The 55,968-nt window shown below is 71.8% G+C and carries 53 protein-coding genes (2 of these 53 only partly in view); 24 read left to right on the top strand and 29 right to left on the bottom strand.

Annotated features, from left to right (window positions below):
• Positions 1-576 carry the 5' portion of a WYL domain-containing protein gene (locus AB0L65_RS24980; protein WP_364249275.1) on the bottom strand. Its footprint begins 387 nt before the window's first position, so only the first 576 of its 963 coding nucleotides appear in the window; the start codon lies at positions 574-576; its stop codon lies beyond the left edge, outside the window.
• 63 nt (positions 577-639) lie between these two features.
• On the opposite strand from AB0L65_RS24980, the gene AB0L65_RS24975 reads away from it, so the two are divergent.
• Positions 640-1,851: an epoxide hydrolase family protein gene (locus tag AB0L65_RS24975; RefSeq protein ID WP_364249273.1), complete on the top strand. Its 1,212-nt coding sequence runs from the start codon at positions 640-642 to the stop codon at positions 1,849-1,851.
• Here the strand turns inward: AB0L65_RS24975 and AB0L65_RS24970 are convergent.
• Both AB0L65_RS24970 and AB0L65_RS24965 read right to left on the bottom strand, forming a co-directional pair.
• Positions 1,785-2,441, bottom strand: coding sequence for a TrkA family potassium uptake protein (locus AB0L65_RS24970; protein ID WP_364249271.1), 657 nt, complete (start codon positions 2,439-2,441; stop codon positions 1,785-1,787). The two genes, AB0L65_RS24975 and AB0L65_RS24970, sit on opposite strands and share 67 nt — an antisense overlap.
• The gene (locus AB0L65_RS24965) at positions 2,434-3,777 is read right to left on the bottom strand and encodes a potassium transporter TrkG (protein WP_364249269.1); all 1,344 of its coding nucleotides are present in this window, start codon (positions 3,775-3,777) and stop codon (positions 2,434-2,436) included. The genes AB0L65_RS24970 and AB0L65_RS24965 overlap by 8 nt, the downstream gene beginning before the upstream one ends.
• Positions 3,778-3,998: 221 nt before the next feature.
• On the opposite strand from AB0L65_RS24965, the gene AB0L65_RS24960 reads away from it, so the two are divergent.
• The 4 genes from AB0L65_RS24960 (at position 3,999) to AB0L65_RS24945 (ending at position 7,061) form a co-directional block, all read left to right on the top strand.
• Positions 3,999-4,442: a CBS domain-containing protein gene (locus tag AB0L65_RS24960; protein ID WP_350727734.1), complete on the top strand. Its 444-nt coding sequence runs from the start codon at positions 3,999-4,001 to the stop codon at positions 4,440-4,442.
• A gap of 26 nt (positions 4,443-4,468) precedes the next feature.
• Entirely contained in the window at positions 4,469-5,068 is a 600-nt protein-coding gene (locus tag AB0L65_RS24955; protein WP_364249267.1) for a TetR/AcrR family transcriptional regulator, read from the top strand.
• A gap of 109 nt (positions 5,069-5,177) precedes the next feature.
• Entirely contained in the window at positions 5,178-6,599 is a 1,422-nt protein-coding gene (locus AB0L65_RS24950; protein WP_364249265.1) for an MFS transporter, read from the top strand.
• Between the two features lie 111 nt (positions 6,600-6,710).
• The gene (locus AB0L65_RS24945; protein WP_364249263.1) at positions 6,711-7,061 is read left to right on the top strand and encodes an STAS domain-containing protein; all 351 of its coding nucleotides are present in this window, start codon (positions 6,711-6,713) and stop codon (positions 7,059-7,061) included.
• A gap of 49 nt (positions 7,062-7,110) precedes the next feature.
• On the opposite strand, the gene AB0L65_RS24940 is transcribed toward AB0L65_RS24945, so the two are convergent.
• The 5 genes from AB0L65_RS24940 to AB0L65_RS24920 all read right to left on the bottom strand — a co-directional run bounded on the left by AB0L65_RS24940 (position 7,111) and on the right by AB0L65_RS24920 (position 13,200).
• The gene (locus tag AB0L65_RS24940; protein WP_364249261.1) at positions 7,111-9,627 is read right to left on the bottom strand and encodes a CHAT domain-containing protein; all 2,517 of its coding nucleotides are present in this window, start codon (positions 9,625-9,627) and stop codon (positions 7,111-7,113) included.
• Between the two features lie 55 nt (positions 9,628-9,682).
• Positions 9,683-10,186, bottom strand: a complete 504-nt coding sequence (locus AB0L65_RS24935; RefSeq protein ID WP_364249259.1) for a hypothetical protein — start codon at positions 10,184-10,186, stop codon at positions 9,683-9,685.
• Positions 10,183-10,788 (bottom strand): sigma-70 family RNA polymerase sigma factor, encoded by a 606-nt coding sequence (locus AB0L65_RS24930; protein WP_364249257.1) that lies wholly within the window; start codon positions 10,786-10,788, stop codon positions 10,183-10,185. The genes AB0L65_RS24935 and AB0L65_RS24930 overlap by 4 nt, the downstream gene beginning before the upstream one ends.
• A complete protein-coding gene (locus tag AB0L65_RS24925) occupies positions 10,788-12,383 on the bottom strand; it encodes a S8/S53 family peptidase (RefSeq protein ID WP_364249255.1) in 1,596 nt (531 codons plus the stop codon). Before AB0L65_RS24925 ends, AB0L65_RS24930 begins: the two co-directional genes overlap by 1 nt.
• A 79-nt stretch (positions 12,384-12,462) precedes the next feature.
• Positions 12,463-13,200 carry a phytanoyl-CoA dioxygenase family protein gene (locus tag AB0L65_RS24920; protein WP_350727721.1) on the bottom strand — a complete coding sequence of 246 codons (738 nt, stop codon included), beginning with the start codon at positions 13,198-13,200 and terminating at the stop codon, positions 12,463-12,465.
• A gap of 68 nt (positions 13,201-13,268) precedes the next feature.
• Between AB0L65_RS24920 and AB0L65_RS24915 the strand changes: the two genes are divergently transcribed.
• Positions 13,269-13,745, top strand: coding sequence for a MarR family winged helix-turn-helix transcriptional regulator (locus AB0L65_RS24915; protein WP_364249297.1), 477 nt, complete (start codon positions 13,269-13,271; stop codon positions 13,743-13,745).
• Here AB0L65_RS24915 and AB0L65_RS24910 read toward each other — a convergent pair.
• From AB0L65_RS24910 to AB0L65_RS24895, 4 genes are all read right to left on the bottom strand, one after another.
• Positions 13,705-14,856: an MFS transporter gene (locus AB0L65_RS24910; RefSeq protein WP_364249253.1), complete on the bottom strand. Its 1,152-nt coding sequence runs from the start codon at positions 14,854-14,856 to the stop codon at positions 13,705-13,707. The genes AB0L65_RS24915 and AB0L65_RS24910 overlap by 41 nt on opposite strands.
• An 84-nt stretch (positions 14,857-14,940) precedes the next feature.
• Entirely contained in the window at positions 14,941-15,519 is a 579-nt protein-coding gene (locus AB0L65_RS24905) for a TetR/AcrR family transcriptional regulator (RefSeq protein WP_364249251.1), read from the bottom strand.
• A 48-nt stretch (positions 15,520-15,567) separates the two neighbouring features.
• Positions 15,568-15,912 carry a hypothetical protein gene (locus AB0L65_RS24900; protein ID WP_364249249.1) on the bottom strand — a complete coding sequence of 115 codons (345 nt, stop codon included), beginning with the start codon at positions 15,910-15,912 and terminating at the stop codon, positions 15,568-15,570.
• 82 nt (positions 15,913-15,994) lie between these two features.
• Entirely contained in the window at positions 15,995-16,513 is a 519-nt protein-coding gene (locus AB0L65_RS24895; RefSeq protein ID WP_364249247.1) for a hypothetical protein, read from the bottom strand.
• 80 nt (positions 16,514-16,593) lie between these two features.
• Here AB0L65_RS24895 and AB0L65_RS24890 point away from each other — a divergent pair, with 80 nt between their 5' ends.
• The 3 genes from AB0L65_RS24890 (at position 16,594) to AB0L65_RS24880 (ending at position 18,577) form a co-directional block, all read left to right on the top strand.
• On the top strand, positions 16,594-17,007 hold the full coding sequence (locus AB0L65_RS24890) for a hypothetical protein (protein WP_364249245.1): 414 nt from the start codon (positions 16,594-16,596) through the stop codon (positions 17,005-17,007).
• A gap of 90 nt (positions 17,008-17,097) precedes the next feature.
• Positions 17,098-17,355 (top strand): acyl carrier protein, encoded by a 258-nt coding sequence (locus tag AB0L65_RS24885; protein WP_364249243.1) that lies wholly within the window; start codon positions 17,098-17,100, stop codon positions 17,353-17,355.
• A 7-nt stretch (positions 17,356-17,362) separates the two neighbouring features.
• On the top strand, positions 17,363-18,577 hold the full coding sequence (locus AB0L65_RS24880; RefSeq protein ID WP_364249241.1) for a wax ester/triacylglycerol synthase domain-containing protein: 1,215 nt from the start codon (positions 17,363-17,365) through the stop codon (positions 18,575-18,577).
• 61 nt (positions 18,578-18,638) lie between these two features.
• On the opposite strand, the gene AB0L65_RS24875 is transcribed toward AB0L65_RS24880, so the two are convergent.
• Positions 18,639-20,705 (bottom strand): alpha-galactosidase, encoded by a 2,067-nt coding sequence (locus tag AB0L65_RS24875; protein WP_364249239.1) that lies wholly within the window; start codon positions 20,703-20,705, stop codon positions 18,639-18,641.
• A 72-nt stretch (positions 20,706-20,777) separates the two neighbouring features.
• On the opposite strand from AB0L65_RS24875, the gene AB0L65_RS24870 reads away from it, so the two are divergent.
• Entirely contained in the window at positions 20,778-22,028 is a 1,251-nt protein-coding gene (locus AB0L65_RS24870; protein ID WP_364249237.1) for an ROK family protein, read from the top strand.
• A gap of 14 nt (positions 22,029-22,042) precedes the next feature.
• Positions 22,043-23,797 (top strand): glycoside hydrolase family 36 protein, encoded by a 1,755-nt coding sequence (locus AB0L65_RS24865; protein ID WP_364249235.1) that lies wholly within the window; start codon positions 22,043-22,045, stop codon positions 23,795-23,797.
• Positions 23,798-23,854: 57 nt separating this feature from the next.
• Here the strand turns inward: AB0L65_RS24865 and AB0L65_RS24860 are convergent, their stop codons facing one another.
• The 4 genes from AB0L65_RS24860 to AB0L65_RS24845 are packed head-to-tail and all read right to left on the bottom strand — an operon-like array spanning position 23,855 to position 29,541.
• Positions 23,855-25,429, bottom strand: a complete 1,575-nt coding sequence (locus AB0L65_RS24860) for a hypothetical protein (RefSeq protein WP_364249233.1) — start codon at positions 25,427-25,429, stop codon at positions 23,855-23,857.
• Positions 25,430-25,436: 7 nt separating this feature from the next.
• The gene (locus AB0L65_RS24855; protein WP_364249231.1) at positions 25,437-26,642 is read right to left on the bottom strand and encodes a hypothetical protein; all 1,206 of its coding nucleotides are present in this window, start codon (positions 26,640-26,642) and stop codon (positions 25,437-25,439) included.
• Positions 26,639-27,799, bottom strand: a complete 1,161-nt coding sequence (locus tag AB0L65_RS24850; protein WP_364249229.1) for a CBM35 domain-containing protein — start codon at positions 27,797-27,799, stop codon at positions 26,639-26,641. Before AB0L65_RS24850 ends, AB0L65_RS24855 begins: the two co-directional genes overlap by 4 nt.
• Positions 27,796-29,541: a glycoside hydrolase family 97 catalytic domain-containing protein gene (locus AB0L65_RS24845; RefSeq protein ID WP_364249227.1), complete on the bottom strand. Its 1,746-nt coding sequence runs from the start codon at positions 29,539-29,541 to the stop codon at positions 27,796-27,798. The genes AB0L65_RS24850 and AB0L65_RS24845 overlap by 4 nt, the downstream gene beginning before the upstream one ends.
• Before the next feature lie 270 nt (positions 29,542-29,811).
• Here AB0L65_RS24845 and AB0L65_RS24840 point away from each other — a divergent pair, with 270 nt between their 5' ends.
• From AB0L65_RS24840 to AB0L65_RS24795, 10 genes are all read left to right on the top strand, one after another.
• Positions 29,812-31,233, top strand: a complete 1,422-nt coding sequence (locus tag AB0L65_RS24840; RefSeq protein WP_364249225.1) for a sugar ABC transporter substrate-binding protein — start codon at positions 29,812-29,814, stop codon at positions 31,231-31,233.
• Positions 31,230-32,129: a sugar ABC transporter permease gene (locus AB0L65_RS24835; protein WP_350727704.1), complete on the top strand. Its 900-nt coding sequence runs from the start codon at positions 31,230-31,232 to the stop codon at positions 32,127-32,129. Before AB0L65_RS24840 ends, AB0L65_RS24835 begins: the two co-directional genes overlap by 4 nt.
• Before the next feature lie 8 nt (positions 32,130-32,137).
• Positions 32,138-33,046: a carbohydrate ABC transporter permease gene (locus tag AB0L65_RS24830; protein WP_364249223.1), complete on the top strand. Its 909-nt coding sequence runs from the start codon at positions 32,138-32,140 to the stop codon at positions 33,044-33,046.
• A gap of 3 nt (positions 33,047-33,049) precedes the next feature.
• Positions 33,050-34,024 (top strand): aldo/keto reductase, encoded by a 975-nt coding sequence (locus AB0L65_RS24825; RefSeq protein ID WP_350727702.1) that lies wholly within the window; start codon positions 33,050-33,052, stop codon positions 34,022-34,024.
• Positions 34,025-34,106: 82 nt separating this feature from the next.
• Complete coding sequence (locus tag AB0L65_RS24820) at positions 34,107-34,541, top strand: hypothetical protein (protein ID WP_364249221.1); 435 nt, start codon at positions 34,107-34,109, stop codon at positions 34,539-34,541.
• A gap of 66 nt (positions 34,542-34,607) precedes the next feature.
• Positions 34,608-35,657 (top strand): aldo/keto reductase, encoded by a 1,050-nt coding sequence (locus AB0L65_RS24815; RefSeq protein ID WP_364249219.1) that lies wholly within the window; start codon positions 34,608-34,610, stop codon positions 35,655-35,657.
• Positions 35,658-35,705: 48 nt separating this feature from the next.
• A complete protein-coding gene (locus AB0L65_RS24810; protein ID WP_364249217.1) occupies positions 35,706-36,902 on the top strand; it encodes a histidine kinase in 1,197 nt (398 codons plus the stop codon).
• Between the two features lie 61 nt (positions 36,903-36,963).
• Complete coding sequence (locus AB0L65_RS24805) at positions 36,964-37,656, top strand: response regulator transcription factor (RefSeq protein WP_364249215.1); 693 nt, start codon at positions 36,964-36,966, stop codon at positions 37,654-37,656.
• Positions 37,657-37,698: 42 nt separating this feature from the next.
• Positions 37,699-38,412 (top strand): FkbM family methyltransferase, encoded by a 714-nt coding sequence (locus AB0L65_RS24800; protein WP_364249213.1) that lies wholly within the window; start codon positions 37,699-37,701, stop codon positions 38,410-38,412.
• 173 nt (positions 38,413-38,585) lie between these two features.
• The gene (locus AB0L65_RS24795) at positions 38,586-38,834 is read left to right on the top strand and encodes a hypothetical protein (protein ID WP_355195657.1); all 249 of its coding nucleotides are present in this window, start codon (positions 38,586-38,588) and stop codon (positions 38,832-38,834) included.
• Here AB0L65_RS24795 and AB0L65_RS24790 read toward each other — a convergent pair.
• The 5 genes from AB0L65_RS24790 to AB0L65_RS24770 are packed head-to-tail and all read right to left on the bottom strand — an operon-like array spanning position 38,807 to position 46,575.
• Positions 38,807-40,126 (bottom strand): hypothetical protein, encoded by a 1,320-nt coding sequence (locus tag AB0L65_RS24790; RefSeq protein WP_364249211.1) that lies wholly within the window; start codon positions 40,124-40,126, stop codon positions 38,807-38,809. The genes AB0L65_RS24795 and AB0L65_RS24790 overlap by 28 nt on opposite strands.
• Positions 40,127-40,173: 47 nt before the next feature.
• A complete protein-coding gene (locus AB0L65_RS24785) occupies positions 40,174-43,554 on the bottom strand; it encodes a hypothetical protein (RefSeq protein WP_364249209.1) in 3,381 nt (1,126 codons plus the stop codon).
• Complete coding sequence (locus AB0L65_RS24780) at positions 43,551-44,363, bottom strand: carbohydrate ABC transporter permease (protein WP_364249207.1); 813 nt, start codon at positions 44,361-44,363, stop codon at positions 43,551-43,553. The genes AB0L65_RS24785 and AB0L65_RS24780 overlap by 4 nt, the downstream gene beginning before the upstream one ends.
• A complete protein-coding gene (locus tag AB0L65_RS24775) occupies positions 44,360-45,271 on the bottom strand; it encodes a sugar ABC transporter permease (protein WP_192792926.1) in 912 nt (303 codons plus the stop codon). The genes AB0L65_RS24780 and AB0L65_RS24775 overlap by 4 nt, the downstream gene beginning before the upstream one ends.
• Positions 45,268-46,575: an extracellular solute-binding protein gene (locus AB0L65_RS24770; protein ID WP_364249205.1), complete on the bottom strand. Its 1,308-nt coding sequence runs from the start codon at positions 46,573-46,575 to the stop codon at positions 45,268-45,270. The genes AB0L65_RS24775 and AB0L65_RS24770 overlap by 4 nt, the downstream gene beginning before the upstream one ends.
• A 222-nt stretch (positions 46,576-46,797) precedes the next feature.
• On the opposite strand from AB0L65_RS24770, the gene AB0L65_RS24765 reads away from it, so the two are divergent.
• The 3 genes from AB0L65_RS24765 (at position 46,798) to AB0L65_RS24755 (ending at position 50,100) form a co-directional block, all read left to right on the top strand.
• Positions 46,798-47,535, top strand: coding sequence for a DeoR/GlpR family DNA-binding transcription regulator (locus AB0L65_RS24765; protein ID WP_364249203.1), 738 nt, complete (start codon positions 46,798-46,800; stop codon positions 47,533-47,535).
• A gap of 93 nt (positions 47,536-47,628) precedes the next feature.
• Entirely contained in the window at positions 47,629-49,185 is a 1,557-nt protein-coding gene (locus AB0L65_RS24760) for an alkaline phosphatase D family protein (protein ID WP_364249201.1), read from the top strand.
• Positions 49,186-49,200: 15 nt separating this feature from the next.
• Positions 49,201-50,100: a discoidin domain-containing protein gene (locus tag AB0L65_RS24755; RefSeq protein ID WP_364249199.1), complete on the top strand. Its 900-nt coding sequence runs from the start codon at positions 49,201-49,203 to the stop codon at positions 50,098-50,100.
• 64 nt (positions 50,101-50,164) lie between these two features.
• Here the strand turns inward: AB0L65_RS24755 and AB0L65_RS24750 are convergent, their stop codons facing one another.
• The 7 genes in view from AB0L65_RS24750 to AB0L65_RS24720 are tightly spaced (at most 28 nt apart) and all read right to left on the bottom strand, a layout consistent with a single transcriptional unit that may run on beyond the window.
• A complete protein-coding gene (locus tag AB0L65_RS24750) occupies positions 50,165-50,899 on the bottom strand; it encodes an SDR family oxidoreductase (RefSeq protein WP_364249197.1) in 735 nt (244 codons plus the stop codon).
• Between the two features lies 1 nt (position 50,900).
• Positions 50,901-52,136, bottom strand: coding sequence for an exo-alpha-sialidase (locus AB0L65_RS24745; RefSeq protein ID WP_364249195.1), 1,236 nt, complete (start codon positions 52,134-52,136; stop codon positions 50,901-50,903).
• Positions 52,133-52,915 (bottom strand): aldolase/citrate lyase family protein, encoded by a 783-nt coding sequence (locus AB0L65_RS24740; RefSeq protein ID WP_364249193.1) that lies wholly within the window; start codon positions 52,913-52,915, stop codon positions 52,133-52,135. The genes AB0L65_RS24745 and AB0L65_RS24740 overlap by 4 nt, the downstream gene beginning before the upstream one ends.
• A 28-nt stretch (positions 52,916-52,943) precedes the next feature.
• Positions 52,944-53,945: an aldo/keto reductase gene (locus AB0L65_RS24735; RefSeq protein WP_364249191.1), complete on the bottom strand. Its 1,002-nt coding sequence runs from the start codon at positions 53,943-53,945 to the stop codon at positions 52,944-52,946.
• Positions 53,942-54,817, bottom strand: coding sequence for an ABC transporter ATP-binding protein (locus tag AB0L65_RS24730; RefSeq protein WP_364249189.1), 876 nt, complete (start codon positions 54,815-54,817; stop codon positions 53,942-53,944). Before AB0L65_RS24730 ends, AB0L65_RS24735 begins: the two co-directional genes overlap by 4 nt.
• Positions 54,814-55,710: an ABC transporter ATP-binding protein gene (locus AB0L65_RS24725; protein WP_364249187.1), complete on the bottom strand. Its 897-nt coding sequence runs from the start codon at positions 55,708-55,710 to the stop codon at positions 54,814-54,816. Before AB0L65_RS24725 ends, AB0L65_RS24730 begins: the two co-directional genes overlap by 4 nt.
• A protein-coding gene (locus AB0L65_RS24720; protein ID WP_364249185.1) for an ABC transporter permease crosses the window boundary here: on the bottom strand, positions 55,707-55,968 show its final stretch. 686 nt of this gene lie beyond the right edge of the window; only the last 262 of its 948 coding nucleotides appear in the window; the start codon falls outside the window, past its right edge; its stop codon occupies positions 55,707-55,709. Before AB0L65_RS24720 ends, AB0L65_RS24725 begins: the two co-directional genes overlap by 4 nt.

The raw sequence follows: 55,968 nt of genomic DNA, 5'->3' as shown, positions 1-55,968 counted from the left end.
CTTGGCCACGTCCCACGCCAGCAGGTACCAGCGGCGCGGCGTGTGCACGAGCCGGTGCGGCTCCACCTCGCGCGCCGTGACGCCGTCCCGCCCCCGGTAGCGCAGCCGCAGGCGCCGGTGGTCGCGGCAGGCGGCGGCGAGCCCGGCCAGCACGTCGGCGTTCACCTCCGGGGCCGCCGCGCCCGCCAGCGGCACCGTCGCCGCCTGGAACGCGCTCACCCGGTGCCGCAGCCGCGACGGCAGCACCTGGTGGAGCTTGGCCAGCGCCCGCAGCGCGACCTCCTCCAGCCCGGCGACGCTGCCGGTCGCGGCCGTACGCAGGCTGATCGCCACGGCCACCGCCTCCTCGTCGTCCAGCAGCAGCGGCGGCAGCGCGGCGCCCACGCCGAGCCGGTAGCCGCCGGCCACGCCGGGGGTGGCGTCCACGGGATAGCCGAGCTCGCGCAGCCGCTCGATGTCGCGCCGCACGGTGCGCAGCCCGACCTCCAGCCGTTCGGCCAGCTCGGCGCCGCTCCAATCCATGCGCGACTGGAGCAGGGACAGCAGGCGGAGCAGCCGCGCCGAGGTCTCCAACATGAGGATGATTCTGCCGGACATCGGTGCCAGGACCTGTCACCAATCCCTTCTACTGTCGCGGACATGACGAACAACGGCATCACCGCCTATCGCATCGACATCCCGCAGGCCGACCTCGACGACCTGCGCGACCGCCTCCGGCGTACGCGCTGGGCCCCCGAGCTGCCCGGCACCGGCTGGGAGCGCGGCGTGCCCACCGGCTACCTGCGCGACCTGGCCGCGTACTGGGCCGACGGCTTCGACTGGCGCGCCCAGGAGGCGGCGCTGAACGCGTACCCGCAGTTCACGACCACGGTCGACGGCGCGGACGTGCACTTCCTGCACGTCCGCTCCGCCGAGCCGGAGGCCACCCCGCTGCTGCTCCTGCACGGCTGGCCCGGCTCGGTCGTCGAGTTCCTCGACGTCATCGGCCCGCTCACCGACCCGGTCGCGCACGGCGGCGCCGCCGAGGACGCCTTCCACCTGGTCATCCCGTCGCTGCCCGGCTACGGCTTCTCGGGCCCGCTGCCCGGCGCCGGCTGGACGGACGGCCGCACGGCGGCCGCGCTCGTGGAGCTGATGTCCCGGATCGGGTACGAGCGCTACGGCGTCCAGGGCGGCGACGTGAGCGCCTTCATCGCTCCCCTGATGGGCCGGGCCGCGCCGGACCACGTCATCGGCGTGCACGTCAACGGGCTGCTCACCTTCCCCGACCCGGCCGTGATGGGCTCGCTGAACGAGGCCGAGCAGGCGCGGATGGCCGGGATGCGGGAGTGGCAGGACAAGCTCGGGGCGTACATGCAGCTGCACGGCACCCGGCCGCAGACCCTCGCCGCCGCGCTGCACGACTCGCCGGCCGGGCAGCTCGCCTGGATCGTGGAGAAGTTCAAGGACTGGACGGATCCCGAGGCGAAGCTGCCCGAGGACGCCGTGGACCGCGACCGGATCCTCACCGACGTCGGCATCTACTGGTTCACGCAGACGGCGGGGTCGACGGCGCACACGTACTACGAGCGGTTCAACGACTTCAGCGCGTGGGCGCCCAAGGAGCGGGGCACGGTGCCCACCGCGGCGGCCGTCTTCCCGACGGACTTCTCGGTGCGCCCGCTGGCCGATCGGGTGCACAACGTGGTGCGCTGGACGGAGTTCGGCCGCGGGGGCCACTTCGCGGCGCTGGAGACCCCGGACCTGCTGGTGACGGACCTGCGCGAGTTCTTCGGCCGGCTCCGTCAGGGCAGCTCGGCGAAGCGCTCGACCTGCTCGGTCCGGCCGGAGACGAGGACGACGTCGCCGTAGGACAGCTCGGTCTCGGCGGTGGCGTAGGTGAACTCCTCGCCCGGCGCCTTGACCGCCACGATGGTGACGCCGTACTTGCGGCGCAGGTTGGAGCGGCCGAGCGGGACGCCGACGTATTCCTTGGGCGGGGTGGTCTTGGCCAGCGCGAAGTCCTCGTCCACCTGCATGTAGTCGAGCATGCGCCCGCTCACCAGGTGGGCCACCCGCTCGCCCATGTCGTGCTCGGGGAAGACGACGTGGTGGGCGCCGATGCGGCTCAGGATCCGGCCGTGCTGGGTGCTGATCGCCTTGGCCCAGATGTCGTTGATCTCCAGCTCGACCAGCAGCGACGTGGTGAGGATGCTGGCCTCGATGTCGCCGCCGACGGCCACCACCGCCTGGTAGAAGTCGGGCACGCCGAGCTGGCGCAGCGCCTCCATGTCGGTGGCGTCCGCGGTCGCGATCTGCGTGATCCGCCCGGCCAGGCTCTGCGTGACCTTGGGCCGGTGGTCGATGGCCAGGACCTCGGTGCCGCGCCGGGTCAGCTCCAGCGCCAGCGACGTGCCGAACCGGCCGAGGCCGATGACCACGACGGGGGTGTTGTCAGCCAACGATGACTCGCTCCTCGGGTAGCTCGTAATGTCGGGAGCGCTGGTTGAGCGCCAGCGCGGAGCCCATGGTGAGCGGGCCGATCCTGCCGATGAACATCAGCACCGTCAGCAGCAGGTGGCCGGCCACGCCCAGACTCGGGGTGATGCCGGTGCTCAGCCCCGCCGTGCCGAACGCCGCGACCACCTCGAACAGCACCTGGTCCAGGCCGTGCGGGGTGAGCGCGAGCAGCACGTACGTGGACGCGGCGACCAGCGTGACGCCCAGCACCGTGATCGTGACGGCCTGGCGCTGCGTGGCCTCGGGAAGCCTGCGATGGCCGATGTTGACCCGGCTCTCGCCGCGCACCTCGGCCCAGACGACGAACGCCAGCAGCCCGAACGTGGTCACCTTGAGCCCGCCCGCCGTGCCCGCGCTGCCGCCGCCGATGAACATCAGCACGTCGGTGGCCAGCCAGCTCGACGGGTACATCTGGGAGATGTCCAGGGTGTTGAACCCGGCCGAGCGCGGCATGACCGCGGCGAAGAACGCGGCCAGCAGCTTGCCGGGGTCGTCGAGCGCGCCCAGCGTGCGGGGGTTGCGCCACTCGGTCATCAGGAAGACCAGGGTGCCCAGCACCAGCAGGGTGACGCTCACGCCCACGGTGACCCGGGTCAGCACGCTCCACTTGCGCGGGTGCCGCCAGGAGCGGGCCAGCTCGAACACCACGGGGAAGCCGAGCCCGCCGACGATGACCGCGAGCGCGACGGTCAGGCAGATCCACGGGTCGGCGACGAACCGCATGAGGCTGTCCGGCCAGAGCGCGAACCCGGCGTTGTTGAAGGCCGTGACCGCGTGGAAGGCGCCCAGGTAGGCGGCCCGGCCCAGCGGCTCGCCGTATCCGATGGCGAAGCGGGCGGTGAGCACGACGGCGGCTACGGCCTCGCACACGAGGCTGAACAGGACCACCTTGCGCACGACGCGGCGCACGTCGCTCATGCTCAGCGTCTTGGTCTCCGTCTGCGCCGCGATCCTGGCCCGCAGCCCGAGCCGGCCGGAGACGAGCAGGGTGAACAGGGTGGCCATCGTCATGATCCCCAGCCCGCCCACCTGCACGAGCCCCGCGATCACCACCTCCCCGAACACCGACCAGTGCGACTCGGTGTCCACGATCACCAGCCCGGTGACGCAGACGGCCGAGGTGGCGGTGAACAGGGCCACGACCCAGTCGGCGGGCGCGCGCTCGGTGGTGGCGATCGGGAGGGTCAGCAGCACGGTGCCGATCCCGATGGCCAGCACGAACCCGGCGGCCACGACCTGCGCCGGATGCCGGAAACGGGTCAAGAACGACGGCATCATGCTCATCACCTGGCCCCGCCACACAGGTCACGCATCGAGAGCGCCTCCCCCGTCGAACCCCAGCCGACATCCGAGCCGACCAGACTTCCCGGCGCACCGCGCACTACCGTAACAGGCCCGGGTGACGCCGGCGCACTTACGCGTCCTTGACGCGAACCCCACGCGCCCTTGACGACCCGGCGGCGGTGGGGGCGACGTAGGCTGGGCGCCGGAGGCCACTGATGCGCGCACGCGATCTCGCCGTCGACTTCCCGACGGTCACTCTGGACACCCCGGCGCTGGAAGCCGCGAAGCTCCTGGCGGAGCAGGACCTGCCGGGGCTCATCCTCGTCGACCCCGACGGGCGCCCCCTCAGCATCCTGCCCGGCACCCAGGTGCTGCGGCTGGCGGTGCCCGCCTACTGCCAGGACGACCCGGCGCTGGCCCGGGTGGTGGACGAGGCCCACGCCGACCTGTTCCTGCGGCGGCTCGGGGGCAGGACCGTGCGGGAGTGCCTGCCCGAGCAGCCGAAGGAGCTGCCGGTGGCCGACCTGAAGGCGACCGTGCTGGAGCTGGCGGCGTTGATGGCGCGGACGCGCAGCCCGCTGGTCGCCGTGGTCGACGGGGGCCGGCTGGTGGGAGCGGTCACGCTGCAGTCGCTGCTGGACCACGTGCTGGAGCTGTGACCCGCGCGGCGTCGTAGGCTGGTCGCATGGCCAAGACCGCGGCACGACAGCCCGTACCCGCCCGGCGCGCGGACGCCGAGCGCAACATCGCCGCGATCCTCGAAGCCGGCACCAGGCTGCTCAGCGCGGACCCCACGGCCAGCGTGGCGGACGTCGCCAAGGCCGCCGGGGTGGGCCGGGTGACGCTGTACGGCCACTTCCCGTCGCGCGAGGCGCTCGTGGACGCGGTGCTCGACCACGCGGTCGAGGTGGCGGACGGGGTGCTGGCGGACGACTCGCTCGACACGGCCCCCGCGCCCGAGGCCATGGCGCGGCTGCTGCGCTCGTCGTGGGAGGTGCTCGACCGGCACCGCCGGCTGTTCCTGGCCGCCGACCGGGTGCTGGCCACGGAGCGGATCAGGGAGCACCACGAAAGGCCGCTGCGGCGGGTGGAGCGGCTCATCGTGCGCGGGCAGCGCGGGGGCGAGTTCCGTACGGACCTGCCGTCGGAGTGGCTGGTGACGACGTTCTTCTCGATCATCCACGCCGCCGCGCAGGAGCGTGAGGCGGGGCGGCTCGCGCCCGAGGAGGTCGAGCTGGTGCTGACCAGGACGATGCTCTCGCTGCTCGCTCCCACCCGGCCGTAACCCTACCGGCCCTGACCGCGGGCTCTCGCGGCCCCTCAGCATGCCCTACCCACGTATGGTTCATGCGTGCTAACTTGAACACCAGTGTTCAAGTTAAGGAGGGTATCCGATGAGCCTTGATACGGCTCCCGCCGGGCGGCGCACCGGCGGATGGGGTGTGCTGGTGCTGCTGTGCCTGGCCCAGTTCATGCTGATCGTGGACATCACCGTCGTACAGGTGGCCTTGCCGACCATCGGCGAGGACCTCGCGCTCGACCGCGAGTCCCTCACCTGGGTCGTGACCACGTACACGCTCTGCTTCGGCGGGCTGATGGTGCTCGGCGGGCGGCTCGCGGACGCGCTGGGCGCCCGCCGCACGCTCCTGGCGGGCCTGGGGCTGTTCACGGCGGCCTCGCTGCTGTGCGGGCTGGCCGACAGCGGCGCCGCGCTCATCGCCGGGCGAGCACTGCAGGGGGTCGGCGCGTCGCTGCTCTCCCCCGCCGCGCTGGCCGTGATCACCACCACCTTCACGGGTGAGCGGCGCGGCCGGGCGCTCGGCGTCTGGGCGGCCATCGGCGGCACCGGGGCGGCCCTGGGCGTGCTGGTCGGCGGCGTGCTGACCGCCGGGCCGGGATGGTCGTGGGTGTTCTTCGTCAACGTCCCCATCGGGCTGGTGGTGCTGGCGGCCGTGCCCGCCCTGGTGCCGCCCGCGCGCGGGCGGGGCGAGCGGGTCGACGTGCCCGGCGCGCTGGTGGTCACGCTGGCGACGGCGCTGCTGATCTACGGGCTGGTGACGGCGGGCGACGCCGGCTGGGGCGCGGCGGGCACGGTGCTGCCGCTGGCCGGGTCGGTGCTGCTGTACGTCCTGTTCGTGGTGGTCGAGCGGTCGGTACGGTCACCGCTGATGCGCGCCGAGACCCTGGCCAGGCGGCCGGTGATCTCGGGGACGTTCGTCATGCTGATGGCGACGGGGCTGATGCTGGGGCTGTTCTTCCTCAGCTCGCTCTACCTCCAGCACGTGCTGAGGTTCAGCGCGCTGGAGACGGGCCTGCTCTTCCTGCCCGTGGCGATCGCGATCACCATCGGGGCGCAGCTCGGCGGGCATCTCATCGGCAGGATCGGCGGGCGGCCGGTGGCGGTGGCGTCCTTCGTGCTGACCGCGGCGGGGGCGGCGCTGATGACGCGCATCTCACCGGACGCGAGCGCGTACACCACGCTGCTGCCCGGCTTCGTCCTGGCGGCGCTGGGCATCGGGCCGGCGTTCGTGACGGCCACCACGACGACCATGGCGAACATCCCGCCCGGCGAGAACGGCGTGGCGTCCGGCGTCATCAGCACCTTCCACGAGCTCGGCGGCTCGATCGGCGTGGCCGCCGTCTCGACGGTCGCCGCGTCGAGCCTCGCGCCCGGCTCGGCGGGAGGCGTCGGAGGTTTCGTCGCGGGGCTCACGCTGTGCGCCGTCGTCGCGGTGGTCGCGGCGGCCGTCTCGCTGGGGCTGGTGCCGCCTGGCCGACCGGCCGCGGCGTTCGTCGGCCACGGCCACGGGCACTGACACGAACAGCCCCTTGTCGTCCGAGGAAAAACCGGGATATCGCCAACGTCTCCGGCGCATTATCCTTCATTGATGGTCAACTTAAGCCGGGCGAGAGCGGTGAAGGCATAGATGCCGCGACTGAGGCTTGCGCACCAGCAACTGCCCGGCGTGACCGTGATCGCCGTGATCGGTGAGATGGACGCCGCCAACCGCGCCCAGCTCGAGGCGTACATCGCGCAGGTCCAGCCGGCGCCCGCGGGCAGACTGGTGTTCGACCTGTCGGAGGTGCCGTTCATGGACAGCTCGGGTCTGCACGTGCTGCTGACCTGCGCCACCAACTGCCTCAAGGACGGCGGCGCGGTCCACCTGGCCGCCGTCCAGCGCATGCCCGCCCGGCTCTTCGAGCTGACCGGCATCATGGCCCACGTGCCCGTGCACGACACGGTCCAGGGCGCCATCACCGCCGCCCTGGCCTCCTAGGAACGCTCCACCCGGGCGGGCTCCGGCCGCCCGGCCGAACCTCTTGTGATCAGCCGGCGCCGAAGCACATGAACGTGGCGGCGGGCTCCCCGGCCGACGCCGCCGCCAGCGCGTCGGCCGGGGCGGCACCCTCGGCCACGCCCCGGTGGTAGGCCGTCATGACCGCCTCGGCGACGTGGTCCGGCACCCGGGTGGGGCTGGAGATGACGGTGGACGTGCCCAGATGGAGCAGCGCCGCGGTGAAGCCGAGCAGCTCGTCCCCCGCCCGCACCACCGCCTGGCCCACGTCGCACGCCGACAGGACGACGTGCCCGGGGGCCCTGCCGAGCCGCTGCAGGTCGTACGCCATGAGCGGCCCGTCGGCCAGGTCCAGGCGGGAGAAGAACACGTTCTCGCGCTCGTGGTGCCCGTGCGCGGCGAAATGGGCGAGGGACGCGCCGTCCAGCGCCTCCAGCGTGGCCGACACGGTGGCCGGCCCGCCGCTGAGCCGGCGCGCCTTGGGGTGCACGGCCGCGAGCCGCTCGACCTCCGTCTCGGCGTGGTCCAGGCCGGGCCCGGCGACCAGGACGGGCGGGCCGTCGGGCCCGTACGGCGCCCGCCCGCGCCCGGCCGACAGCCACACCAGCGCGGACGGCGCCACCACCAGGGGCCGGCCGCGCAGGTCGGGCAGCAGGCCCCAGGGCACGGCGGACAGACCCATCGTCGGGATGACGACGATCCCCCGCGCGCCGGACAACACCTGCCGCAGGGGCGCCATGACCGCGTCGGTGATGGTCGCCAGCTGCCGCCGGACGGACGACTCGATCACCTCTCTCAGCGCGGGCCGCAGGGTGCGCCCGGCCTGCGCGTTGAGGTCTCCGGCCAGCCTGCGGGCGGCCTCGGCGACCGGTTCGTACGCGCTGAGCTCGTACAGGTGGCACCGGCCGCGCACGAGCACCAGCGCCAGCAGCCTGCCCCCGACGTTGAGCAGGCTGACCATGGCATCGTCGCGGGCCGCCAGCGCCTCCTCGACCGCGCCGACGGGCGCGGGGGCCAGGCCGGGGCCGACGCCGGGGAGCTGCCAGCCGCGTTCCCTGATCACCTGCTCCAGCTCCAGGCAACGCCTGCGCAGCCCGGGTTGCCGGCGTCCCGCGGCCTCGTCGGCGCGCATCCGCTCGGCGAGCCGGCGCAGCTCGGCCAGCGCCTCGGCGGTCGCGGGGTCCTCGGGGGCGCGCGTCGGCCGGTGGCGGAACGCCTGCGCCCGGCACCGCTCCGACCAGGCGAACACCTGCCTGGCCGACCCGCCGGCCAGCGCCGTGGTGAGCCCGTACGCGGCCAGGTCCGCGCCGAGCGCGGCGACGCCGGTCAGCAGGTCGAGGCTGCCCAGCCGGCCGCGGTGCGAGTGCACGAGCGCCAGCCCGGCCCGCACCCGGCGCAGCGCCAGGCCCCGCTCCCCGTGCGCGCCCGCCAGCTCGGCGGCGGCGAGGTGCCGCATCAGCCGCACCTCCAACGACGCCCTCCGCGACCCCGCACCACCTCCCGGGGCGGCGGCTGTTGGTTCGGGGAGGCGGCCGGCGGCGATCAGGGCTCTGACCGAGACCAGCCGGGCCAGCTCGGCGTCATCCGCCATGTCGAACGCCGCGAACCCCGCCGACAGCTCCGCCGCCCGCCTGGCCACCCGCCCCGCCGCGCCCGCCTCCTCGCCGCGCAGGCGCATGAGTGCCGCGCGCAGCGCCCACGCCGTGCTCCCCCGGCGCCTGAAGTGCGTCTCCGCGCGCCGCGCCCGGGCGCGCGCCTCGGCGAGCCGGCCCGCGTCCAGCGCGCACTGCGCCCGGGCGAGCTCGGCCTCGGCGTAGTCCTGCATCAGGCGCTGCCTGCGGAACCCGTCGATGGCCCGGTCGAGCACGCGCCCCGCCTCGTCCGTCAGGCCGACCGCCAGCAGCGCCCTGGCGCGGTCGAGCGCCAGCACCGGGCGGAAGCCGGGGTTGACGTCCTCGTAGAGCCGGTCCACGCGGGCGAACACGGCCAGCGCCGCCGGCACGTCGCCGAGCAGCAGGTCGCAGTAGCCGTCGTTGTGCAGGGCCTTGGCCGCGATCACCTCGTGCCCGTGGGCGTGCGCGAGCTGCGCGCTGCGGCGCGCGTCGTCCCTGGCCAGGCGGATCCGACCGGCCATGAGGTGGATGACCGACCGGTTGAGCAGCACCCTGGCCAGCTCGACCCGGTCGCCGTCGGCGAGCAGGGGCGCGGCGATGTCCAGCTCCCGGAGCGCCTCGGTGCCGGCGCCCATGCGCAGGTGCATCAGGCCACGCTGGGCGTGCACGATGGCCAGCTCGGCCGGTGGCGCGCGGCGCTGGGCCCGGTCGAGCAGCTCCATCCCGAGCTCGGTCCGCCCCTGCTCGGCCTCGGCATGCGCGAGGCTGGTGAGCACCCGGGCGACCAGGCCGTCAGGCCCGTCGCGGTCCTCAGCCGCTGATCCGCCTTCAGTCGCCGATTCGAGCAGGGTGAGGGCCCGGCGGAGTCTGCGGGCGGCCAGGGCCGGGCGGCCGTCGTCGGTCGCCTCGACGCTGAGCCGGTGCAGGCGTTCCACTCGCTCCCGGAGCGACGCTGCACGCCCACTGTCCCGCAATCGCGCCTCGCGGTGGTCAGAGAATGAGTGAGGGCGTCACCGCCAGTATCGTCGCCCGCGCCGGATCGTCCAGTCCCTGGCGCACCACGAGTTGCGACAGGCCACGCGGCACCGCGTCCAGGACGAAGCGGCCCTGGTCGTCGGCCCTGACCGTGCGCGGGCCCTCACCGGTGCGCAGCTCGACCAGGTGGTCGCCCGGCGGCGCGAGCCAGCCGTCCACGCGTACGGCGTCCTCGTCCCGCGCGGTCACGCTGATCATGATCGTGAGGACCTCGCTGTCGAAGGTGATCGTACGGCTGTCCTCGCCGCCCCGGACGCCCGCCGGCAGCGGGGCCTCCTCCTGCGGGCGGAGGATCTCGAAGTCCAGCTCAGGGGATTCGAGGGCCAGGGCGAACTGCAGGCGTTCGACCAGCGTGGCGGGGACCGGGTCGACGGTGCGGTAGACGTCGGCGATGTCCTCGATGAGGAGCTGGTCCTCGGCGGTGAAGGGGGGAGGGTCGGTCCCGTCGGCCGGGTTCATCGGGGGCTCCAATCGGGGTCCTCCGCGAGCAGGCGGCGTAGCTTCGCGAAGCACCGGCCGCGCGTGGGTCCGATGCTGCCCATCGGCATGCCCAGAGCGGCGGCCACGGCGTCGTAGTGCGGACGAGGCACGAAGGCGATGATCCTGAGCAGCTCGGCGCACCGTTGGGGCAGGCTCTCGACGGCCTGCCAGAGCGCGCGCCGCCGTTCGTCGTGCACGAGGAGCTCGTCCGGCGTCAGCACGGGGTCGGGCAGCTCCTCGAACGCGTCGTCGCCCGGCAGGTCGTCCTTGCGCGAGGAGGCGCTGACCCGCCACGCCTCGCGCCGGGCGGTGGTGACGAGCCATTCGATCAGCGCGCCCGGCGCCGAGATGGTGTGCAGGTGGCGCAGCAGGATCAGCCAGGTCGTCTGGACGACGTCCTCGGCCGCCTGCGGGCTGAGGCCCTGGTTCCTGGCGGTGTGCCAGAGCACGGGCGTGAGCTCGGCGACGATGGCGTCCAGCGCGCCGCTCTTGCCCTCCCGGGCCTCGACCAGCAGGGCGGCCAGCCGGTCGCGGCGCCGGCCGGGAGCGGGCGCGCGTTCGAGTGCGGGGTCGCCGGTCATCAGATGGGGACGATTTCCGGCCGTACGGCTTTGTCGTCGACCATCGCGTCGACGACCTGCCTGGCCCGCTGGACGGGATCGACGCCGACCTGGCCGAGGGTCTTGGTGAGCTCGGCGGCGATGGTGCCGGCGACGATCGGGGCGGCGAACGACGTGCCGCTCCAGCCGCAGAACGGCCCCACGGCGTCGCAGTCGAGCGAGGCGCGCTCGCCCGTGGTGAGCATCGCGTTCTGGGCGCCCCTGAACTTCGGCGGGAACGTGCTGACCACCATCGCGCCGGGAGCGCGCCACCGGACGGCGGGGTGCTCGTTGCTGAAGATGGCGATCGTGCCGTCGGGGTTCTTGGCGGCGACGCCCAGCATGGGTGCCAGCGGCGGGCCGGGCACGGCCGTCTCGGACAGCGCGGCGAGGTAGAACGGCCTGGTCGTGGCGTAGTTGCCGGCGGCGTTGACCACGATGACGCCGCGTGCCCGCAGCTGGTTGACCTTGTCGAACAGCGCCTGCATGGCCGGGTCGCCCGCCTCGGAGAAGCCGCCGAAGGAGCAGCACAGCACGTCCACGGCGGTCCCGGAGGCCATGAGCGCCAGCAGCCGGTCGAGCGCCGCGTGCACGGCCTCGAGGGGGACCACGCCGTCGCTGTGCATGACCTTGTACATGAGCACGCGGGCGTCCGGCGCGATCTGCGCGACGAGGCCGGCGAGCATGAGGCCGTGCCCGGTGTGGGAGTTCAGTACGCCGATGAGCGGGTTGGGCAGCTCGCCGAGGTCCTCGTAGCCGACGAGCCTGGCGACGTCGCGGCCCTGGTAGGCGGGGTGGGAGTCCTCGATGAGCTGCTGCCCGGCCGGATCGACGGTGAGGAAGGCGTCGGGGTCGGTCACCGGCCTGAACCAGGGGTGCTCCGTCACGCCGGTGTCCAGCGTGACCACCGTGATCCTGCGCCCGCCGAGCTGGGCGAGCGACCTGCGGCGCGGCGGCCCGGCCACCACGGTCACGGGCACGCGCCCGTACCCCGGCCGGGCGCTCGTCTGCGGCTCCTCGATCACGGCATGGCCACTGGTGGCGGGCTCGCCGCCCAGGCTGAGCGAGCCGATGCCGCTCGTGGCCGAGCCCACGAACAGGTGGTCCAGCGAGATCGTGGCGAGCACCGCCTTGAACGGCCACCCGTCGGACTCGGCGCGCAGCGCCCTGCGCACGACGCGGAGGGCACGCCAGGCGTCGACCTCGACGTCCTGCGCCTCCTTCTGGATCTCCAGCACGCCGGGCAGCCAGACGGTCTCGCGCCCGTAATCCCGCTCGCGGGCGCGCCTGACGCTGACCGGCGACAGCTCCAGCTGGATCCCGGACAGCGCCCGGTCGATCCAGGAGACCACCTCGTCGGAGCGGAGCGCCTGCCCGGGGAAGAGCAGCACGTCCGAACGGTAGACCGTGGAGTCGGGCCGGCGCTCGCCCGGGTCGAGGGGGACGTCCCAGGGGTCGAGGATCCTGGCGCCGTGCCGGTCCAGGATCTCGCGGGGAAGCGTGATGCCCTGCCAGGGCGGCCCGAATCGTTCGGAGCCGCCCGATGTAGCTGGTTCGCGGATGTAGTCGATGCTCATCTCACCGTCTCCGTTCTTCCCTCTGTGGCGTACGAGAGCGGCGCCTCCGCCTCGATACGAGAGGTCGATAACGGAATGGTCACGATCCCGTCGGGTCGATCCCGCGGAGCATCATGCCCTGGCCCCGGGAGCGGTGGACGTCGTCGGCGGGCTGGTCCTCGGGGTCGCGGTACTGGATGAGCAGGGTCGTACGCGCCTCGTCCGCCCGGTTGACCCCGGACCCGTGCACGGTGAGATAGCTGAGGAACAGCACGTCCCCGGCCTCCGCCTCGACCGGGACCGCGGCCTCCAGCGGCCACTCCGCGAGCGGCAGGTGCCACCCGCCCGCCTCGAGGTGCGGCAGCGGCCCGTACCTGTGGCTGCCCGGCACGACGCGCACGCACCCCTTCTCCTCGGGCGCGGCGTCGAAGTGGAAGATCGCCGCGCCCATGGTGTGGCGGGTGTGCGGGAAGTGCGCGGCGTCCTGGTGCATGGGGAACGGCGAGCCCTTCTCGGCGGGCTTGACGAAGATCTTGGTGTGGTGGAGCTGCACGTTCTCCGAGCCCATCAGGGCCGCGGCGACGTCGGTGAAGCGCGGATCCACCATGAGCCGGGCGAAGGCGGCCGAGTGGAACTGCGCGTCGTGGCAGTGCCGCAGCTCGGTCCCCGCCCCGCCGATCTCCCGCGCGCTCCCCCACGTGGGGTCCGTCGGGCGCAGCCGCGCGAGCACCGCGTGACACTCCTCCCGGTACGCCCGCGCCTCAGCCGCGCCGAGCAGCCCTTTGACCAGCAGGTAGCCGTTGTCCTGGTAGAACCGCACCATCGCCGAATCGGTCATCGCACCCTCCCGCGCGCCGTGCCGTCCCCTGGGTGATTCCCATCCTGCGGGTGCGGGAGACTGGCGGGGTGACCACCGAGAACGCCGATCGCCCCGGTCCGCCCGTGACCAGCCCCTCGATCGTCCTGCTCACGCTGGCGCGCCGCATCGAGACCGAGCTGGCCGCCGCCCTGGCCCCGCTCGACCTCACGGTCAGCCGGCTGGGCCTGCTCGGTCACATATCCGGCGTGCCCGGGGTGTCGTTCAGCGAGCTGGCGCGGATGTCGGGGACGACGGTCCAGAGCGTGCACACCGCGGTGAAGGCGCTGGTCGCGGCGGGGCTGGCGCGCGACAGCACGGCCCGCGCCGGGTCGGCGTCGACGATCGAGCTGACGCCCGAGGGCGCGCGCCTGCTCGAGGCGGCCACAGGCGTGGTGTCCCGGGTGGACGACCTGCTGTTCGGGCCGGAGGCCGACCCGATCCAGCGCCAGATCGCCGACGCCGTCCACGCCGCCTTCGCGGGGGTCAGGCCGGTACGCGGGAGCGACGCCAGGCGTACGAGCTGACCGCGATGCCCGCCACCGTGACCACGGCGGCCACGACGTAGAGGGAGCGCAGCCCGAGCCCGCCGTCGATGACGCGCCCGCCGAGCCAGGCGGCGAAGGCGGCGGCCAGCTGGTAGGCGGAGGCGTTCACCGCCATGGCCAGGGTGGGCGCCGCCGAGGCCGTGGCCAGCACGCGCGCCTGCATGCCGGGGATGACCGCGAACCCCGCCGCGCCCAGCACGAACACCATGACCGCCGTCACCGGCATGCTGCCGCTCCCGGCCCACATCAGGACGAGCACCGCCGCGAGCGCCCCCAGCAACCCGAGCTGCGCGGCCATCGGCGCCCGGTCCGACAGCCGGCCGCCCAGGAAGTTGCCCACGGCCGCGCCCACCCCGTACACCAGCAGCAGGGCCGCCACCGCGCCGCCGGCGAAGCCGGTGACGTCCGTGACCAGGGGCGCGAAGAAGGTGAACACCATGAGCAGCCCCGCGTTGCCCACGGCCGTGACCGCGATGGCGAGCCGCACGTCCCGGTCGCGGAAGACGCGCAGCTCGCTCACGGCCGAGCCCCCGCCGGACGGCTCGCGCACGTCCGGCACCAGCCGCGCGACCAGCGCGAACCCGGCCGCGCAGCACGCCGCGACCACCAGGAACGTGGCCCGCCAGCCGTGGGCGTTCCCGATGAACGTGCCGATCGGCGCGCCCAGGATCATCGACAGGTTCATGCCGAAGACGAGCTTGGAGACGGTGGACGCCTGCTTGCCCGGCGCGGCGGTGGAGACCGCGATGACGATCGCGTTGGCGAAGAACGTGGACGTCACCAGCGACGTGACGACCCGGGCCGCGAAGAGCACGCCGTACGCGGGGGCGAGCGCGGAGGCCAGGTTCCCGGCGATCGTGATCCCGAGCAGCACCAGGATGAGCGGCTTACGCGGAAAACGGGCGGTGAGGGCCGTCAGCACGGGCCCGCCGACGATCATCCCGATGGCGTACGCCGTCACCAGCAGCCCGGCGGCCGGGATCGAGACGGCCAGGTCGGTGGCGATGCCCGGGAGGATGCCGGCGATGACGAACTCGCCGGTCGTTATCCCGAACACGCACCACATCAGCGACGGCACACTGAGCCTCATCGATCTTCGCTCTCTTTCTTTACAGATCAGTACAGAACTAGGGCGGCAAAAAGGCCGCGGCTCCATGAACCGCGGCCAGGGCTGCTACAGGGCGGCGACGGCCCCGTCGACGACGTCGAGGAGGGCGTCCCGGTCGCCAGTGACCTTGGCGAGCACGCGCAGGCCGTAGTAGGCGCTCTGGAACGCCCGCGCCACCTGCCGCGGCGGCCGGTCCGACGACAGCTCGCCCGTGCTCTGGCCGATCTCGACCAGCCGCTGGAGCGCCTGCTCCAGGTCGGTGAACTGCCGCCGCACCAGCCCCGCGACCGCCTCGGTGCGCCCGCTGGACTCGGTGGCGGCGTTGAGCGCCAGGCAGCCGCGCCGGCCCGGGTCCGCCATGTCGGCGTCGATCACACCGAGCATGAGATCCCTGAGCCGTGCGCGCACCGACCCGGGCTCGGCCAGCATCGCCAGCTGCGCCTCGGCCTTGGTCTCGGCGTAGCGGCGGATCGCCTCCTCGTAGAGGCGGTGCTTGCTGCCGAAGGCGTTGTAGAGGCTGCCGCGGCCGAGCCCGGTGCGCTCACACAGGTCCTGGGTAGAGGTCGCCTCGTACCCCTTCTCCCAGAAGACCTCCATCGCGGCGTCGACGACCGCCCGATCACTGAACTCCCGTGGCCTGCCCATGGGAGGAGGTTAGCGGATTTTGTACAGACCAGTAAAGAACTGTCCGGGCTAGGGCGTGGTGGCGCAGTACTCACCGCTCAGGCTGCTGGCGCGCATGCACACCCGGTCCCCGCCGACCAGCACCAGGGCGGGCCGGAAGTCCCCTTCGAGCGCGGTGCCGGCGATGGACGTCGTGAGGGAGCCGGGGGTGAGGACGCCGTTGACGGTGAAGGTGAAGGCCGCCGTGGTCGGCGCGGGCTCGATCGTGAACCAGTAGTAGCGGTCACCGGGCACCCCGCGAACCTCCTGGCAGACGGGCCCCTCCGGTGGGCAGGTGACGCTCGCCTGAGCCGGGGACGGCCCCCCGAACGAGAGGATCCCGGCGGCCACGGACACGGCGAGGGCACGGAGCATATTTCGTCACCTTTTCTTCCTCAGGAAACCCGGACCCTCATCATGCGATCGATCATCGAAGCTTTCCAGCCGGACTTTCGGGCTACACGGCGTCGATCCGCTGGCAGAGGCCGTAGACGAACCGGGCGCGATGGGTGGCGCCGCCATGGGCGAAGTCGACCGCCCAGTGGTGCGGAGCCTGGCCCTCCTGGTGGACGGCGCCGGGGAAGCTCGCGGCGACGTCGGCGACCACGCAGCTCCAGGGCGCCAGCTCGGCGAAGGACAGCGTCCTGGGGTCCCCGGGGCGGACGAACCACTGGTTCCAGGTCTCGCCGCCGGGACCGTACAGGACCTCGAATTCCAGGCCGGGCCAGGACGGCAGGGCCCAGCGGGACACGCCGCAGGTCAGGCTGCCGACGGCGGTCGTGCCCTCGTACGCGGGGCGGCCGAGCAGCGGCCGGAGCGTTTTCGGCGCCCTCGGCGAGTGGAGCATCCTCGTCCACTGGGCGTGCGCGGCCCGCAGCTCCGCCCTGGTCGCGCCCATGACCCGGAGCGCGTCCTCGACCCGCGCGGGGTTGAGATCGCGCATCCGGTGCATCAGGGACAGTTCAAACTGCCGCACGCCGAATCGCACACCCCCCGTTTTACCTGCTCCCGGCGTTGCACGAGGCATCGGGCGGGCGCCTTTCCTACCATCGGCGGGTGACCATGGCGCGTCCTGTCCCAGGCCCCGGCCGGCTGGCTCTGTTGGCGTTGCCCGCGTACCTCGTGCGGGGCGAGCACCTCCTCGACCGGGCCTTCGAACGCTACGGCGACGTGTTCGCGTTCTGGGCGCCGGGCATCGGGCGGGTCGCGCTCATGCGCGACCCCGCGCTGATCGGCGAGGTCATGGCGGCGCCGCTGGACCCGTTCGAGGGCCGGCCCACGGCCGCGGCATGGGGGCCGCGGTCGATCTTCGCGGAGCACGGGGCCGACCACCACCGGATGCGCAAGCTGGTGCTGCCCCTGCTGGGCGGCCCGCTACGACTGGACCCGCTGCCGGGCCGCCCTCAAGGCCCAAGCGGACGTCGCGACCCGGCTCGGCCCGCTGATCGACTAGTCCAGGGCCGTTCTTGACCGGACACGAGGACTCCGGCGCCGCCCCGGCCTCCCGCGCGGCGACATGCTGGGACCCCCGACAGACCCCCGACGGAGAGGCGAGGACTCTTGTCCGAGGAAGACATCCTGCGGCTCGTACGCCAGTACTGCGCCGAGATCTACGTCGTCGACCCGGCGGCCGTCACCCCGCAGACGACGTTCGTGGACGATCTCGAGTCCGACAGCATGAGCGTGCTCGAACTGCGGGCGGCGCTGGGCGGCCACGGGCTGGACATCGACCCCTCCGACTTCACGATGGAGATGACGGTCGGGGACGTCGCCCGGATGGCGCACCGTTCGTACCTCGCGCGGCAAACGGCCGGTTAGCCCGGTCATGGGAGCTGCTGCGGCCGTACCGCTGACCGGGTCGGACCGGCTCTTCCTCGGCGAGCTCGGCTCGGCCCGAGACCACCGGCTGCACATCGCCCTCGCGGCGCGCATGCCCGGCCCGGCCCCCGACTCCTGGGAGTTGCGGCGGCGGGTCGCCGAGGCGGCCACGCGGGCGCCGGTCCTGACCTACCGGCTGGCCCGCAAGGGGTGGGAGCCGGATCCCGCCTTCGACCCGGCCTGCCACGTCGTGGAGTACCGGGTGGCGCCGGGCCGTGACGTGGGCGCGGCCGTGGTGGACGCCGTCAGGGAGAACCGGCTGCTGCCCGAGCACCCGCTGTGGAGCCTGATGGTCGTGCACGGGTACGCCGCGGACGAGCACATCCTGTGCTATCGCGTGCACCATGCCTTCCAGGACGGCGTGGGGGCGGCCCGGATCGCGACGCGGGCCGTGCTGCTGGGCAGGACCGTCCCGGCGCCCGATCCGAACGTGGCGGTGCGGGCGCCGGCCAGGGCCCGGATGCGGCTGCTCGCCACGGCGGCCCGGCTGGCGGCCCCGTCGGCGCGGCTCAGACCGCCCCCGGGCAGGACCGGCAGGTCGGGGGCGCGGACGTTCTTCCTGCGGCTCGACCTCGCCGCCTTCCGCGAGATCGCCGCCGCGACCGGCGCGAGCGTCCCGCAGGTCGGCCTGGCCATGCTGGCCGGAGCCCTGCGGGCCTGGAACCCGGCCCACTGGCGGAAGGCGGGCCGCCGGGGCACGACCGTCTCCTTCCCGCTCAACCTGAACGGCCGCCTGCGCGACGGCGGGCTGGGCAACGGCGCGACCACCATGCCGGTCGACCTGCCCTGCGCCGAGCCCGAGGCGCGCGAGCGGCTGCGCGGGGTCATGGAGCAGACGAGCTTCGAGCGGATGGCCGTCTACCGGCGCGACCGCTATCCCGTCAAAGCCCCGGCGGTCGTGTTCCGGCTGCTCAGGTGGCTCGTGCCGAAGGCGTTCCCGGGCCGGTTGACGGTGAGCGTCATCGGGGTGAACCTGCCCCTGGACGGCTGCTTCGCCGTCCCGCCCACGTACGACACCGGCGGAGGGGCCATGTCGATGGTCTACAGCGACACGACCATGGTCGTCTCCTGCGTCCTGTCCGCCGCGCTCGCGCACGGCGACCGGCTCCCGCGCCTGATGGAGGAGGCCCTCGAGGAGCTGCGGCGGGAGGTCGCCCAATGATCCGGCCCAATGATCCGGCCCAGTGATCCGGTCCGGTGATCCGGCCCGGTGATCCGACGGGTCAGCAGGCGCGCAGGCGCAGGAGGGTGCTGGCGTAGGCGCCTTTGGGCGTCAGCGGCGGCAGGCCGCGCGACATCAGCACCGCGCCGTGGTGCACCGCGCCGGTGTCCTCGTCCCGGTAGCGGCCGTCCGGGTCGAGCCCGGCCAGGCGGAGCGGCGCGATCGGCGTGCCGAACGCGACGGGCCCGTGCCAGGCGAGCACCACCACCCGGTCCCCGTGCACGTACTGCACCCCGTACGGAAGCCGCCACAACCGCCCGAACTGCACGACGGGCCGGATGTCCTTGTAGACGGCCACCAGCTCGGCCGCCTCGGACAGCTCGGCCTCGCTCCAGCGGGCGAGGTCGCCGCCGAGCCCGAGCGCCCCGGCCATCGCCACGTGGAAGCGGAAGCGGAGGGGGACGGCCCGCCCGGTGAGCGGGTTCGGGCTGTCGGTGACCCAGGCGGCCATGGCCCGGGCCGGGTACACCTGGCTGAATCCGCGCTGGATCGCGATGCGGTCGTGGGCGTCGGTGTTGTCGGAGGCCCACACCTGGTCGGTGCGGGCCAGGATGCCCAGGTCGGTACGTCCGCCGCCGCCCGCGCACGCCTCGATGCGCAGGTGCGGGTGGTCGGCGCGGAGCCGGTCCATGATCGAGTAGACGGCCCTGACGTGGTCGATCCAGAGCCGGTCCTGGTCCGGGTCGCCGGGCCGGCCCGCCTCGGTGAAGGCGCGGTTGAAGTCCCACTTCAGGAAGTCGAGGTCATGCTCGGAGACCAGCTTGTGCAGCCATTTGTGCGCCCAGTCGGCGACGTCGGGGCGGGCGAAGTTCAGCACGAGCTGGTTGCGCAGCAGCGTGCGGGAGCGGCCCGGCATGTGCAGGACCCAGTCGGGGTTGGCGCGGTAGAGGTCGCTGTCGGGGTTGACCATCTCGGGCTCGACCCACAGACCGAAGCGCATGCCGAGCCGGTGCACCTCGTCGATGAGCGGGCTCAGCCCGTCGGGGAAGCGCTCCTCGTTGACCCACCAGTCGCCGAGCCCCGCGCTGTCGCCGGTGCGACCGCCGAACCACGCGTCGTCCATCACGAACAGCTCCGCGCCCGCCCGGGCGGCCAGCCGCGCGAGGTCGCGCTGGTTGGCCTCGTTCACGTCGAACCCGACGGCCTCCCAGGCGTTGTAGACGACCGGGCGCGGCTCGTCCGGCCGGGGCATAACGTGCCTGGCGATGTGGTCGTGCCAGCGCCGGCTGGCCTCGCCGTACCCGTCGGGCGCGTACACGCCGGCGAACACCGGCGTCACCCACTCCTCGCCCGGCTCCAGCCGCCAGCTGAGGCCCTCGTGCCCGAACCCGCCGGTCCAGCTCGCCCGCCCGGAGGGCGTGCGGGTGAGCGTGACGCGCCAGCTCCCGCTCCAGGCCAGGGCGCAGCTCCACACCTCGCCGTGCCGCTCGCCCGCGTCGCCGCCGTCGATCATGAGCCAGGGGTTCGCGTGGTGGCTGGTCACCCCGCGCCTGCTGGTCAGCGTCGTCTCCCCCACGGCCAGTTCGGTACGGCCCAGCGCGTGCTCCGAGCTCCAGCCGCCCGTGACGTGGCTGAGCCGGTAGCCCTCCAGCGCCGGAACGCTCCAGGCCGCCGAGTCGCACCGCAGCACGGTCACCGGCACCCGCGGGCGCAGCACGGTCCAGCGCTCGATCACGTCGCTGTCCTCGTGCACCCGGTAGTGCAGCTCGACCAGGAGCGGATGGCGGCGGTCGGAGAAGCGCAGCGTCAGGTGGCCCCCGTCGATGTCGTGGCCGTCGTGCCGCCACTCGATCCCCCGGTCGCCGCCCGGGAGGACGACCTGCAGCGACGGCGTCTCGAACCGCGCCCCCACCTCGGAGACCAGCTCCTCCTCGCCCGCCGTGCTGTCGAAGCTGCTGGCCCCGGACGCGGCGGGGCCGGGGAGGCTGGCGGCCTGCTCGGCGGTCAGCGCGGGGCCCCAGTGCAGGCAGCGGGGGGCGTCGTCGTCCGCGAGGGCCACGACGTAGCTCGTGCCCGGGGTACGCAGCAGCCACCTGCGGCTGGAGGCGTCGAAAGTCACCGATCGCATGCCCCGGAGCCTAGGCACGACCCCGCTCGAATTCAATTCTTGACGAAGTTAATTACTGCTACTATCGCACTCATGCACCCTCGGCTCACCTCGACCCCCGCGGCGGCGACCGTGTTCACCATGGTGCTGACGCAGGGGCCGGTCTCCCGGGTGGAGATCGCCAAGCGGAGCGGACTGTCATCCGCCGCCGTCACCAAGGCCGCCCGGCCGTTCATCGAGGCGGGCTACCTGGAGGAGCTGGAGGCCACCGAGCGTACGGCGCCGGGTGCGGGCCGCCCGGCCAGCCCGCTCTCCATCAGGCCGGAGCGGGAGTTCTTCTGCGGGGTGAAGATCACCCACGAGGAGCTCATCGGCGTGGTCACCGACCTGCGCGCGCAGCCGCTGGTCTCGGCGCACCGCCCGCTGGCCACGACGTCGGCCGAGGGTGTGGTCTCGGCGCTGGCCGAGCTGGTCGCCGAGCTGCTGGCCACCGACCCGGCCTACGGCGAGCGCTGCCACGCGCTGGGCCTGGCCGTGTCGGGCGACGTCGACAAGGCCCACGGGGTGGTGCGTTACTCCCCTTTCCTGCAGTGGCACCAGGTGCCGCTGGCGCGGCTGGCCGCCGAGGCCACGGGCCTGCTCGTCACGATCGACAACGACGTCAAGTCGCTCACCGTGGCCGAGCAGTGGTTCGGCGACGGGGTGGGCACGTCGTCGTTCGCCCTGGTCACGGTGGGGGTGGGGATAGGGTGCGGGCTGGTGGTCAACGACCGGGTGGTGGCCGGTGCGCACGGGGTGGCCGGGGAGATCGGCCACATCCCCGTCGGGGGTGACGAACCCGAGTGCCACTGCGGCGGGCGCGGCTGCGTCGAGGCCATCGCCGGCACGGCGCCCCTGCTGGCGGCCGCGCGCGCGGCGTCCGGCGACGCGTCGCTGACCGTGGACGCGGCCATCGACGCCGCCCACGCGGGCGATCCGGCGGTGCGCGAGGTGTTCGCCCGCGCGGGGCACGCCATCGGGCTGGCCATGGCCGCGATGGCCAACCTGTTCGGGCCGGAGCGGATCATCGTGACCGGGGACGTGCCGGGGCTGGCCTCGTACGGGCTGTTCGAGGAGCAGCTCAACCGGTCGTTCGCGGCCCAGGCGTTCGGCGCGGCCGCCGACTGCCGCCTGCTGCTGCGCCCGCGATCGTTCGAACAGTGGGCCCGCGGCGCCGCCGCGGTCGCCATCCAGCAGCACTTCGCCCTCGAGGGAGCGCCGCTGCCTGGACCGAGGAGCGCAGGGAGCGAAGCGACCGGAGCGACGAGGGAAGGCAGCGGGTCCCAGCGACCGAGACGCCTCTGAGAAGGAGAGACCGAGTGACCGCAGCGCCCGGCATTTGGCAGCCGCACGATCGAACGTTCGAGCAGCCGGAGGAGGTGCGGATCGAGGCCGCGGGGCTCGCGTTCGAGTGCTCGGCGGCGGCCGTGCTCACCTGCACGGCTACCGAGGCGTCCCCGGGTGTCCTGGAGCTGCGCCTCGTCCCCGACCGGACCGCGGACGTGCGGGTGGCCTGGCGGGTGCCGTGCGTGGACGCGACCGCGTTCTGGGCCGCCGACGGCGGCGAGCACCGGGGGCTGCCGCCGTTCTGGCGCCGTCCCCGCGTGGCGGCGCTGGAGAAGAACGCGCCCGTCGGCTGCCTGGTGGGCGCCGGTGACGTGGCACTGTGCGCCTACGCCGCCGGCGAGGTGGTCAGGCCCGTGCGGACGCGGACCGGGGTGGTGGAGGAGACCGGCGAGTTCGGGTTCTGGGTGGAGCACGAGGCCGAGCCGGACACGGGGCTCGTGCTGCGGCTCGACCTCACCCGGCGGCACTTCGCGACCACGCTGGCCGAGGTGGCGGACTGGTGGCGCACGCTGCACGGCCCGGTCGCCGACGTGCCGCAGGCGGCGCGGATGCCCGCGTACTCGACCTGGTACGCCATGCAGCAGCACGTCAGCGCCGAGAGCGTGGAGCGGCAGGCGGGGCCGGCGGCCGAGCTGGGCTGCGAGGCGATCATCGTGGACGACGGCTGGCACAGCGACGATCGGGGGCGCGGGTACGGCTATGTCGGCGAGTGGGAGCCGTCCCCCACCACATTCCCCGATATTTCGGGACACGTGGCCAAGGTGCGGGACGCGGGGCTGGCCTACCTGCTCTGGTACGCCCTGCCGTTCGTCGGCCGCCACACGGCGCTCTGGGAGCAGGTGCGGGGGTACACGCTGGCGTACAAGGAGCACATGAACGCCGCCGTCGTCGACCCCCGCTACCCGCACGTCCGCGACCTGATCGCCGGCCACCTCACCCGGGCGGTCACGGAGTGGGGCATGGACGGCCTCAAGATCGACTTCATCGACCAGTTCGCCGTGGAGGACCCGCCCGAGCCCGGCCCCGAGGCCGACTGCCGGACGGTGAACGAAGGCGTGCGCCGGCTCCTGGCGCAGCTGCCGCGTGACTGCCTGGTCGAGCTGCGGCAGCCGTACGTGAGCCCGGGCCTGTGGCCGTACGCCACGATGGTGCGCGCCTCCGACTGCCCGCTCAGCCCGGCGCACAACCGGCAGCGCACGGTGGACCTGCGGCTGATCGCGGGACCTCTGGCCGTGCACGCCGACATGCTGATGTGGCACCCGGACGAGCGGGCCGAGCACGTCGCCACGCAGCTCGTCAACGTGCTCTTCTCCGTGCCGCAGATCTCGGTGGACCTGACCGCGCAGACGCCCGAGCAGCGCGAGGTGCTGCGGTTCTGGCTGGGCTTCTTCCGGGAGCACGCCGAGGTGCTGCAGCGCGGCTCCTTCGAGCCCGCCCGTCCCGACCTGGGCTACCCGCAGGTCACGGCCCGCTCGGGCGACACGGTGATCACGGCCCGGTACGCGCCGATGCCGGTGGCCGCACCCGCCACCGGCACGCTCTGGCTGGCCAACGGCGACGCCTCCACCGACGTGCTGCTGCGGGTGCCCGACTCGGGTACGGCCCACGCCACGATCCTCGACTGCCGCGGCCGCACCGTCACCGAGGGCAACCTGCCCCTGCGCCCGGGCATCGCCCAGGTCAACGTCCCCGAGGGCGGCCTGCTCCGCCTGACCCGCCAGTTGTGAGGTTGTAGGCGCAGCCGCCCCAGCGCCCGGACAGTCGGCGGCTGCGCCTGGTCCGCGTTACCGGCGCAGCCGGTCCAGCAGCTGCGCCTGGTAGAGCGAGGGCGGCAGGAGGCCGGGCTGGTTGGCGCCCTCGATGTACCCGGCCGGCTGCGCGAACGGCCCGTCGCCGGTGATCGTGCCCTGGCAGCCGATCGCGTAGTTCTGGGCGGTCGGCGGTTTCTGCACGATGAGCCTGCTGGTTGACACGTCGCAGTTCCACGCCACCGAGTGCGCCGCCGACCACCCGTGCGAGGTGCCGTACCGGCCGCGGTTGTACAGCCCGAGCGTGTAGTCGTAGTGCGGGTCGACGTCCTTGTGGCCGTCGAACAGCAGCCCCTGCGACCACCGGCGGTGGCCCTCGCTGGAGTTGAGCGCGTACTCCGAGGTGCCGCGCAGGAACACCACGCCCGACACCGTGCTGTGGCCGTTGGAGACGAACGCGTGCCTGGCCTTGTACGCGTAGCAGTCGCGGAAGAGCACCTGCTGCGAGTAGACGTAGGTGTTGAAGTTGTAGCGCCTGCTCCCCGTCACGATGCTGACCGGGTCGACGGCCCGGCAGTTCTCGACCGTGGCGCGGGTGGTCTCCTGGGTGGCGACCCCGGCCTGGGTGAAGTGGAGCATCGTGCAGTCGCGCACCCACGAGTCCTCGGTGCGCAGCAGGACGATCGCGTTGTAGGCGTGATCCTCGTCCTGCTCCGGGTCCCCCTGGTACTCGATGTCGACGCGCAGCCGCTCCACGCCCACCTGGGTGACCAGCCCGGCCCGGTCCCACTTGTAGAGGAAGGACGGGGACAGGACGCGGTTGAGGTGGTTGAAGACCGGGACATCGATTTTCACGACATTTCCGGAAACTTCGCGTACGTACCGGTTGTAGATGAGGGGGTGCTCGCCCACCTTCCACGCCGGCCCCACGTCGTGGCCGCCGTAGTCGATGGCCTTCAGCCACTCCTCGGTGCAGGGATGGGTGATCACGATGTTGTCGCCGGGCCGCAGCGAGCCCGCGTCGGCCACCGCGAACTCGCGCGCGCCCACCTGCACGAAGTCGGTGGTGATGTCGGTGCGGGTGCCGGGCACCTCGCCCGTCCAGCCGCCGCCCGCAGCGCCGCCGGCCACGATCACGTCGCGGTCCTTCGGGTTGTTCCCGGTGGCCTTGATGATCGTGTTGCCGGCCGGGTCCTCACCGTCGCCGGAGCCGCGCAGGACCGTGCCGCTCGCCCGTACGTACAGGGTGCCCGCCACCGGGTAGAGGCCGGGCAGCAGGAGCAGGGCGCCGCGCCGCGCGCGGGGCAGCGCGGCCACCTCGTCGAGCGCCGCCTGGACATGGGCGGTGTTGTCACCCTCGATCGGGCGGATCGTCCTGACGACCGGCACGTGCGGGATCGGCCGCTCGCCGTTGCGGTAGCCGGCATGGCTGAAGTCGGGGATGCGGTTGCCCTCCGCGTCCTGCTCGTACGCCAGCCGCCCCCACCGGTCGTAACGCACCAGGCGGGACTGCCAGATCGTCGAAGCGCTCGCGGAGACCGCTCCCGCGGCGGACAGCGCCAGCGCGCCACCCGCCGCGAGCACGGCCCGCCTGCTGAGGTCATGTGCCATGGTCCACCTATCTGATGACGATCTTGTCGAGCTCGGGCCCGCGGGCGGTGAGACCGAAGAACCGGATCGTGTTGACCCCGGCCACCAGGTCCACCGGCACCGTCGTGGTGGTCACCGTGTCCTTGGTGCCGGTCATCGGCACCTGGATCGCGTCGCCGCCGTTGACGCTGACCGAGAACGACTGGGAGCCGTCCACCAGCGCGTGCACGGTCAGCTGCCGGGTCCCGGTGGTCTCCGACAGCACGCCCCTGACCACGGTGTAGTCGTAGACGTTGCCGCCGATGAGGATGACCTTCCGCCCGCCGGAGCAGACGGCGCAGTAGGCGGGCTCGGCGGCGCCCTCGAAGACGTTGCCGGCCCGCTCGGCCTCGTACGTCCCCGGGCCGCGATCCGGCGGCGGCGGCTTCACCGGCGGCGTCGCGGGCCCGAGCTGCTCCGCCTTCAGGTCCTTGACCAGCAGATACGTCTCCTGCAGCCCGGCGCTCTTGATGCTGCGGTAGATGCCCCACTTGGGCCGGTTGTACTGCTCCTGCGTCCACCACAGGTCGATGTTCTCGACCTTCTGGTCCACGATCGTCCGCGAGCCGCTCTTCGGGCCGTCACGCAGCACCCACCGCATGTATCCGGCGTCGCCGGACTTGAACTCGATGGTCGTCGTGACCCACTTGTTCTGGATCGGCTCCAGGTCTGCCGTGGCGAAGTCGTGCGACTTGTTGTCCTCCAGCGTCCAGTAGCGGGCCGCGATCTTCTGCACGCCGTTCACGACCGGCAGCGAGATCTGCGCGATCGGCGTGCCGACGTCGGAGTTCTTCAGCTGCCAGATGTGGGTGAAGTTCGTGGTCGCGTCGAGCGTGTCCGGAATGTACATCTGGTACGTGATCCGCCAGGTCTCGTCCTTGCGGATCTCCAACGGGCTGCCGTCGGCGGCCCGCATGCCGCGTACCTCGTTGCGCATGCGGTCGGAGCCGTCGCGGTCCTCCAGGTGCGCGTCGAACCGCCACACACCCTTCTCCGCGCGCACGTGCGGCAGGCCCTCGGGATGGGAGCCGCGCCGGTCGTCCTCCAGGGCCTCGAACGCGTTGACGCCGTCGCGCCACGGGCTGGGGTTCCACCGGGTCTCCCATCGGGGAGCCCCGATGGCGACGGCGTGGGCCGGGGCCGTCTGCAGGAGCAGCGCCATCGCCGCCAGGGCTCCCACCAGGTGCCTTCTCACTGAATCGTCACCCTGTCGAGATCGGGCGCGCTGGCGCCGTCGTTGAAGAAGCGGACGCTGTTGGCGCCCGCGCCGAGCTGCACCGGGACCGTCGTGGAGACGGGCGTGCTCCAGTCCGTGCCGGTCAGCGAGACGGTCTGGGCGGCGCCGCCGTTCACGCTGACCTGGAAACTGCGCGTGCCGCTCACCAGGCCGTGCACCGTCAGCTGCCGGGCGCCGGCGGAGGAGGACTGCACGTTCAGCGTGACCGCGTTGCCGGAGCCGCCGCCGATCCAGCCGACCTTGGTGCCGCCCGAGCAGCCGGAGCAGGACGCGGTGCGGGCGGTGCCGCTGAAGGAGCCCTGCTCGGCCTCGTACGCGGACGGGTCGGTGCTGCCGCCGCCGGTGAGCTGGTAGGCCTGCAGGTTGCGGACCAGGAGGTAGGTGTTCTGCAGGCCGGAGCTGTTGATGCTGCGGTAGATGCCCCACTTGGGCCGCAGGTACTCGTCGTCGCCCCGCCACAGGTCGGTGTTGTCCAGGCGCTTGTCGACCAGCGTGGTGGAGCCGTCCTTGAGCGTCCAGCGCAGGTAACCGCTGTCGGAGGCCTTGAACTCGAACGTCGTGTCCACCCACTTGCCCTGGATCGGCTCCAGGTTGGTGTTGCCGACCTCGTGGGTCTGCTCGGCCTCGTCCCAGTAGCGGACGTTGATCTTGGGGGTGCCACCCGAGATCGGCAGCGACATCGTGTAGAGCGGCGCGCCGGAGCCGGGCACCTTCATCTGCGCGATGTGGGTGAAGCTGCTGGTCGCGTCCAGCGAGGTCGGGATGTACAGCTGGTAGCTGATGCGCCAGGTCTCGTTCTCTAGGATCTTGAGGTACGAGCTGCCGCCGGTCCGCATGCCCTTGACCTCGTTGCGCTGGCGGTCGTCGCCGTCGCGGTCCTGGGTGTGCATGTCGAAGCGGTACGCGCCGCCGGAGACGTAGATGTGCGTGACGCCGGAGTGCGAGTCGGAGCGGTCGTCCTCGATGCCCTCGAACGCCTCGGCGACGGTGTCGTCCGCCGGATCCGGGCTCCAGCGCAGCGTCCAGGCGGCCGCCGCGGCGGGAGCGGCGGCGGGCAGTGCGGCGGCGGCGGTGACCACCAGGGCGGCTAAGACGCCGCCGATGCGCTTGTTCATTGGTCTTCTCTCCTCAGGTGAAGCGTGAACCCGCCGTTGGGGGGAACGGCGAGGTCGAGCTTGCCCCCGGCGGAGACGGTGACCGTCTCGGCGAGGATCCGGTCGCCTGGGGCGTCCCGGTAGATCTCGGCCGCCCATTCCCCCTGGTCGAGGAAGTCGAGCGGCACGGTGAGCGTGCGGGCCTCGCCCGACACGCCCGCGCCGACGTACCACTCGCCGCCGTTCCTCCTGGCCAGCAGGATGTGGTCGGCGGGGTCGCCGGACAGCAGCCGCGTCTCGTCCCACGCGGTGGGGACGGCCGACAGCAGCCGCAGGGCCTCCGGCCGGGCTTCGTAGGCCTCGATGCCGTCGGCGAAGTGCTGGACGCCGGACTCGAAGATCACCGACAGCGCGAGCTCGAACCCGGCCGAGATCGTGCGCACGCCGGTGAACGTGCACGGCGTGAAGTCCATCGGGCCCTGCACGTTGCGGGTGAAGGCCAGCGACAGGTAGTGGGCGGGCTGGTAGAGCGGCTGCTTGCCGGGCTTCGGCTTGATCCACTCGGCGCCCTTGACGGCTTCGGCGGTCATGAACTGCGGCCACGTCCGCTCGGTGCCGCGCGGGATCGTGCCGCCGTGGAAGACCACCATGAGCTCGAGCCGGGCGGTGGCGGCCAGGATGGCGTCGAACCAGCGCATCCGGTCCTGGCCGTCGGACTCGGTGAAGTCGATCTTCACGCCGACCGCGCCCCACTCCTTCCAGAGCGCGAGCTTCTCGCGGTGCTCCAGCTCGGTGTCCACGTGCTGCCAGTGCGACCAGAGCCAGACGCCGACGCCTTTCTCCTTGGCGTAGGCGATCAGCTCGGGCATCCACTCCTTGTTCCAGCCCGCGTCGGCCAGCAGGTACGGCCAGCCGTTCGCGGCGGCGAAGTCGGTCCAGCGCTTCTGGGCGTCGAGGTCGCGCGTCGAGGGCCCGTCGGACCACCAGGACCAGGCGGCGGCCCCGGGCTTGATCCAGGAGGTGTCCTCGACCCTGGACGGCTCCGCGAGGCTGGTGACCAGGTCGCTCTCCACGATCGTGGCCAGGTCGCCGACGATCATCGTGCGCCAGGGGGTGGTGAGGGGGCTGGCCGCGGTCACGTACGGGTCGGGCAGGTCGAGCCGGAACGTGTTGCCGTCGAGGAGCAGGCGGGAGCCGGCGTAGCCGCTGTCCAGGTTCGACTCGGTGACGAACATCCAGGAGCCGCCGGTCTCGAAGAGCGAGGGGTAGCCGTACAGGATGGGCTCGGCGTCGGCGACGGTGCCGTGCCGGTGGATCTCCTCGTAGTCGCAGCGGCCGTTCTCGTACGGGAGCAGCACCGCGCGGGCCTCGGGCGGCAGGACGTACTCGGAGGCCTCCTCCACGACGGTGACCGGGCCCGTCCACGGCACCACGTACCGATAGGCCACGCCATGCCCGCCGACGCGGATCTGCACGTCGAGCCGGTGCCCGTCCTTGGTGAACGACAGCGTCCACTCGCCGGCCTCGTAGCCGTGCTCGCGCCGCTTGCCGGTGACCGTCCGGTAGGTCTCCTCGACCCGCCGCTCGGACATCCCGGACAGGGTGAGCCCCTTGCTCAGGTCGGCGTGGGCGGTCCTGATGCCCAGCCTGGACGGCTCCAGCACCGTCCGCTCGCGGTGGCGCACCTCCAGCGTGAGCACGCCCTCGGTGGAGAGGGTCAGCCCCGCTTCCAGGTCCTCGTCACTGAACGTCCAGCTTGGCACGTGCCCTCCAGGGAAAGGAAGAGATAGGAGGAGTCGATCGCGGCTCACCAGCCGTCCCCACACCTGGCACGGCCGCCGGTCAAGGCGTCCGGATCTCCTCACAGTGCGCTAGAGCCTAGGTTGCAAGCGCTTTCAATTCAATTCTTGACGAAGTTAATTACCGGGTCTACGGTACGGCCATGCCTCACGGACTGCCACAGGTCCAGCTCATCAACGCGCTGATACATCCGACCTCTATCGAGCTCTTCCTTTGAGAGGCCCACCATGGAGATGAACCGTCGCCAGATGCTGGCCCTGGCGGTGGCGGCCGCGACGGCGCCCGTGCTGTCCGCCTGCGCGGACACCAGGCAGCAGAAGCAGGCCGCGGCTCCGGTCAAGTCCGGTGCGCAGCTGATCGACCCCAACCGGCCGGGCAGCGACGCCTGGCCGTTCGAGGCGGCCGAGCAGCTCAACAACTCGCTGACATGGCCGAAGACGGACGTGGCCGACCCGGCGTCCAAGGTGACGATCACAGTGGCGATGACCACGGACGCGGTCACCGAGGTGCGCAACGCCCAGTTCGACTTCTTCTTCAAGAAGCGCCACCCGAACATCGAGATCAAGCGCGAGTCGTCGCCCTTCGACCAGTTCCTGACGAAGTACATGACGCAGGCCGCCGGCGGCACGCTGCCCGACGTGCTCTACAACCACTACTCCTGGACGCAGAACCTCATCTCCAACCAGGTGCTGCATCCGGTGGACGAGTACATCGCCAAGACGCCCGAGTTCGACATGGACGACATCCCGCAGAGCGGGCTCGGCTACTTCAAGCGCGACGGCAAGCTGTACGGCCTGCCCACCGACATGGCGCCCAAGCTGCTCTTCTACAACAAGGACCTGTTCGACAAGGCCGGGATCGACCACCCGGACGAGAGCTGGACGTTCGACAAGCTCTTCGAGACGGCGAAGAAGATGACCAGCGGGTCGGGCGCGGAGAAGATCTACGGCTTCTCCCCCATGCCGACCCCGGGTCCCGACCTCGGCGCCGTCTTCCTGATGCCGTTCGGCGGGCGCTTCCTCGACGCCGCCGAGTCGAAGGTGATGATCAACGAGCCCAAGGCCAGGGAGGCCATGGGTCGCTGGCTGGACCTGCTGGTCAAGGACAAGGCGGTGCCCAGCCTGGCCGAGCTGCAGCTGCTGGAGAAGGTCGACCCGTTCAAGACCGGGCACGCGGCCATGCTCATCAACGGCGCCTGGCTGATGCTGGAGCTGTCCAAGCAGACGGCGTTCAAGTGGGGCGCCACGCACATCCCCAAGGGCCCGGCCGGCCGCTTCACCCCGGCCGTGGGCAGCGCGCTGGTGATGACGGCCTCCTCGCAGAACAAGGACGCCGCCTGGATCTACATGCACGAGTTCCTGTCGTCCTCCGGCTACAAGTTCCGCCAGATCACCGCGCCCGCCCGGCAGTCCGCCTGGGACGCCAACGCCAAGGCGGTCGGCATCCCCGACGAGACGGCGAAGCTGGTCAAGGAGGTCCTGGCCGACTACGCCTCCGACGACGGCGTGCTGCGGCTGCCGGCCAACAAGAAGGTCGTCGACACGGCCAAGCCCATCTGGGAGCGCGCGATGCTGGGCAAGGTCAGCCTGGACGACGCGCTGAAGGAGATCGCCGACAAGGTCACGCCCGTACTGGCCGAGAACAAGATCGCATGACCGCCGTCAGCGCCCGCAGCACGCTGGCGCGCCGCGAGGCGCGGCGCTTCCACCTGTTCGTCTCGCCGTGGGTGATCGGGTTCGTGCTCTTCAGCGCGGGCCCGATCCTCGGCGCCGTCGTGCTGAGCTTCATGGACTGGAACCTGCTGAAGCCGCCGACGTGGGTGGGTCTCGCCAACTACGAGCGCATGCTCAACGACCCCGAGTTCTGGGAGTCGATCGAGAACACCGTGCAGTACGGCCTCGGCTCGGTGGCGCTCGGCGTGTCGTTCACGTTCCTGCTGGCGCTGCTGCTCAACCAGCCGCTGCGCTTCCAGGGGCTGTTCCGCACCGTGATGTACCTGCCGTCGGTGGTGTCGGGCCTGGCCACGGCGCTGCTGTGGCTGAACATCCTGCACCCCGACTACGGCCTGATCAACAAGGTGCTGGCGTCGGTCGGCATCGAGGGGCCGGGCTGGCTGGCCTCGCAGGAGTGGGCCATCCCCGGGCTCGTGCTGATGAGCGTGTGGGGCGCGGGCAACACGATCGTCATCTACCTGGCCGGGCTGCAGGGCATCCCGAAGACGCTCTACGAGGCCGCCGAGATCGACGGGGCGGGGTGGTGGCGCCGCTTCTGGAGCGTGACCGTGCCGATGATGTCGCCGGTCATCTTCTTCAACGTGGTGACCGGGTTCATCGCGGCGCTGCAGAGCTACGTGCTCATCCTGGTCATGACCGAGGGCGGGCCCGGCAACGCCACGATGGTGCTGGGGCTCTACATCTACCGGCACGCGTTCGTCTACTTCGACATGGGGTACGCGGCCACGCTGTCGTGGGCGATGTTCGTGCTGGTCATCGCCGTGACCGCGATCCAGTTCGGCCTGGCCAGGCGCTGGGTGCACTACGAGTTCAAGTGAGGTCGCCGATGCTCGTCGAGACCGCGGTGAAACCCGCGCGCTCCCCCCGCACGGGCGGCAAGCCCCTGAGCTCGGAGCAGGCCGAGCGCGTCAGACGGATCCGGCGCTCCGGCGCGTACATCCTGCTGGCCATCAGCTCGGCGGTGTTCCTGCTGCCGTTCCTGTGGATGGTGACGACCTCGCTCAAGTCGGACGCCGAGAACCTGGCCTTCCCGCCGCAGTGGCTGCCCGACTCCTTCAACTTCGACAACTACGCCAAGGGCTGGTCCGGGTCGCTGCCGTTCACCAGGTTCCTGATGAACACGATCGTGATCACCGCGCTGTCCATGGCGGGCAACCTCGTCTCGTGCATCCTGCCGGCGTACGCGTTCGCCCGGCTGCGGGCGCGGGCGGCGGGCTTCATGTTCGCGGCGCTGCTGGCGACCATGATGATCCCGCGCGAGATCACGCTGGTGCCGAAGTTCGTGATGTTCTCCAAGCTCGGCTGGGTCGACACGTATCTGCCGCTCGTCGTGCCGGAGTTCTTCGGCGTCGCGCTCTACATCTTCCTGCTGCGCCAGTTCTTCACCACGATCCCGCAGGAGCTCATCGACGCGGCCCGCATCGACGGGGCCTCGGAGCTGCGCATCCTGTGGAGCGTCATGCTGCCGCTGGCCAAGCCGGCCATCGCGGCGATCTGCCTGTTCTCCTTCGTGGGCAACTGGAACCAGTATCTGGAGAACTCCATCTACCTGCGCTCGATGGAGAAGATCACCCTCGCCCAGGGGCTCGGCATGTTCAACGGTCAGTATGTGACCCAGTACAACCAGATGATGGCCGTCGCGCTAGTGTCGATGCTGCCCATCCTCGTCATCTTTTTCCTGGCGCAGAAGACGTTCATCCGGGGCGTCACGCTCACCGGAATCGCAGGAAGGTAATCCTTGGACTACGAACGCCAGCCGTACAGAAGGTGCGGCCGCAGCGGTCTCCTCCTCCCCGCCGTGTCGCTCGGCCTGTGGCACAACTTCGGCGGGGGCAAATCCCTCGACAGCCAGCGCGCCATCTTCAACAAGGCGCTCGACCTCGGCATCACCCACTTCGACATCGCCGACCGTTACGGCCCGCCGTTCGGCGCCGCCGAGGCGACGTTCAACCGGCTCCTGCCGCGGTCGCTGCGTGACGAGGTGGTCGTCACGACCAAGGGCAGCAACCCCATGTGGGACGGCCCGTACGGCAAGGGCAACTCGCGCAAGCACCTGCTCGCCACGCTCGACCGCTCGCTGGCCCGGCTCGGCCTCGACTTCGTGGACATCTTCTACCTGCACCGCGACGACGAGGAGACGCCGCTGGAGGAGCAGGTCGCCACGCTGGACTACATGGTCCGCACGGGGCGCACTCTCTACGTGGGCGTGTCGAACTTCTCGCCCGAGCGCACGGCGCAGGCCGCCCGGCTGCTGCGCGAGCTGGGCACGCCGCTGCTGATCCACCAGCCGTCGTACTCGCTGCTCAACCGGAAGATCGAGCACGGCCTGCTGGGCGTACTGGAGCAGGAGGGCGTCGGCTGCGTGGTCTACTCGCCGCTGGCCCAGGGCCTGCTCACCGACCGCTACCTCGACGGCATCCCCGCCGACTCGCGGGCCGCCGAGGCGCGCTTCCTCACTCCCGACCGGGTGACGCCCGAGGTGCTGGCGTTCGTGCGGTCGCTGTCGGAGCTGGCCGCCTCCCGCGGGCAGACGGTGGCGCAGCTCTCCCTGGCCTGGGCGCTCAGGGACCCGCGCGTCACGTCGGTGCTGGTCGGCGCCTCCAGCCCCGAGCAGCTCGAGGCGAACGTGGCCGCCGTCGACCGGCTCGACTTCTCCGACGACGAGCTGGCCGCCATCGACCGCGCCGCCAAGGAGGCCGGTATCGAGGCGTAAGGAGTCGTCTCCCCCGTGAGAGTGAGGGCGCTCGCTCGTCACGGGGATCCGCCGCTGCCCGGGCGACCGGCACGATCGTGACATGATCACCTGGACCGGACGATGGGCCGTCTGGGCAGCGGCCTCCTGGACGCTGCTCTACGTCGCGTCCAAGATTCACTTCGCCCTCGCCGAGCGCATCGGCGTGACCGGCGGCCCGCGCGTGGCCCCGGAGACCTATCTGGAGTACGGGCCCGGCGAGGTCGCGCGGGCCCAGTGGGCCAACGCCGCCGCGGGCCTGCTCATGGCCGCCGTCGTGCTGGCCTCCCTCATTCCTTTCCGTCGGCCGCTGCCGCGCCGGACGCTGGCGGCGCTGCTGTGGTCGTGCGCGGCGATGGCCGCGGCGGGCGCGATCGGCATGACCGCCGGCGCCCTGTTCGCCGGGCGCGGCGGCGCTCTCTTCGGTGGCTACTGCGCGGTGTGGACCGTGCTGCTCTGCCTCGCCTCCCTCTCCTTCCACCGGCGCCGCCACTCATAATGAAACAGCTTTCCCGTTAGCGTGCTACCTTAAGGGGACGACAGACCCATTAAGGAGTGATTTTTCATGGAATATCGGCAGTTGGGGGCGTCCGGGCTCAAGGTCCCGGCATTGAGCTTCGGCGCCGGCACGTTCGCCGGGAAGGGCGAGCTGTTCAGCGCGTGGGGCGACACCGACGTGGCGCAGGCCCGGCGGCTGGTGGACATCTGCCTCGACGCGGGGGTGACGATGTTCGACACGGCCGACGTCTACTCCGACGGCGCGTCCGAGGAGGTGCTGGGCCAGGCGCTCAAGGGGCGGCGCGACCGGGCGCTCATCTCCACCAAGGCAGGGCTGCCCATGGGCGACGGCCCCGGTGACGCGGGGACCTCCCGGCACCGCCTGATCAAGGCGGTCGACGACGCGCTGCGCCGCCTCGGCACCGGCCACATCGACCTGTTCCAGCTGCACGCCTTCGACGCGGCGACCCCGGTGGAGGAGGTGCTGTCCACGCTCGACGACCTGGTCAGGGCAGGCAAGCTGCGCTACGTGGGCGTCTCGAACTTCTCCGGCTGGCAGCTCATGAAGTCGCTGGCGACCGCCGAGCGGTACGGCTACCCGCGCTACGTGGCGCACCAGGTCTACTACTCCCTGGTCGGGCGCGACTACGAGTGGGAGCTGATGCCGCTCGGCCGCGACCAGGGCGTCGGCGCGGTGGTGTGGAGCCCGCTCGGCTGGGGCCGCCTCACCGGCCGCGTCCGCCGCGGTCAGCCTCTTCCCGAGGGCAGCCGCCTGCACAGGACCGCCGCCTTCGGGCCGCCGGTGGCCGACGGGCTGCTGTACGCGGTGGTGGACGCCCTGGACGAGATCGCCGCGGAGACCGGCAGGTCGGTCCCCCAGGTCGCCCTGAACTGGCTGCTCCGGCGCCCGACCGTCTCCTCGGTCATCGTCGGCGCCCGCGACGAGTCGCAACTCCAGGAGAACCTGGGGGCGATCGGCTGGGAGCTGACGCCGGACCAGGTGGCCCGGCTGGACGCGGCGAGCGCGACCACGGCGGCGTACCCCTACTTCCCGTACCGGCGTCAGGAGGGTTTCGCCCGGCTCAACCCGCCGATCGCCGGCGGCGTGGAGTTCTGAGCGCCGCCGGCGATCGGCGGAAGGCGGGCACCCCATAAGGTGGGATTCATGGGGGTGCTGCGGGAGGCGTGGTACGTCCGAGTGCCTCCGGCGCCGGGTACAGGCCGGCCGATGCTCCGCCGCCTGACGTTCGCCGTGCTGGCCGCGGCGGTCCTGATCTTCAACCTGCTGTTCTACGCCGTGAGCGCCGGGTTCGGGGTGCTCTCCGTCCCGGCCGCGGTCCTGCTCGCCGGACCCGTGCTCATGGCGTGGCACCGGCCGCTGCCCGCCTGGTCGGCCATGGTGGTGGCCATGCCTCTGATCACCGGCCTCGGGCTGGCGCTGCACAGCTCGATCGTGCCGCAGCCGTGGCTGCTCAACCAGACGCTGGCCCAGCTCCCCGTCATGTACGTGCTGGCGCTGTCATCGGCCCGGCGCGTGACGATCATCGCCGTCGCCGTCACGCTCGCGGCCGGGGTCGCCATGAGCGTGCCGCAGGACATGGGGCCGGACCGCATGTCCAGAGGGCTGCTGGCCTGGACACTGGCCCTGCTGCTGGCCGTGGTCCTCGGCCAGGCGAGGCGCATGAGGCGGCTGGCCACCTTACGCGTCGCCGACGAGCTCGGGCGGCGCCGGATCCTCGAGGAACGGGCGCGGATCGCCAGGGAACTGCACGACGTGGTGGCCCACCACATGTCGGTGATCGCCGTACAGGCCGCCAGCGCGCCCTACCGGATCGCCGGAGGAGTGAGCGAGGAGGTCGCAGCGGAGTTCACGGCCATCAACGCGGCCGCCCGCGAGTCCCTGCGCGACATGCGGCACCTGCTCGGCGCGCTGCGGGGCTCCGACGACGGACCGGGGACCGCGCCGCAGCCCGGGCTGGAGGATCTCGGCGTACTGGCCGAATCGGTGCGCCGGGCGGGCGTGCCCGTCCAGCTCACCGTCTCCGGCTCCGCCCCGTCACTCTCTCCCGTGGAGTCCGTCACCGTCTACCGGATCGTCCAGGAGGCGCTGAGCAACGTCGTCCGGCACGCGCCCGGAGCCAGTACCACCGTGTCGGTCCGTGCCGAGATGGACGCGGTGTCGCTCGCCGTGGACAACGAGCCTCCTCGGCATGTGTCCGGCACGACGCAGCCGGGCTCGCGACTCGGGTTGATCGGGATGCGCGAGCGCGTGGCGGTGCTCGGCGGCGACCTCACGGCGGCGGCGACGGACGCGGGCGGCTTCACCGTACGGGCGCGGCTGCCGCGGCGGGCGGCCGGGTGAACCACGAGGTCGCCGCAGGGCGAGGACGAACGTTCCGCGACGTCGCCGAAGGAGGCGCTGGATGATCACGGTACTGGTCGCCGACGACCAGGCGATGATCAGGGCCGGGTTCGCGGCCCTGATCTCCGCGCAACCCGACCTGCAGGTGGTGGGAGAGGCCGGGGACGGCCTGGAGGCGGTGACGGCGGCGCGCGACCTGCGACCGGACGTCGTGCTCATGGACGTGCGCATGCCCCACCTCGACGGTCTGGAGGCCACCCGGCGCATCACCGGAGCGGGCGGCTCGAAGGTGCTCATCCTCACCACCTTCGATATCGACGACTACGTCTACGCCGCGCTGCGTGGCGGGGCCAGCGGCTTCCTGCTCAAGGACGCGCCGCCGGCCGACCTCATCACCGCCGTACGCGTGATCGCCGCCGGCGAGGCGCTGCTCGCGCCCTCCGTCACCCGCAGGCTCATCGAGGAGTTCGCGACCCGGCAGCCCATCGACGAGCGGGAGGCGCTGCGGCTGAACGCGCTGACCCCGCGCGAGCTGGACGTGCTCAGGCTGGTGGCGGCCGGGCTGGCCAACGCCGAGATCGCCGGAGAGCTGACGATCGCGGAGGAGACCGTGAAGTCACACGTCGGCCGGATCTTCACCAAACTGGGCCTGCGCGATCGGGCGCAGGCGGTGATGCTCGCCTACGAGAGCGGTCTGGTCGTACCCGGCAATCCCTCTCCAGCGGCACGCCGCGGCTCGCGACTGCGCTCCTGAGAGGGATCCGCCGCTCCCCACCCCGTCTCTACCGTCACCGGCATGAGGAGAGTGGAAGCCGTGGCCGCGATGCTGCGGGCGGGGGCGGCGGTGTCGCTCAGCGAGCCGGAACTGCGGGGCCTGGCCGAGTTCGTCCGGCCGGGCGCGGTCTGCTTCGACATCGGGGCTGCCTACGGGATGTACACCTACCCGCTGGCCAGGCTCGCCGGGCCGGCCGGGCAGGTGCACAGCTTCGAGCCGCTGCCGGTGCCGTACCGGATCCTGGAGGCCGGGCGGCGGGCGAGCGGGGCGCGCAACGTGCGGGTGACCAACGCCGCGCTGAGCTCGTCCACCGGATACCGGCGGCTGCGGCTGCCGTACCGGTTCGGCCTGCCCGTCCACGGCTGGGCGCACCTGGAGGAGGGGTTGAAGCATCCCGGCCCCTTCGCCGCCACCAGGACGCTCGAGGTCCCCGTGTACACCGTGGACCGCGTGTGCGAGCTGCGGGAGATCCCCCGCGTCGACTTCGTCAAGATGGACGTCGAGGGGTGCGAGACGGAGGTGCTGAGGGGCGCGGAATGGACCATCGAGCAGCACCGGCCCGCGCTGCTGCTGGAGATCGAGGACCGCCACCTCGGCAGGTACGGCAGGGACGCCGCCGAGGTGGCGGGCTCACTGATCGCGCGCGGGTACCGGATGCACGTCTGGCACCGGGGCCGCTGGAACCGGGTGGACCGGGTGAGCACGCACCGGCGCAACTACCTGTTCGCCCGCTGAGCCGCTTCGGGTCGCGCGCCGGGTGCGAGGCAGCCGGACGCCCGCTGAAAATTTCACCGCGGCGACGGGCGTTCGCGCTGGTCGCCGGAAGGGCGAGGGCGGCGCCGTTGCGGCGGCGGATCACCGCGTCGTGCAATTTACGGTGATCCGCCCTCTTCGAGATGGGAGACCTGGTGCGTCACCGACTCGCCGCCCTGTCACTGCTCGCCGCCACCGCCCTGGTGCCCGCCGTGGCCGTGGCCGCACCCGCGCACGCGGACCTGACCCTGCAGAAGGTCTACTCCAGTCTGCCCTACGACATCTGCATCTCCTTCGGCCAGTCCGGCCAGCAGAACGGCCGGTGGAGCACCTGGTGGTGCAGCACCACCCAGCCGCAGAACCCGCAATATCCCACCTACGACCTGTGGGCGTACGTGAACTGAGGCCGAGCGTCCAGCACCGTGCCGTTCCGGACCAGAGCCGGCGGCTCGGGGGACGAGGGGCGCAGCCAGGCCACCTCCACCCCCGTGCCGACCAGCTCGAAGACGTGGGCGTCCGGGCGCCCCGGCACCTCCACGCGGCGCACGTCCGTCGCGCCCGCCAGCCGCGACGACAGCTCGGCGAACGCGTCCGCGCCGGGATGCCGCACGGACATGGTGCCGCCCTCGAAGGCCATGAGCTGGAATTTGGAGAACATCAGCTGGAGGAGGTTGTACGGATCGGGCGGCGCCGGCATGTCGGGGCTGAGCTGCCAGCAGACGGTCAGCCGGAGGCCGCTCGACAGGGCCAGCATGTTCCTGATGAGGATGTCGTCGGCGTTGATCCGGTGCCGCTCGGCCTCGAGCTCCGGCGGGCAGCCGGTCATGAACATCTGGAGCGTGGGCGGCAGCTCCGCCATCCGGTCGTAGAGCCGTTTCATGGCGGCGCGCACCGGTTCGGTGGTGAGCCGCCCCTCGTGGAGGTCCTCGACGGTCAGGCGGTACCACGGCTGCATGCCCCCGGCCTCGATCACCTCCGCCAGGTGCTCGAACACCTCGGGGTACTGCGTCGGCAGCGGCCCGTTGTACTCGCCGGCCACGATCGGTTTGTCCCCCACGGCCGCGCGCACGTCCTCGATCGCGCGGGGGATCAGGTACGGGTCCCCGTACAGGTGGACGTCGAAGACGTCGTAGGCGTCCCGGCCCTCCTCGATGACCTGGAGGAAGAAGTCCCGTTCGTCGTCGGGCTCGTCCGAGGCGGAGAAGACGCCGGGCGGGCAGCCGCCCAGCACCACGGCGGCGTCCGGGTCGGCGCTCTTGACCGCCTGGTGGAAGGTGGCGAGGTGGGCCACGTAGTCGGCGGCCGTGCCGGCCCAGAACAGGGGGATGCAGGGCTCGTTCTCGCACTGCCAGTAGCGCACGCGGCCCCGGCAGTGCGTCACGAGGGCGCGCAGCGTGGCCGCGTAGGCGGCCGGGTCGAGCGGCGGCGAGGCGGGCAGCAGGTCGGTGGAGCGGGTCGAGCCCCACGGCGAGGCCGCGCCGAGCGTGAACCAGAGCTCGGTGTCGTCGTCGAACTGGTCGAGCACGGCGTCCACCGCCGACCAGTCGTGGCGGCCGGGCTCGGGTTCGAGCTGCGACCAGTAGAAGAACACACGCACCAGCCCCGCCCCCAGCTCCCTGGCCTGCGGGGCGAACGTGTCGGGCTTGTCGACGAGGCCGTACTGGAGGCCTCGTACCACTCCGAGTCGGATGTCCATGACCTCACGGTCCCCGGCCGTCCTGGCAAAAGGCTGGCAGAAGGCTGTCAGTCCGTGCGCAGGCGGACGGGGCCGAACAGGCCGGTGCTGCGCTGGCCGGGGAAGACGAAGTGGGTGGGGCTGACCTCGTCCATGAACGGGCCCAGGGTGCCGAGGACGAGGATCTCGATCGTGTTCTCGCCCTCGTCCAGCCCGACGTCGAAGGTGTAGGGGGAGCACACCCGGATCCCGCAGGGCCGGCCGTTGACGGTGACCTCGGCCGTGCCGCGCACCCTGCCGAGGTCGAGCGCGCCGGGCCCGGCGGCGGCGGTGATCGTGGTGCGGTAGCGGACGCCGCCGCTGTAGCCGGACAGGCCGCGTTCCTCCCAGTCGCCGAGCCGCATCCGGCCGGGTCCGCAGGTGAAGCGGACCGGGCCGGTGAGCGACCCGGTGACCTCCAGCTCCGTTCCGCGGATCCGTACGGGACCCGTCGCGTCCACCTCGATGCCGGTCACGCCGGGCGGCGGGTCCAGCAGGAGACGGCCGGGGCCGGGGTGCCCGCCCGGGACCTGCCCGCCCGGGACCGCGAACCCGGCGGGCAGCGCGCTCGCGCGCCCGTCGAGCCAGCCCGCCTCGGGCAGCGGATGCGGCCGGGGCCGCAGGTGGAGCGCGGCGGGGTCGCCCTGCTGGCGCCGCCGTACGCGGGGCCGCGACGGCCAGCCGGGACCGGAGACCGCGAGCCCGTCCACCAGCACCCAGCCGTCCGACTCCACGCTGATCGTGTTGCCGCCCGGCCGGAGCAGGCCGGACACGTCGTAGCGGCGCACCCGGGGGATGTCCGCCTCCTCGTACGGGTCGAACCCGCCCTGCCGGCCCGCTTCCGCCCCGTTCACCAGCACCCGGCAGTACGCGGTCGAGGCCACCTGCAGCAGCTCGTACGGCGGTGCGCCGACGTGCACGGTGGTCTCCATGGCCCCGCCGATCCACTCGGGCAGGACCGCGTCGCGGGGGTCGGCGACCAGGCAGGCGTACGCCCGCAGGTCGAGCTCCTCGTCGGGGACGAACCGCAGCTCCAGGAGATAGGTGCCGGGCGCGAGCGGCGCGCGCGAGACCGCCGCGTATCCGGAGTCGTCCAGCGGCACCTCCTCGCCGTCCAGCCAGGCGGTCTTGGCCGCGCCCGCCCCGATCGCCAGCCGGCCGCCCTCGGGCAGGTCGGCGGACACGGTGAGCAGGCTGCGGAAGCGGGCCTCCTCCCCCGCCCCGACCGTCCCGAACGCCAGGAACTCCACGGGCACGTGCCCCTTGGGGCCGAGGGTCTCCCGGTGGATCGGGTCCTTGCGCAGCCCGCGCGACGGCGACCACACCGACGGCGTCCACGGCCCGGTCCCGACCCGCTGCTCGCCCCGTGGCTCGAACGTGACGTGCACCGGCTCGCCGTCCGGCGTGCGCAGCGTCCAGCGTTCGACGACGGCGCGGCTGCCGAAGTCCGACCAGGTGTCGTCCAGCGTCGGCACGAGCTCGACGTCCCACTCCTCGCCCAGCTCCACCTCATGCGGGAAGCTCGGGCGCGGTTCCGGGGCGTGGGAGGTCCCGTCGAAGATCAGCAGCGCGGCGGGCCCGTCGTCGAAAGGCACGACGACCTCCAGCGCGTCCCCGTCCGTGGTGCACGGCAGCGCCCGGGGCTCCCCGCCGAACGGGCTCGCCAGCAGCGGCGTCCCGCAGACGCCGCGCACCTTCACCCGCATCTCGCGGGCGTACCGGGACGGGTCGAAGTCGATGGCGGCGTCCAGCCAGCCCAGCTCGACGCCGCGCTCCTCGGGCCGCCCCACGCCGATCCTGCTGGCCATGGGGAACGCGGCGGTCAGGAACACCAGCGTGGTCTCGCCGATCTCGCGTACCAGCGGCGGCACCGGCGCCTCGACCCGCCGTTCGAGCCCGGCCAGCGCCGCCCCGATCCCGTCGGCGCTCTCCACGGACACGGCCGGGAGCCCGTCGGGGACCGTCCCCACCGCGACCAGCAGCCCGCCGCCGGTGGCGAACTCCTTCAGCCGCGCGGCCACGTCCTCGTCGAGCACGGTCACGGCGGGCAGCACGACGGCCCGGTACGCCTCGGTGGAGACGGCCAGCCGCCCGTCGCGCACGTCCGCGCGCCGCACCGAGTCCTCGTCGATCACGTCGGCGTCGAGGCCGAGCCGGTCGAGCGCCCCCGGCACGGTCGCGAACCAGGCCATGTCGCCCACGAGCTCCCGGTAGACCTCCTGCGCCCGCGCGGCCTGCGCGCCGACGCCGTCCAGCCCGGTTCCGGCCTGCGACGTCGCGGTGGGCAGGAGCACCGCGACGTCGCAGGCGTGGCGGCCCAGGGACAGGGCCGCGCACAGGCGGGTCACCGCGTCCGCGAAGACCCGGTGGTGCCGCCAGTAGGGTTGGCGCCAGTCGGTGGACGGCGGCGCCCACTCCCACCAGCCGCGCCGGGTCGTGTAGTAGACGGCGTGCGGGTTGTAAAGGTTGGCACCGGCGCGCAACCAGGGCAGCAGCCAGTCGAAGGTCTCCTCCAGGGTGCCGCCCCAGCCGCTGGAGTGGAACGCCTCGATCCAGGTGCGCGGCCGGCCGTACAGGTGGGCGAGCGAGGAGTGCAGGCGCGCGTCGCCGTGGTGGTCGGAGCCGGGCGCGCCGAACCAGCGATGGGTACGCGCGTAGTCGGCGTAGAGCCGGACCCCGTCCACGGGATGCCCGGCGCGGGCCGGATCCTGCTGGTCGCAGCCGTTCAGCAGGCCGTGGCGCTCGTGCCAGGCGGCCAGCGGCCGGAAGAACGCCTCCTCGGCCAGCTCGGCCCGGGTCTGCTGGTAGGCGTGCCAGTCGGGCGCGTCGAGGGTGAAGGGCCGGCCGCGCCGGGCCGCGTACTCCTCGGCGAACGTCGCCGACCAGGTGGGCACGGTCGGCAGCTCGTCCTGGAACGACCCGGCGATCACCGTGCCGAACCAGTGGCCCACCCGCCGCTCGAACTCGCCGTGCACCCGGTCGAGCAGCACCGCGCACGCCTCGCGGGACAGGTAGTCGAAGCCGCGCGTCGAGACCGTCCCGTCGGGTGCCAGCCACTGCCCGGCGAACTCCGGGCGTTCCTGGACGAGACGGGCCTGCAGGTCGGCGCCGGAGAAGCCGAGCTGGTCGTAGAACCACAGGTACGCGCCCAGCTCGCAGGCGTCGGCGCAGACGCCGTCCAGCAGCTCCCACCACGCCTCGGACAGGAACGGCGGGTCGTCGGCGTCGGAGCCGAACAGCGGCCCCGACGGCGCCAGGTTGAGGATGACGAGGTTGCGCACTCCCCCGGCGACGAGCCGCTCCATCTGCCAGCGCAGCCGGTCGCGGCGCAGCGGCTCGCCGCTCCACCACCAGATGGCCGCCGGGGAGAACTCCCGTGGCGGCTCTCGGAGCACGTCGAAGACGGTCATCCCTTGAGCCCGCTGGAGAAGCCCTTGATGACGTAGCGCTGCAGCACCAGGAAGACCAGCACGATCGGCAGCGCCCCGAGGACGAGCCCGGCGAAGACCAGGCCGTGGTCGGAGACGTACTGGCCGACGAAGGCGAAGACGCTGACCGGGACCGTCTCGAACCCGGAGCCGCCCAGGTAGAGCAGCGGGGTGAAGAAGTCGTTCCAGATGAAGACGGCGTTGAGGATCAGCACGGTGCCGGTGATGGGCCGTAGCAGCGGGAAGACCACCCGGGTGAACGCCGTCAGGTGGGAGGCGCCGTCGATCTGGGCGGCGCTGGCGTACTCGCGGGGCAGCGCGCGGATGAAGCCGGTGTAGAGGAAGACCGTGAAGGGCAGCTGGATGCCGGTGTAGAAGAGGATCATCCCGGCGTGTGTGCCGATCAGCCCCAGATCGGTCACCAGCTCGTAGAGCGGGATCATCCCGAGCTGGAACGGCAGCACGATGCCCAGCAGGAAGAGGATGTACAGGCCGTAGCCGAGCCTGCTGTGCACGCGGGCCAGGAAGTAGGAGGCGAACGAGCCGAGCGCGATCAGCAGGACCAGGCTGGCCACGGTGATCACCGTGCTGTTGACCAGCGACGGGCCGAGCGCGGCGGCCGACCACGCCTTGCCGAAGTTGTCCAGCGTGGGCGGGTCGGGCAGCGCCAGCGGCGTCTGGGAGATCTGCGCCGGGTCCTTCAGCGACAGCGAGATCAGCGTGTAGACGGGGAACAGGAACGCCACCGCCACCGCGATCATCACGATCTCCAGCAGGAACGTCCTTCTCATGCGGACACCTCCCGGTTGCGCAGGTAGTAGACCTGGACGAGGGAGACGGCCGCCACGAACAGGGCGAGCACCAGCGCGATCGCGGTGCTGTAGCCGAACTTGCCGAACACGAACGCCTGCTTGTAGAGCACCGTGGACAGGGTCTCCGTGGCGTAGCCGGGGCCGCCGTTGGTGGCGGCGAAGATCTGGTCGAAGAGCTTCAGCCCGCCGATCGTGGAGAGCATGAGGTTGATCGTCACGGCGGGGGCCAGCAGCGGCCAGGTGACGTAGCGGAAGCGCTGGAAGGTGCCCGCCCCGTCGATCATGGCCGCCTCGTGCAGCTCCTTCGGCACGCCTTCGAGCCCGGCCAGGAAGATGACCATGGAGTATCCGGCGTACTGCCACACGACCATGCCGGCGATCGACCACAGCGCCACCGACGGGTCGCCCAGCCAGTCCACGCTCAGGCCGAGCAGCCCGTTCAGGCCCGCCGACGGGTCGGGGTTGTAGACGTACTTCCACAGGAAGGCCACCATGACCGGGCTGACGACCACGGGCGCGAAGAAGATCACCCGCAGCAGCGCCCGGCTCTTCAGCTTGGCGTTGACGCCCAGGGCCAGCAGCAGGCCGACCCCGTTCTGGACGGCCACGATGGCCACGGTGAGCAGCAGCGTGTTGCCGATCGAGCCCATGGCCTGCTCGTCGCCCAGGAGCGCACCGAAGTTGGCCAGGCCGACGAAGGACATGTCCTGGCCGATGCCGCTCCAGTCCGTGAAGGCGTACACCACGCCGGCCGCGGCCGGGTAGAGCACGACCAGCGCGTAGACGACGAGGGCGGGCGCGGCGAACAGCCAGGACGGCGAGTTGGCGCTGAAGCGCCGCCTGCGCCGAGAGACGGCCGAACGCCGCTGGACAGTCAGGGAAGTCACTTCTTGTACGCCTCGTCCATCTTCTTCAGTGCCTCGTCGATGGTCGACTTGCCGGCCAGCAGCTCCTGGATCACCGCGAAGTGCACCGGCTGCACCTCGGCGTTGGGCCAGCGCTGGTCCATGAACGGCACCGCCCGGTCCTTGGTGAACGGCAGGAACGACTGGACGGCCGGGTCGATGGTCGAGGAGGAGTCCTGGGTGAGCGGGATGGCGGCGATGGCCTTGGCCCAGGCGTTGATGCTCTCCTGCTTGCCGAGGAAGTCGATGAACGCCTTGGCCTCCTCGACGTGCTGGCCCTTGGCGCTGGCGCCGAGGCCGACGACCACGCCGGCGGGGATCCACACCTGGTTGGCGTCGTCCGCGCCCGGCACGGGGAACATCGACAGGTCGTCGGGCGAGGAGGCCGCCTTGCGGAAGTCGGGCAGCACGGCCGACACCTGGATCGCCATGCCGGCCTTGCCGGTGGCCACCATGGAGATCTGCTGCTCGAACGTGGTGCCGTTCGGCTTGTCGTTGAAGAAGCCGCGCTTCTGCAGCTCCAGGTACATCTCCATGGCCTGGCGCCAGCCCGACTGGGCGAAGGAGGTCTGCCCGGCGAGCTGCTTGTCGTCGAACGTCGGGTCCTTGGCGTAGACGGTGGAGGGCACCAGCGCGTACGTGATGAGCTGGGTGACCCACGGCGTCTGCGCGCCCAGCGCGATCGGCGTGATGCCGGCCTTCTTCAGCTTGTCGCAGACCGCGAGGAACTCCGTCCACGTGGTGGGCGGCGCTTCCACGCCGGCCTTCTCGAACGCCTTCTTGTTGTAGACGGCGCCGATGACCGACGAGCCGGCGGAGTAGATGTAGGTCTTGCCGTCGAGCTGGAAGGCGGGCTTGAACCCGGCGGGGATCGTCTGCGTCCACGGCTGGGCGGACAGGTCGGCCAGCAGCCCGGCCTTGGCGATCTGGGTCATGGACATGGCGCTGCCGTTGCCCGGGTAGACCACGTGCAGGTCGGGGGCGTTACCCGCGCCGAGCTGGGTGCGGACCGAGGTCTGCACCTGGTCGGTGGGGGCGAAGGAGGCGGTGAGCCGCACCTCCGGCTTCACCTTCTGGTAGGCGGCCAGCAGCGCGTCCATCGGCGCCTTCTGGTCGGCCACGCCGAGGAACTTCAGGTCGACCCCGGCGGCGGCGGTCCCGCCGCCCGTGGTGGCCGTGGTCTCGGGCTTGGTCGAGCAGGCGGTGGCGGCCGCGGCCACGGCGAGGCCACCCATCATGCGGAAGAACTGGACCCGGCTCAGTCGGGCATCACGCAGATCGGTCATGTCATGTCTCCTCGCCCGGCGCTGGGGGGGGCCGATACGAACGTTTTAATGACGGGCCTGTTAAGTTAACAGCCGATTTTGTTAAAAATGAGGGATGTCGGGAGAGTACGAGTCGCCCGAGAAGAGTGTCAAGAGTAGGATCCGCAACCGTCCAGGCAAGGGTGAGGGCTCAGGGTGAATTCGCGGCAGCACACCTCCGGCAAGTCCGCTCGGTGGCGGGACATGGCCGAGCACATCGTACGGCGTGGCTCGGCCACGGTGACGGAGCTCGCGGAGAGCTTCGACGTGAGCGTGATGACCGTACACCGCGACCTCGACGAACTGGAGCGCCAGGGCATGGTGCGCAAGGTCCGCGGCGGCGCCACCGCCCAGGCCTCCAACGTCTGGGAGAGCAACATCGCCTACCGGCTCACGGCGCACACCGCGGAGAAGGACGCGATCGCCAGGGTGGTGGCCGGGCTCATCGAGCCGGGCAGCTCCGTGATGCTCGACGACTCCACCACGGCCCTGGCCGTGGCCCGCCACCTGGGCGAGCTCGCGCCGCTGACCGTGCTGACGAACTTCCTCGAGGCGATCAGGCTACTCGCGGCCGCCCCCGACATCCGGCTCATCGCGCTCGGCGGTGAGTACCATGCCACACACGACTCTTTCCTCGGGCTGGGCTGCGTGGACGCGGTCGAGGCGGTCAGCACGGACGTGGTCGTGGTCTCCACCTCCGCGGTCTCCGACCAGTACGCCTTCCACCAGGAGCAGGAGATCGTGCTGGTCAAGCGGGCGATGCTGGGCTCGGGCACCCGCCGGATCCTGGCCGTGGACGGCTCGAAGCTGGCCAGGGTGGCGCTCCACCGGGTCGCGCCGCTCGACGACTTCGACGTCATCGTGGTCGACGCCAACGCCCCCGCCGAGATGCTGCAGCGCCTGCGCGACCGGCACCGGCGGGTCGAGGTCGCCCAGTTGTAACACGTTTGTGTGTGATTTTTAACTTCACTCTTGTTACAAGCTTGCCTGCTTGCTACAAAGTGAGGGCTTTCGCCCCCCATCTGAGGAAGCAGCATGCACACGCGCCGTTCGTTCCTCGGTCTGAGCGCATTAGCCCTGGCGTTCAGCACCGACCTCGCCGACCCGTGGACCGCGGCCGCCACGGTGAGCGGCGACTACCCCTTCCAGCTCGGCGTCGCCTCCGGCGATCCGCTGCCCGACCGGGTGATCCTCTGGACCCGGCTGGCGGTCAGGCCGCTCGAACCGCTGGGCGGGCTGCCGTACAACAAGATCAAGGTCGAGTGGGAGATCGCCGAGGACGAGGCGTTCACCCGGCGCGCTGGATACGGCTCCACGTGGGCCACCCCCGAGTACGGCCACTCGGTCCACGTGGACGCGAAGGGGCTGCGCCCCGGCCGCGACTACTTCTACCGCTTCCGCACCGGCGGCGAGCTCAGCCCGGTCGGCAGGACCAGGACGGCGCCCGCGCCGCGCAGCAGCCCCGAGTCGCTGCATCTGGCCTTCGCCTCGTGCGCGTCGTGGCAGGACGGCTACTACTCCGCCTACCGCCACCTCGCCGAGGAGCGTCCCGACGTCGTCTTCCACCTCGGGGACTACATCTACGAGTACGGCATCGTGCCCTCGGGCGGGAACCGCAACACGCCGGTGCCCGAGCAGTTCCGGGTGCAGTGCGACACGCTCGACCGCTACCGCGTCCAGTACGGCCTCTACAAGAGCGACCCCGACCTGCAGGCCGCGCACCAGGCGGCGCCGTGGATCGTCACCTGGGACGACCACGAGGTGCTCGACAACTGGGCGGGCCGCTTCGGCCCCGGCGGCGAGGTGTCCGAGCAGGACTACCTGGTGATCCGCGCCAACGCCTTCCGCGCGTACTGGGAGAACATGCCCATCAGGGTGCCCGCCGTGCAGGGGCCCGACGCCCGGATCTACCGCAGGTTCTCCTTCGGCGACCTGGCCGAGTTCAACGTGCTGGACACCCGCCAATACCGCGACGACCAGGTCTGCGGCGACGGGCAGCAGATCGACTGCGCCGAACGGCTCGACCCGGCCCGCCAGATGCTCGGGGCCGAGCAGGAGAAGTGGCTGCTCGACGGCCTGGGCGAGTCCCGCGCCAAGTGGAACGTGCTGGCCCAGCAGATCGCCATGATCCAGCTCGACTACGACGCCGGGCCCGCGCAGAAGCTCAGCATGGATCTCTGGGACGGCTACAAGGCCGCCAAGGACCGCGTGCTGAACGGCATGGTGGAGCGGCAGGTCAGCAACCCCGTCGTGCTGACCGGCGACATCCACTACAACCTGGCCGGGGAGCTCAAGACGAACTTCGACGACCCCTCCTCGCGGACTGTCGGCGTGGAGTTCGTCGGGACCTCCGTCAGCAGCGGCGGCAACGGCAACCCGAACACCGGCCTGCCGGCCGGCGGCACCGATGCTGTCAACCCGCATCTCCGCTTCTCCAGCTACCAGCGCGGCTACGTCTCCTGCGAGGTCACCAGGAGCCAGTGGCGGGCGGACTTCAAGGTGGTGCCGTACGTGGACCGGCCCGGCGCGCCGGTCTCCACCAGGGCCAGCCTCGTGACCCTCGACGGCGTGCCCGGCCTGCACGCGCTCTGACAGGAAGGACCGATCATGCGACTCCTCACCGCCGCGCTGGCCGCCACCGCCGTCGTCGTGACCGCCCCGGCCGCCGCCCACGCCCAGGATCCCTCCGAGCCCCCGTCGAACCCGTCGCTCACCGTCAAATCGGGCGCCTCCAAGGGCACCGGCAGGCTGACCCCCATCGCGGGCGCCGACCGGGTCGTGGCCCCGCTCGGCGTGGACCCGGCCTGCCCGGCCAAGCTCGAGATCGGCATGCGCAGCGACGCCAGGAAGCCGTCGTACGCGACCATGTCCGTCGAGGTGACAGCGCCGCTGTCCGCCTCCCGCTCGATGCTGACCAGCTACCTGCCGCCCGGCTACGAGCTCGGCGCGAAGCTGCTGATCGCCGTGCCGCCCACCACGCCGCAGGGCGAGTACGCGCTGCGCCTGAAGACGCCGGACCGCACCCTGTCGGTCCCCGTCCAGGTCGTCACCCTGGACCAGCTCGACAACGGCGGCAATTTCGCCCTGCGCCGCCCCGTCACCGCCTCGTCCCAGCACACCAACGCGAACTACCCGCCGTGCAGCGTCGCCGACGGCGACGCCGGCTCGAACGGCTGGGCCGGGGGCAACGGCTGGAACGACGCCACGGCCAGGGCCTGGCCGGACACGGTGTCGATCGCGCTGGGCGGCGCCAAGCAGATCTCCCGCGTCGACCTCTACACCCTGAACACCGAGCGCTACCCGTCCTCGAGCGTCGGGCTGCGCGACTGGGACGTCCAGGCGGGGCTGAACGGCCAGTGGCAGACGGTCGCGCAGGTCCGCGGCAACACCGCGGGCAGCGTCCGCTCGGACTTCGCCGCTGTGACGGCGGACGCGGTCCGGATCGTCGCCCTGGCCTCGAACGGCGGCAACGACTACACCCGCATCACGGAGGTGGAGGTCCGCTAGACGAGGAGACGGAGCCGCCAGCCCAGGAGACGGAGCGGCCAGCCCAGGAGACGGAGCCGCCGGCTCACAGGGACGCGCCGCCGCACATCACCAGGTGCTGGCCGGTGACCGCGCCTCCTTCCGGGCCGAGGAGGAAGGCCGTCAGTCCCGCGACCTCCTCGGGTCTGATGAACCGGCCCAGCGGCGGAACCCGTGGCGGCGTGGCGGCACGTCCGGGATCCCGCAGCATGGGGGTGTCCGTCGGGCCGGGGGCGACCACGTTGACGGTGATGCCACGCGGGGCCAGTTCCATGGCCCAGGAACGGGACAGGCCCACGAGCGCGGCCTTGGTCGCCGCGTACTGGCTCTTGCCCACCGCGCCCGCCATCGTGCGGCTTCCGATCAGCACGACGCGGCCACCTGGGCGGATCGCGCCGGCGAGGGTGTTCACCAGAACGGTCGCGGCCTCGACGTGGACGCGCCACATGAGGGCGCCGTCCTGTGCCGAGAGGCGTCCGAGCGGTGCGGAGCGTTGCAGGCCCGCCGCGTGCACGACGGCGTCGACGGTGCCCACCGCGGCCGACGCGTCGGCCAACCGGTCGAGGTCGGTCAGGTCGGCCTGGATCCACGCGTAGGCCGGGCTGTCCTGGCGGTGCTCCGGAGGGCGGGTACGGCTCATCCCGGTGACGTGCCAGCCCTCGAGGAGCAGGCGTGCGGCGATGGCCTGGCCGATGCCGGAGCTGGCCCCGGTCACCACCGCGTGCTGCGGCTGCTCCGCGGTCTGTCCGTTGTGGCGGTCTGGCGTGGTGTCCGTCGACACGTCAGACGCCCGCGGCGCGGGCGGCCCACTCGGGTCGCACCCGTACGTACTTGATGACGCGGCGGTGGTAGGTGAAGGCGATGTGCAGGTCGCCGTCGGCGCTTTCCTGGATGGACGGGTAGGAGTACTCCCGGTTGAGACCCTCGCGGGAGTTGTTGGTCAGGCAGTAGCCGTCGCCCACCTCCAGATCGCGGCGGATCGGCCACGTGCGCCCACCGTCGTCGGACAGCGCGAGCGTCATGGGCGCGCGCGGGGCGCCCCAGAACGCGGTCCGCTCATCGCTCCCGGCGGGTGCCGGACTCGCCGGGGTCGCCGGACTCGCCGGGGTCTCGGCCAGGCCGTCGTCGTCGACCTCGTCGTACAGGGAGACTCTCCGTTCGGTGGCGTCGGCCGCGCTGCTGGCGTTGAACACCAGCGCGAGCCGGCCGTCACGCAGTGGGACGTACTGGATGGAGGAGTTGTTGTTGGGCAGTTCGGTGGCGGCGGGAGCGCTCCAGGTCACGCCCTCGTCCTCCGACCGGCTGGCGTGGATCGAATCCGCCCAGCGGCTGCGGAACAGCGCGAGCAGCGTGCCGTCGGCCAGGAGGTGGACGTTCATGTGGACGCAGCCGGTGCTGTCGGGGACGAGCTGTTCGCGCCAGGTTCGTCCCTCGTCGTCGGAGATCATGAGGGAGCTGGTGTCACGGTCGCCGACCCAGCGCCTGCCCGGCGTGGTGACGCAGTTGAAGACGGGCAGGAGCCATCGGCCGGAGGGCAGCACGAGCACGGGCTGCCGGACGAAGACGCCGCCGCGGCTCGTGGCGGGGAAGAGGGTGTGCACAGGTCCCCAGGTCTGACCGTCGTCTCGGGAGATGCGACGGCGGACTTCGGCGGTGTCCTGGTTGCCGGCGTGCTGGGCGGTGTACAGCAGCCACAGCTCTCCGGCGGGCGTGGGGAACAGGACCGGGTTCTGCTCGGAACGCGTCATGTCGTCGGACAGCCGCGTGGGCGTGGACCAGGTGTCCGCGCCCTTCCGCAGCCGGGAGAACCAGATGGAGATGTCCGAGACGCCTTCCTGCGTGCCGCCGAACCACACGCAGCCCAGATCACCGTCGTGCAGCGACATGAGGTTGGCCGCGTGGTTCTGCACGGCGGGCGCGATCAGGTACGCGTCATGGCGGTCCGGATCGTCGTCGCGAACCCGGATCAGGCCGTCCATGGGCAGGTGATCGGGGACGGAGGTCGGGGACTGGCTCACTGTTCTCCTTGGCGAGACTGGGCTCGGGCGTCGGTCAGGTGGGACCTCGCGGCCTGTTCGAGGTGGACGAGGTCGCAGGCGATGGTGGCGAAGGTGTATCCCTCGGCCAGGCGCTTGGCGGCCGTCCCGCCGTCGGGGGTGTGAATGCCGGCGGCGATGCCGGCGGACCTGGCGGCTTCACGCACCGTGACCAGCGCGTCCTCGAACTGGGAGGCGATCGCGGGGTCGCCGGGGAAGGCGCCGCCCAGGGCCAGGCACAGATCGGACGGGCCGACGTAGACGCCGTCCAGGTCGGGGGTGGCGCAGATCGCCTCGACGTTCGCCAGCCCCTGTGCCGTCTCGATCATGGCGAGGACCAGCACGGTGGCGTCGCTGTCCGCGGGGCGTGGTCCGATGCGGAGCGCGGAGCGCATCGGGCCGTACGAGCGGCGCCCTTTCGGTGGATAGCGGGTCGCGGAGACAGCGGCCGCGGCGTCCTCGGCGGTGTCGATGAGAGGCACGATGACGCCTGCGGCGCCCGCGTCGAGGGCACGGCCGATGGGGGCGGGGCTGTTCGCCTCGACTCTGACCAGGCCCGCGGACACGCCGCCCGCGTCGATCGCGGTCAGGCCGCTCAGCAACCCCGAGTAGCCCAGCAGTCCGTGCTGGGCGTCCAGGCACACGTAGTCGTATCCGAGGCGCGCGATGCGCTCGGTGGACACGGGCGAATCGAGCACGGCCCAGTAGCCCAGTGCGGGTTGCCGGGCGCGGATCCTGGCGGTGAAGTCGGTGATGCTCACGGCTGGCCTTCTCCTCGGTGGTCGGCTCTCATCGGTTGTAGGCGGGCATCGGGCCGCGCAGCGCCGCGCCCACGCGGTCACAGGCTGCCACGACGTCCTCGGGAAGCGGTCCTGCCGCGGCGGTGGCGATGTTCGCGCGCAGGTGTTCGACCTTGGAACCGCCGAGCAGGAGCGCCCCCACGCCGTCGCGATGGAGCAGCCACCGCAGGGACAGCTCGACGAGGGGGATGCCCGACTGCGCGGCGATCTCACCGAGGGCGGTGACGGCCTCGAACAGCGCCGGGTTCCAGTACCGCTGCCGGTACATGGGGGCGAGCTTGGAGTCCCCGAAACGGCCGGCGGAAGGGTCCTGCTCGAAGGTGTGCCGGCCGGTGAGCAGGCCCCCGCCGAGCGGGTTGTAGACCATGGTCGTCAGGCCGGTGCTCTGCGCGAACTCCAGGTATTCCTCCTCCACCCTGCGGGCCAGGAGGTTGTAGAGCTGCTGGGCGACGACCGGGCGCGGCGCGCCGACGGCGTCGGCGGTGTGGTTGAGCTCGGCGATCTGCCAGGCCGCGTAGTTGGAGACGCCGAGCGCGCCGATCTTGCCCTCGGCGACGAACTCGGCGACGGCGCCGAGCGTCTCGGCCGGCGGCGTGCGGCGGTCGGGCTGGTGCAGGTAGAACAGGTCGACGTGGTCGACCCGCAGGCGGCGCAGGCTGCCTTCGAGGCTCGCCCGCAACGCCTTGGCGGACAACGGCGCGTCATCGCCCGCGTCCGGATGGGGCATGCCTGCCTTGGTGGCGAGGACGACCCGGTCGCGCCGGGTGGCGAGCAGCGGCCCCAGGATGGACTCGGTCGCGCCGCCCGCGTAGACGTTCGCGGTGTCCACCCCGGTGATCCCGGCGTCGAGCGCCGCGTCCAGCATGCGCGCGGCCTCCTTCGCGTCGGCCGTGTCGCCGAACGTCATGGTGCCCAACACCAGCCGGGACAGGCCGATGCGCGCCCCAGACGGTGTCGCTGCCGGTGTCGCCGCCGGTACGGAAGTTGTCATCGGTCGGTTCCTCGCTGAACGGGTGTCCCGGGGGACTGCTCGGTGGACTGCTTGGCGGACGGGACCCGCACCAGATCGCGCGGCTTGCGCCCGCGTATGGCTGACGGGTCCAGCGCGGCCCTGCGGAGGGCGCGGGTGTAGGGGTGGGCCGGCGCGGCCAGCACCTTCCGGGTCGGGCCGGACTCGACCAGGCGCCCTTTGCTCATGACGATGATGTCCTCGCTGATCTCCCTGACCACACCGAGGTTGTGGGAGATCACGACATAGGTGAGGCCGGTCTCAGCCTGGATCTTCATGAGCAGGGCGAGGACCTGCGCCTGGACGGACACGTCCAGAGCGCTCGTCGCCTCGTCGCAGACCAGCAGATCGGGCTTGGAGGCCAGGGCCCTGGCGATGCCGATGCGCTGGCGCTGGCCGCCGGAGAACTCCGGCGGGCGGCGCTCGAGGGCCGTGGCGGGCAGGCCCACCTGGTCGATGAGCCTGGCCGCCTCATTGGCCCGTGCGCGTCTGTCGCGCATTCCGCGCACCCGCAGCGGTTCCGCGACGATCTCCGCCGCCGACAGGTGCGGGTCGAGCGATCCATACGGGTCCTGGAAGATCATCTGTACCCGGGTGCGCATCGGGCGCAGCTGTTTCTCACTCAGCCCCGCGATGTCGGTGCCGCCCACCACGATGCGGCCCGCGGTGGGCTTGACCAGCCGTACGATCGACCGGGCGATCGTGGACTTGCCGCAGCCCGACTCCCCCACGATGGCCAGGGTGCCGCCCTGCCGGACGGTGAAGCTGACGTCGTCGACCGCGCGGAACATGCCGTGCGCCACGGGATAGTCCACGACGAGGCCGTCGACCTCGAGGAACGCGTCATCGGTCATCGGGATTCTCCCAGTGCCACCGGGTCGGCGGGCGACCCGTCGTCGAGGGGCGCTTCCGGGGACTCACCGTCCTCGTCCCACGGGCCGAGCCGCGGGACCGCCGTCAGCAACTTCCTGGTGTACGGGTTGCCCGGCGCGTCGACGATCTGTTCGGCCTCGCCGGACTCGACGAATCGCCCGTCCTTCATGACATGGATGCGGTCGGAGACGAGCCGGGCCACGCCGATGTCGTGAGTGATCATGAGGATGCCGATGCCGGTGTTCTCCTGTACTTCGAGCAGCAGGTCGAGGATGCCTGCCTGGACGGTGACGTCCAGGGCGGAGGTCGGTTCGTCGGCGACGAGCAGCACGGGCGACCCGGCGAGCGCGAGCGCGATGAGCACGCGCTGCAGCATGCCGCCTGACAGCTGGTGCGGATACTTGCGGAGCTGGGACTCCGGATCGGGGATGTGCATCCGGGCCAGCAGGTCGACGGATCGCGCGATGGTCTCCGACTTGGACAGGCCACGATGCCGCAGCCGAACGGCCTCACGGAGCTGCTGCCCGATCGTATGGACGGGACTGAGCGCCGTCATCGGATCCTGCGGGATGAGGGAGACGGTACGCCCGCGTACCTTGCGCGCCGCGCGCGGGTCGGCGATGACGTCGGCGCCCTGGAAGCGGGCTCTGCCGGACAGGACCGCCAGCTCCGGCGGGAGCAGCCGCAGAATGCCCATGGCCGTGGTGGACTTGCCGGATCCGGACTCACCGATGATCGTCACGGTTTCGCCCTGGCGGATGAGGAAGCTGACGCCGTCGACCGCGCGGACGATGCCGGCTTCGGTGATCAGCTCGATCTGCAGGTCCTCGACCTCCAGCAGGGGCTGGTCGGCCTCGTCGAACTCGGCTGTCATGCCCGGCTCACCTTCCCTTTCCGCCTGCGTACGCGGTCCCGAAGCCCGTCTCCGAGCAGGTTGACGCCGACGACGAGCAGCACGATGACCAGTCCGGGCAGCGTGACCAGCCACCACGACGTCGTGATGTAGTCCTGGCCGTCGGAGATGATGCGGCCCCAGGTGGCGAACGGGCGCTGCGGACCGGCGCCCAGGTAGCTCAGCGCGCTCTCCAGCAGCACGGCCTGGGCCAGCAGCAGCAGGATCACGAGTGTGGCC

It is taken from the genome of Nonomuraea sp. NPDC052116 (genome assembly GCF_040680035.1).
Taxonomy (GTDB): domain Bacteria; phylum Actinomycetota; class Actinomycetes; order Streptosporangiales; family Streptosporangiaceae; genus Nonomuraea; species Nonomuraea angiospora_A.
Note: the sequence above shows the minus strand (reverse complement) of the source record. Positions and strands in the feature narration are given on the sequence as shown.

Bases quoted from the DNA above. Each gene is read 5' to 3' on its own strand.
- AB0L65_RS24975 (WP_364249273.1), top strand. From the start codon at position 640: ATGACGAACAACGGCATCACCGCCTATCGCATCGACATCCCGCAGGCC.
- AB0L65_RS24965 (WP_364249269.1), bottom strand. From the start codon at position 3,777: ATGATGCCGTCGTTCTTGACCCGTTTCCGGCATCCGGCGCAGGTCGTG.
- AB0L65_RS24960 (WP_350727734.1), top strand. From the start codon at position 3,999: ATGCGCGCACGCGATCTCGCCGTCGACTTCCCGACGGTCACTCTGGAC.
- AB0L65_RS24955 (WP_364249267.1), top strand. From the start codon at position 4,469: ATGGCCAAGACCGCGGCACGACAGCCCGTACCCGCCCGGCGCGCGGAC.
- AB0L65_RS24950 (WP_364249265.1), top strand. From the start codon at position 5,178: ATGAGCCTTGATACGGCTCCCGCCGGGCGGCGCACCGGCGGATGGGGT.
- AB0L65_RS24945 (WP_364249263.1), top strand. From the start codon at position 6,711: ATGCCGCGACTGAGGCTTGCGCACCAGCAACTGCCCGGCGTGACCGTG.
- AB0L65_RS24935 (WP_364249259.1), bottom strand. From the start codon at position 10,186: ATGAACCCGGCCGACGGGACCGACCCTCCCCCCTTCACCGCCGAGGAC.
- AB0L65_RS24930 (WP_364249257.1), bottom strand. From the start codon at position 10,788: ATGACCGGCGACCCCGCACTCGAACGCGCGCCCGCTCCCGGCCGGCGC.
- AB0L65_RS24925 (WP_364249255.1), bottom strand. From the start codon at position 12,383: ATGAGCATCGACTACATCCGCGAACCAGCTACATCGGGCGGCTCCGAA.
- AB0L65_RS24920 (WP_350727721.1), bottom strand. From the start codon at position 13,200: ATGACCGATTCGGCGATGGTGCGGTTCTACCAGGACAACGGCTACCTG.
- AB0L65_RS24910 (WP_364249253.1), bottom strand. From the start codon at position 14,856: ATGAGGCTCAGTGTGCCGTCGCTGATGTGGTGCGTGTTCGGGATAACG.
- AB0L65_RS24905 (WP_364249251.1), bottom strand. From the start codon at position 15,519: ATGGGCAGGCCACGGGAGTTCAGTGATCGGGCGGTCGTCGACGCCGCG.
- AB0L65_RS24900 (WP_364249249.1), bottom strand. From the start codon at position 15,912: ATGCTCCGTGCCCTCGCCGTGTCCGTGGCCGCCGGGATCCTCTCGTTC.
- AB0L65_RS24880 (WP_364249241.1), top strand. From the start codon at position 17,363: ATGGGAGCTGCTGCGGCCGTACCGCTGACCGGGTCGGACCGGCTCTTC.
- AB0L65_RS24875 (WP_364249239.1), bottom strand. From the start codon at position 20,705: ATGCGATCGGTGACTTTCGACGCCTCCAGCCGCAGGTGGCTGCTGCGT.
- AB0L65_RS24870 (WP_364249237.1), top strand. From the start codon at position 20,778: ATGCACCCTCGGCTCACCTCGACCCCCGCGGCGGCGACCGTGTTCACC.
- AB0L65_RS24860 (WP_364249233.1), bottom strand. From the start codon at position 25,429: ATGGCACATGACCTCAGCAGGCGGGCCGTGCTCGCGGCGGGTGGCGCG.
- AB0L65_RS24850 (WP_364249229.1), bottom strand. From the start codon at position 27,799: ATGAACAAGCGCATCGGCGGCGTCTTAGCCGCCCTGGTGGTCACCGCC.
- AB0L65_RS24840 (WP_364249225.1), top strand. From the start codon at position 29,812: ATGAACCGTCGCCAGATGCTGGCCCTGGCGGTGGCGGCCGCGACGGCG.
- AB0L65_RS24835 (WP_350727704.1), top strand. From the start codon at position 31,230: ATGACCGCCGTCAGCGCCCGCAGCACGCTGGCGCGCCGCGAGGCGCGG.
- AB0L65_RS24830 (WP_364249223.1), top strand. From the start codon at position 32,138: ATGCTCGTCGAGACCGCGGTGAAACCCGCGCGCTCCCCCCGCACGGGC.
- AB0L65_RS24820 (WP_364249221.1), top strand. From the start codon at position 34,107: ATGATCACCTGGACCGGACGATGGGCCGTCTGGGCAGCGGCCTCCTGG.
- AB0L65_RS24815 (WP_364249219.1), top strand. From the start codon at position 34,608: ATGGAATATCGGCAGTTGGGGGCGTCCGGGCTCAAGGTCCCGGCATTG.
- AB0L65_RS24810 (WP_364249217.1), top strand. From the start codon at position 35,706: ATGGGGGTGCTGCGGGAGGCGTGGTACGTCCGAGTGCCTCCGGCGCCG.
- AB0L65_RS24805 (WP_364249215.1), top strand. From the start codon at position 36,964: ATGATCACGGTACTGGTCGCCGACGACCAGGCGATGATCAGGGCCGGG.
- AB0L65_RS24800 (WP_364249213.1), top strand. From the start codon at position 37,699: ATGAGGAGAGTGGAAGCCGTGGCCGCGATGCTGCGGGCGGGGGCGGCG.
- AB0L65_RS24790 (WP_364249211.1), bottom strand. From the start codon at position 40,126: ATGGACATCCGACTCGGAGTGGTACGAGGCCTCCAGTACGGCCTCGTC.
- AB0L65_RS24785 (WP_364249209.1), bottom strand. From the start codon at position 43,554: ATGACCGTCTTCGACGTGCTCCGAGAGCCGCCACGGGAGTTCTCCCCG.
- AB0L65_RS24780 (WP_364249207.1), bottom strand. From the start codon at position 44,363: ATGAGAAGGACGTTCCTGCTGGAGATCGTGATGATCGCGGTGGCGGTG.
- AB0L65_RS24770 (WP_364249205.1), bottom strand. From the start codon at position 46,575: ATGACCGATCTGCGTGATGCCCGACTGAGCCGGGTCCAGTTCTTCCGC.
- AB0L65_RS24765 (WP_364249203.1), top strand. From the start codon at position 46,798: ATGGCCGAGCACATCGTACGGCGTGGCTCGGCCACGGTGACGGAGCTC.
- AB0L65_RS24760 (WP_364249201.1), top strand. From the start codon at position 47,629: ATGCACACGCGCCGTTCGTTCCTCGGTCTGAGCGCATTAGCCCTGGCG.
- AB0L65_RS24755 (WP_364249199.1), top strand. From the start codon at position 49,201: ATGCGACTCCTCACCGCCGCGCTGGCCGCCACCGCCGTCGTCGTGACC.
- AB0L65_RS24735 (WP_364249191.1), bottom strand. From the start codon at position 53,945: ATGACAACTTCCGTACCGGCGGCGACACCGGCAGCGACACCGTCTGGG.
- AB0L65_RS24730 (WP_364249189.1), bottom strand. From the start codon at position 54,817: ATGACCGATGACGCGTTCCTCGAGGTCGACGGCCTCGTCGTGGACTAT.
- AB0L65_RS24725 (WP_364249187.1), bottom strand. From the start codon at position 55,710: ATGACAGCCGAGTTCGACGAGGCCGACCAGCCCCTGCTGGAGGTCGAG.